Below are 47,107 nucleotides of genomic sequence, written 5' to 3' on the forward strand. Positions count from 1 at the left end.
GTAAACTCTTACGGGACATCCCCCACCTCTATTTCTCTGAGATTTTCTACATCTAGGATTTCTCAACACTCCGAGGGATACGGACCGCTTGCTCGGTTCGTATCCCTTTTTTTGATAATAAAAAAAGAGGACCTCCGCCACTTGAAGCAGCGGAATCCTCCCTTGATAATGAACGATATAAAGCCAATACCGGACGAACTTCCTAGTCTTCGATAGTCGACAAGTCGCCTGTCGGCAAATTAAGCTCCCATGCTTTCAACACGCGGCGCATAATTTTGCCGCTGCGGGTTTTCGGCAGCTTGTCTTTAAATTCGATCTCACGCGGTGCGGCGTGGGCGGATAAGCCTTCTTTGACGAACTTGGAAATATCCGTTTTCAGCTCTTCGGACGGCGTATAGCCTTCGCGCAGAGCAATGAACGCTTTGATGATTTCGCCGCGCATCGGGTCCGGTTTCCCGATAACCCCCGCTTCTGCCACCGCCGGATGTTCTACCAGCTTGCTCTCCACCTCGAACGGACCTACGCGCTCCCCGGCCGTATTGATGACGTCGTCGACGCGGCCCTGGAACCAGAAGTAGCCGTCTTCGTCCATATAGGCGGAATCGCCCGAAATGTACCAGCCCGCAATCCGGAAATACTCTTCATACTTCGCCGGATTGTTCCAAATTTTGCGCATCATCGACGGCCAAGGCGTCTTGATCGCCAGATTGCCCATGCGGTATGGCGGCAGCACGTTGCCTGCATCGTCGATGATCGCCGCTTCAACGCCCGGAATCGGCTTGCCCATCGAGCCCGGACGGATCGCCATACTCGGATAGTTACAGATGAGATGTCCGCCTGTTTCGGTCATCCACCACGTATCGTGAATGCGTTGATTGTACACCTTCAGTCCCCAGCGGACAACTTCCGGGTTCAGCGGTTCGCCTACGCTGAGCACGTGACGAAGGGAGCTCAGATCAAACTGCTTCACCGTATCGTCGCCGGCGCCCATCAGCATGCGGAATGCCGTCGGTGCGCTGTACCATACCGTGACCTTGTATTTCTCGATCGTGCCGTACCAGTTCTGCGGAGAGAATCGGCCTCCGCGGATGACGTTGGTCGCACCGTTGAGCCATGGCGCAAAAATACCGTAAGACGTGCCGGTAACCCAGCCCGGGTCCGCCGTACACCAATAAATGTCCTGCTCCTGAAGATCCAGCACGACACGCCCGGTATAATAATGCTGCAGCATCGCGTTATGGACGTGGAATACGCCTTTCGGCTTGCCGGTGGAGCCGGATGTATAGTGAATGATCAATCCGTCTTCGCGGTCCACCCACTCGATCTCGAGCTCTTCGGAAGCGGCGGCCATTTCTTTATAATAATCGACTTGGCCTTCGGATAAAGACAGATCTTCTCCGACCAAGATCACATGCTTCAAATGCGGGAGGTCTTGAACGGGCACACGCGAAAGCTGCGAAGGCGTCGTAATGATCGCCACCGCCTCGCTGTCCTCCAGACGATCCTTGACGGCCGTCTCCATGAACGCTTCGAACAGCGGACCGACCACGGCTCCTACTTTGATCGTGCCGAACAAGGCAAAGTAAAGCTCCGGCGAGCGCGGCATGAAGATAAAGACCCGGTCGCCCTTCCCTACGCCAAGCTTGCGCAAAATGTTGCCGAACCGGTTGGACTGGGCTTTCATTTCCTTGAACGTGTACTTTTCGTCTCGGCGGTCATCGCTGTAGTACAGAGCGATCTTGTCTCCGCGCTGCGAATCGGCGTGGCGGTCAATCGCTTCATAAGCGACGTTCACCTTACCGGTTTGGGACCATGTGAATGCTTTCTCGATATCCGCCCATTGAAACCGGGCGCGTTCTTCCTCGTAGTTTTTCATGTTGGGCGATGTTGCTACGGGTGCAATGATTTCGACATTCGTATGATCCATGACCATTTCCTCCCCAAAGCTCTCTTTTTTTCACTTTGATGAAACGCTTTCATACGCACTAAAACATATTATACCACAACACTTTTTATCCGACTATTTTTTTGTTATTCTTAAAGTGAAGTTCTGGAAGGGAGTGAATCGCCGCAGATGGAGCATGTTAAATTGTATCATTCCCAGGTTATTCCGTATCAGAACGGCGAAATCATTCTGGAGGGCCCCGTCCCCCCCGAGCAGCTCCGCGACTATACGATGCATCCGGATCTGGATGCGTTTCGAAGGCCCAAGGAGCAATTCGAGGCGCTTGTCGAAATTGCCGGGCTGCCCGAGGGACGAATCGTTCTGGCGAGGATTTCGACGCAGATTGTCGGCTACGTCACATTCCATTACCCCGACGAGATGGAACGGTGGTCGGAAGGAAATATGGAGGATTTGATCGAGCTTGGCGCGATCGAGGTGGCGGACGACTATCGGGGGCTTGGTCTTGGCAAGAAGCTGATCCGACTGGCCTTCGAGGACGGGCAGCTTGAGAATGTCATCACGTTTACGACCGAATATTACTGGCATTGGGACTTGGAAAAAAGCGGGCTTACCGTTTGGCAGTACCGGGATATGATGGAGAAGCTGATGAAAAGCGTCGATATGGTCTGGTATGCTACCGACGATCCGGAAATCTGCTCTCATCCGGCCAACTGCCTGATGGTGCGCATCGGCAAAAACGTACCGCTATCTTCCGTGGAGCAATTCGACCGGGTTCGATTCCGGCAGCGGTTTATGTACTGATGGGAGCGCGAATAGCATGAGTGCAAAAGCTTTGTTTGTTTACGACGAGAATGAAGTCGCCTACAAGTTCAACGACAGTCACCCGTTTAACCAGCAACGACTTGTGCTGACGGTCGACCTGCTGCGCAAGGCGAAAGCGTTGTCCGGCGACAGCTTGATTCGGCCGATGCCGGCCGACGAAACGCAGCTTTGCTCGGTGCATTCGCAGGAATATGTCAATGCCGTCAAGGCATTAAGCGCCGACCAGCCGGCGGAAGAGTGGCTGTATCAGGCAGGAAAATACGGGCTGGATACGGAAGATACGCCCTTTTTCCCGGGAATGCACCAGGCCACGTCCTTTGTGGTCGGAGGTTCGATTCGGGCGGTCGATGCCGTGCTCGGCGGAGAAGCCGGGCACGCGCTGCATTTGGGAGGCGGGCTGCACCATGCCATGCCAAACAAAGGGGCGGGCTTCTGCGTCTACAACGATGCAGCCGTAGCCATCGCGCATGCCAAGAGAAAGTATGGCGTGCGCGTCTTGTACATCGATACCGACGTGCATCACGGCGACGGCGTCCAATGGAGCTTCTACACCGACCCGGACACCTGTACGTTCTCGATTCATGAAACGGGCAAATATTTGTTTCCCGGTACGGGAGCGGTGAACGAGCGCGGCGACGGGACGGGCTTCGGAACGACGATCAATGTGCCGATGGAGCCCTTTACCGAGGATGAATCGTGGTTGGAATGCTTCGAGGACGTGCTTGTCAAGACGGCGGCGCAGTTTAAACCGGATCTTATCGTTTCCCAACACGGCTGCGATGCCCATGCCTACGATCCGCTGGCTCATATTCATTGCAGCATGGAAATTTACCGGGTGATGCCGCGCCTCATCCACCGACTGGCACACGAGCATTGTCATGGCCGTTGGGTAGCGCTCGGCGGCGGAGGCTACGATATTTGGCGTGTCGTTCCGAGGGCCTGGAGTCTCCTATGGCTGGAAATGAGCGAGCATCCCCTGCTCCAGCAGCTGGAGCAAAACCCGGAGATGGCCCTCCCGGCCGACTGGGTAACGAAGTGGCAGCCGCATTGTGGTGAAGCGCTTCCAACTACGTGGCTGGACGCGGTGCACTCCTGGGATCCGATTCCGAGGCGCCGGGAAATTACCGAGAAAAACCGGCACACCAAAGAAATTGCCTCGCTTTATTTGGCCTAATCCTTTACTTGTAACGCCCTTTTTGCGGCATGTCTGCCGTACAAGCACCTTGATTCACTCCATAAAGATGCAAACAGCCCGCGGCCGTATTGGCGCGGGCTGTTTCTTGTCTTGGAGATTAGAACTGCACTTTCGACTCGATAAACGCTTTGAGCTCGCTGATCGGCATCCGCGTCTGCTCCATCGTATCGCGGTCGCGAACGGTCACTTGACCGTCCTGCTCCGACTCGAAGTCGTACGTAATGCAGAACGGCGTACCGATCTCGTCATGACGGCGGTAACGCTTGCCGATCGAACCGGCTTCGTCATAGTCGACCAAGAAGTGCTTCGCCAAATCGGCAAATACTTGGTTGGCTCCGTCGGACAGCTTCTTCGACAGCGGGAAAATCGCCGCTTTATAAGGCGCCAATGCCGGATGCAAATGCAATACCGTCCGGCTGTCGTCGCCTTCCAGCTTCTGCTCCTCGAACGCGTCAATCAGGAACGCCAGCGTTACCCGGTCCGCGCCCAGCGACGGCTCGATGCAGTACGGAATATACCTCTCGTTCGTTTCTTGCTCGATATAATTGAAATCTTCGCCGGAATGGTTCATGTGCTGCTTCAAATCGTAATCCGTACGGTCGGCGATACCCCACAGCTCGCCCCAACCGAACGGGAATTTGTATTCGATGTCGGTCGTCGCATTGGAATAATGGGACAGCTCGTCGTCCGAGTGGTCGCGCAGACGAATGTTTCCTTCCGTGATGCCCAGGCTCAAGAGCCAGTCGCGGCAGAACGAACGCCAGTACTCGAACCATTGCAGGTCTTCGCCCGGCTTGCAGAAAAATTCGAGCTCCATTTGTTCAAACTCGCGCGTACGGAACGTGAAGTTCCCCGGCGTAATTTCGTTCCGGAAGCTTTTACCGATTTGGCCGATGCCGAACGGCAGCTTTTTGCGCATGGTGCGCTGCACGTTCTTGAAGTTGACGAAAATGCCCTGCGCCGTCTCCGGACGCATATAAACGACATTCGCGCTCGATTCGGTCACGCCTTGGAACGTTTTGAACATCAGGTTAAACTGGCGAATTTCGGTGTAATCCAACGCTCCGCAGTCCGGGCAAACGATCTTATGCTCGGCGATCAGCTTCTCCATCTCGGTAAACGACAAACCGTCGACGATCATTTCGATGCCTTTTTCCGCCAAGGCGTTCTCAATCAATTTGTCGGCGCGGTGACGCACTTTACACTGCTTGCAGTCGATCATCGGGTCGTTGAAGTTGCCCACATGGCCGGATGCGACCCAAGCTTGAGGGTTCATCAGAATGGCCGCGTCGAGACCGACATTGTACGGGGATTCCTGAATGAACTTTTTCCACCAAGCGCGCTTAATGTTGTTCTTCAGCTCAACGCCGAGCGGACCGTAGTCCCACGTATTGGCAAGGCCGCCGTAAATTTCGGAGCCCGGGAAAATAAAGCCTCTGTGCTTGGCCAAAGCGACCAATTGTTCCATCGTTACGGATGACATCGTTATATTCTCTCCTTCTACTTCTCTGGTTTGGACCGTTTCCGGTGTCCGTCAGACCTAGGGCAGACGCTTGACAATCTGATCCACGATACGGTATGAATTCTCGGAAGCCTGCACGGTAAATTCCGCAAAATTGACGTGCGCCGATCCGTCCGCCTTGTCGGACATGGAACGAATGATGACGAACGGGATGCCGTTCATGGAGCAAGCCTGTGCGACCGCCGCTCCCTCCATCTCGACGCATGCGCCTTGAAGCTCCTTATGCAGCATTTGGACCGTCTCCCGGCTGGCGATAAACTGGTCGCCCGAAAGCACCCGTCCTTCCGTAACCGCCCCGAACAACTCCCGGCTCGCTCCGGCCGCGGCGCTGCGCAGTCCCGTATCGGCAGCAAAAACCGACGTCGCCGCGTAAGGAATCGTCCCCCGCGGAAATCCAAGGGCCGTTACATCCATATCGTGCTGAAGGCACTCCGTTGACACCACGATATCACCGACGTTCAGCGACGGGTCGACCGCCCCTGCCACTCCGGTGAAGATGACGGCTTCCACGCCGTATGTATCGATCAAAATCTGCGTCGTTACGGCAGCATTCACTTTGCCTACGCCCGATTTGCACAGAACGATGCTTTTCCCGTGGAAAACGCCTTCGTAGAACGTAATCCCCGCTTTCGCGGATTCCCGCACCTGCTCCATATGCTCGTGGAACAGCTCAATTTCTTCCTTCATCGCGCCGATGACGCCTAGTTTACCGTACGTCAATCCAGAATCCCCCTTTTACAAAAGAAAGTGGCTCATATTAGCGATGAGCCACCGAATTTCTATAAATCACTTCATGCGGCAAAATAACCTGCGACAGCTCCGAAGCATCCTTCGTTTCTTTATTCATCAGCTTGGTCAACAGCCGCATCGCCACGGCACCGATGTCGTACATCGGTTGAGCAACCGTTGTCAGCAGCGGACGAACCATCGAAGCCATCCGAATGTTGTCCACGCTGATGACAGACATGTCTTCCGGAACCTTCAAGCCGTTATCCTGCAGCGTGTGAATCGCTCCGATCGCCATCTCGTCCGTTGCGGCAAAGATCGCCGTAGGACGATTGTCCAACTCCAGGAAGTACTTCGTCACTTCAAGGCCCGATTCATAACGGTAGTTCCCGATGCGGACCAGCTCTTCGCGCAGCGGAATGTTCGCGGCTTCGAGCGCTTTCTTGTATCCTTGGTAACGGGCATAACCGTTGGCCGGATCCTGCAAAGTGCCGGAAATCATGGCGATATCGCGGTGTCCGTTCTCCAACAGCACGTTCACGGCGTCAAACGCCGCCTTTTCATGGTCGATATCGACCGAAGGAATCGTCCGCTGTTCGTCCGCCGTCGCACACAGCACCACCGGTACAGAAGACGTCTTGAACGCCTGAATGTGTTCCTCGGTAATCGCCCCGCCCATAAAGAGCAGTCCGTCCACTTGCTTCTCCAGCAAGGTGTTAATCACGCGGATTTCTTTTTCCTTCTTCTTGTCCGCATTGGATAAAATAATATTGTAGTGATACATATTCGCGATATCTTCGATGCCGCGCGCAACCTCGGAAAAGATCGAGTTGGAAATATCGGGAATGACCACGCCGACCGTTGTCGTTTTCTTGCTGGCTAAGCCTCTTGCTACGGCATTCGGACGGTAGCCTAAACGTTCGATCGCCTCAAACACCTTTTTACGCGTTTGCGGCTTCACGTTTGGGTTATTGTTGACAACCCTGGAAACGGTTGCCATGGAAACGCCTGCTTCTCTGGCTACATCATAAATTGTCACAGTCACGGCCATTCTCTCCATTGTTTTAAAAAGTATAATGCGATCATGTCATTTAGCCTTATCATACGACAAAATGCTTGTTTTCGCAACGAATTGGTCATAGTCCTATGAATATAGTATCAAAAAGACACAAAAAAAGCCAACTGCGGAGCAGCGGCTTTCAAAAATCGTGTACCGTGACCGAATGCTTGGCGATTTGCGACAGTCTTTTGCGGACGTCGTCAATCCATCCTCCGTCGTCGAGCGACTGGGCCAATAGCAGCAGATCAAGCAGTTCGTTGATTCTTTCTTGGATTATCGTCTCTACAGGGTCGGCTGCCCTTTTTTTCTCCGTTACTTTGACCATCAAATGGGCGATTTCGCATACATCGTCAAACTGAAGCGCCTGCTTCTCCGGTTTGCTGCCGAGCTTGCCGATGAGTCCGGTCAACTCCGGCTTCACTTCGGCAAACACCTCGCTGCGGTTGCAGGTATCGCACGAGAAAATCGGGACGTTCTCGATCTCGACCTTGTTCTGATAAATGACGGTACGAAGACGAATGCTCATAGCCTTTCCACACTTGCACGGCTTATGCAACAACTACCACTCCTTTTGGCAGCAACGCCAAACCTTTCTCAAACGATCGGAATCCGTTGATTCCGACGGTCCCGACAAACGTACCACCGTAGTCTATGACGGTGCATCCGTTTATTCTGCTTATGTACAAATATTCTACCTTCGCGAACAAACTCCTGCCGCTGCAAGGTTAGTAATATTTAGCACACAGGCGCTCGTAAGCGCGCCGGAGAAAAGGGAGCGACAGTGCAAGCATCGCCAGAGTGGCACCAATCGCATCGTTGCGCAAGTCCATTACATCGGGCGTGCGCCCGGGTACGAACGATTGATGAAACTCGTCCGTCAAGCCGTAAAGCACGCACAGCAGCACGACCGTAAACTTCGCCAGGACGGTCAGCCGCTTGGGACGAAGTGCCCATAAATAAGTCCAGGCCAATATAAAGTACGAAACGAAATGGCCCCAATCGAACCCTTCCATCCCAGGTATAATCCGGCGGATTTCATCCAGCCATCCCCCAAGATCGTCGCCGGTCCGCGAGGACGAATAAAAAATGACCGCCATCCACAGGACGGAAGGCAGCCACCTGACGATCATGTTCATCCCTTATGCTCCCCGGCATATTGCGCCAAGCGGTCCACGAACGCTTTCGTAAACGCCGGAAGATCCGGAGGTCTGCGTCCGGACACAATGTGCCGGTCGACTACCGCTTCCTGATCGACCCAAATTGCGCCCGCATTTTCAAGATCGTCCTTGATGCCCGGTGTGGAAGTCATGGTGTAGCCCTGGCATATTTTCGCCGAAACGAGCACCCAGCCGGCATGACAAATGTGCGCAATCGGTTTTTCCGCTTCGTGAAATTCGCGGGTCAGCCGCAGCACCGAAGCATAGCGGCGCAGTTTGTCTGGCGCCCAGCCTCCCGGCACGTAAAGACCGATGTAGTCTTCGGACTTCACTTCGTCCAGGGCATATTCGGTCGTCAGAGGAACGCCGTATTTTCCATGATAGACGGTACCCGCCTTAGGGCCGGCCAGATGTACGTCAAGCCCGGACTCCCGCAGCCGCAGCACCGGGTACCACATTTCCAAATCTTCAAACTCTTCGTCGACAAACGCGAGCACTTTATGTCCCTTAAGATTCATCCTAATCTCCCCCAACTATGGCAGTATCGTAAAAGTGAACAGCGCTTAAGAGAAACCGCAAGCGGGTCTCGTGCGGCCCGACTGATCGGCGATATCCGTCTCCAAATATTTGGTAAGGACGGTCACCACTTCAGCGCTGCTGGCACAGCCGGCAAGCTCCTCCCAAATCTTCTCGCTGTCGCTGTGCCTGCTTTGGAGCAGGCTGTTTTTGACCTTCAATATCGATTGCACCGACATGCTCAGGTCGGTAATGCCAAGCGCGATCCAAATCGGCAAAGCGCGGACATCCCCTGCCAGCTCGCCGCACACGCTGATATGCGTTCCGTGTTTGTGGGCATGATCCGCCGTAATCTTCAGCATGCGGAGCACCGACGGATGGAACGGGTCGTACAAATGCGCCACCGTCTCGTTCATCCGGTCGACGGCCAGCACATATTGGACCAAATCGTTCGTGCCGATGCTGAAAAAGTCGACCTTTTGCGCCAACAGATCGGAGATCATGACCGCGGCCGGAAGCTCGATCATAATGCCGACCTCAATGTCGGAGCGGAACGGAGTCCCTTCGGCGGCAAGCTCCTTTTTCGCGTCCTCCAGCACCTCATTGGCTCGGCGCAGCTCGTCTAGCGAAGAAATCATCGGATACAGGATTTTAACGTGTCCGTAATGACTGGCCCGCAAAATAGCCCGAAGCTGCGTTTTGAACAAATCCGTCCGGTCCAGCATGATCCGAATCGCGCGGTAGCCGAGCGACGGATTCTCTTCCTCCGGCAGGGCCAGGTAATCGAGATGCTTATCCCCTCCGACGTCCAGCGTCCGAATGACAACCGGCTTGCCGCCCAGCCGCTCGGCCACTTCGCGATATACGGCAAACTGCTCCTCTTCCTCGGGGAAGCTGCTGCGGTCCATGTACAAAAATTCCGTCCGGAACAGGCCGACGCCGGAAGCGCCGTTCTTCATGACCAGCTCCAGCTCCTTCACCGAGCTGATGTTGGCCGCCAAATGCATCTGCCTTCCGTCCTCCGTCCGGGTAGGCAAGTGGGCCAGCTTTTGCAGCTGCTCCTGAACGGCTTTCCACGTTTCCTTGCGCGCCTTGTACTTCTCGATCACATCGTCGGCCGGGTTCACATAGACGACGCCCTCGTCGCCGTCGATGATCAGATAGTCGCCGTTTTGAATCGGCGTTTGCAGCTTGCCCTCGAGCCCGAGAACGTACGGCACGCTCATCGCGCGGGCCATGATCGCCACATGCGACGTTTTGCCCCCCAGCATCGTTACCAGCCCTAACGCCAGATTCACGTCCAGATGCACCATTTGGGACGGAATCAGCTCTTTGGCTACGAGAATGTAGGGCTGATCCTTGGGCGGCAGCGTCTCTTCGAGCGCTCCCAGCAGATGCTTGAGCAGCCGGTTGCCGACGTCTTTAATATCGAGCGCGCGCTCCTTCATATAGCCGTCGTCAAGCAGATCGAACATTCCTACGAACTTGTCGATCGCTTCTTTGACGGCAACCTCCGCCGCTTTGTATTGACGCTGCATAATCCCCTGCACTTCATTCATGAAAATCGGGTCTTCCAAGATGGCCAGATGCGCATCGAAAATTTGCGTTTGCTCCTCGCCCAGCACGCTGACGAATTCCTGTTTGATCAGTTCGATCTCGTCCTTGGAATGGCGGATTCCGTCATATAACCTTTCGAATTCGTACGCCAGGTCCGTGACGTCGATCAGCTTTTCGGGAAAGTCCCATTCCCAGGTTGGAATAACGAAAGCTTTGCCCATCGCAATCCCCGACGAAGCTCCGATCCCCTCAACCATAAGCGTTCCCTCCCCCTGTAACTCCTGTTGTAGCGGTATTTTTCAGCATGACGGACATGACCGACGCCTGTCCTTTCTTCACGGCTTTGTAAGGCGCGAAGCTCCATGATCTCACCATATCGACGTTCGTGATGAGCATAGGCGTCGCGAGCGACTTGCAGTTTTTCTTGACTTTCTGCAGATTGAACCTGACGAGCAGTTGGCCGGGTTCGACCAGGTCTCCTTCTTTCACGTAAGCGGTAAAATATTTGCCCTGCAGGCCGGCCGTATCGATTCCGATATGGAGGAGCACTTGAAGTCCCTGCTCCGTTTCGATCCCGAGGGCGTGAAGCGTCGGATACACGTGAATGATCTTACCGGCTACAGGCGATACCAGCTCCCCTTTATCGGGGAAAAAGGCGACGCCGTTGCCCACCAGTTTGCCGGCAAAAATTTTGTCCGGCACTTCCTCCAGCGGGATCATCCGCCCCTGCATCGGCGAGCTGAACAGCACCTGCTGAATATCTTTGCGCATAGACTTGATCATCTCTTCGCGGATCAATTCCGAATACGTGCCGAACACGACCTGAACGTTGCCACCGCCCAAACGGATGACGCCGGCCGCGCCGAGCAGCCGAAGCGCCGACACATCCATCTGCCGGTCATTGACCAGCGTGAGCCGCAGGCGGGTGATGCACGCTTCGATGTTCTTGATGTTTTCTTTGCCGCCAAGCGCCTGCAAAATGAGCGGCGAACGGTACGGAATGTCCCCGGCCCATTCTTCGAGCTGCGAGCCCTCCTCGCGGCCGGGCGTCGGGATGCGGAAGCGGCGGATCGCCCAGCGGAACAGAACATAGTAGACGAAGCCGTAAGCAAGCCCGATCGGAATCAGCAGCAAGCCCCGGGTCGACAAGTGCAGATTGATCAAGTAATCGATCGCTCCCGCCGAATAAGAGAAGCCGTGATGAATGTCGAGCACGTAAGCGATCCACATCGCCAATCCCGAAAGAATGGCATGCACGAAAAACAGATACGGCGCCACGAACAAAAACGCGAACTCGATCGGCTCGGTCACCCCGGTTAAGAAACAGGCGAAAGCCGCCGTCAGAAATGTCGTCCGAATTTTCGGTTTTAAATCCTCGCGTGCTTCCTGAATAATCGCCAAGGCAATGGCAGGCAGCGCAAACATCATGATCGGATACAGGCCGGCCATATACATTCCCGCTGTCGGGTCTCCGGCAAAATAGCGGGGCAAGTCCCCGAATACCGGCTGTCCTTGCGCATCGTTATACGCGCCGAGCTGAAACCAGAAAAAGTTGTTAAACACGTGATGCAGTCCGGATGGGACCAAAAGTCGATGAATGATGCCGTATAAAAATGCGCCGAAGCCGCCAAGCCCCAAGATAAAATTCGTTAGCTTCTCCATCCCGGTTTCGAGCGCAGGACCGAATTGGATCATCAGTAAAATCAATAAAAAGATGGCAAGCCCCATCAGCAGCGGCACCATGCGGGGACCGCCGAAAAATTGAATCGATTCGGGAAGCTGAATATGCTTTACCCTATGATAAATGACGGCGGCAAGCAAACCGATCAGAATGCCGCCGGGAACGCCGAGCTGAAACGAATCGCCGAGGTAACGCTGCGTCGCTTCGCTGAACATGTAATGGCCGATAAGCGCCGACATGCCCGCGATTCCTGCGCTTTCCGTCAACCCCAGGGCGACGCCGACCGCAAAAATAAGCGGCAAGTACGTAAAGATCGTTGTGCCGCAGAGCAATAAAATTTCCCCGACGCGGGGCATATGAATCCGATCCCAAGGCAGGGTACCGAGGCGCAGCAAGATAGCGGCAACGGGAAGGGTAATGGTCGGCATCATGAGCGACCGGCCAAGCTGCTGCAAGTTTCCCATCCAATTCAAATCGGTCCGTTCCCCCTTTCATACTAACGATGGTACGCTCAGAACCGTTTTTTGTCAAACCGTAAGTTCAGGGAAAACACAAAGAAGACGGGCCTGCCGGGCCCGCCTGTTCGAAGCTGCTTGCCGATTAAAATTAGAATCTGTTAAAGCCCACGCCGCTTGCACCGAAACTGCTTGTGCTGATACCGCCTGCGCCGATACCAAATTGACTTTGCGCCGGTTGGTTGGAATCGGAACGAAGATAAGAGTCATGTCCTTGTTGGTTGCCGCGGTAGTTGGCCAGATGGTACGATTGCGGGCTTTGGAATTGGGAATACGACTGCCCGGAAACGCCAAATTGTTGGCCAAATTGATTTTGGCTTGCAAAGCTTGCCGCGCCGAATTGGGGTGCGCCGATGCCAAATTGGCTTTGTGCCGGCTGCGTGGAATCCGAACGCAGGTAAGCGTCATGGCCCTGCTGGTCTCCGCGGTAGTTGGCCGTGTGATACGATTGCGGCGATTGCGGGCTTTGATATTGCGAGAACTGTTGTCCGGCTCCGAAAGAAGAAGCGCCGAATTGGGGTGCGCCGATTCCGAATTGGCTTTGCGCCGGCTGCGTGGAATCGGAGCGAAGATAGGCGTCATGCCCTTGTTGGTTGCCGCGGTAGTTCGCCGTGTGATATGCTTGCGGGCTTTGGAATTGCGAGAATTGCTGCCCGGCTCCGTATTGCTGGCTGATTCCGGATTGATTCAAGGACTGGTTGTATTGGGATTGTACATATCCGACCGGCTGGTATTTGGAGTATTGGGAGCTTGCAGGACCGGCCGTACCCAATTGGTTTTGAAAGCTGCTTTGGAAGCCTTGTTGGTACATGCGAAAATCCTCCTCGAAGTTTAGTTTAGGAAGTCTTCCGGTGCTGGTCGTTGTTCCGTTCCATTCCAGAAGCCTTTCTTATTGTCTTCAAGGAGGATTTATTTTATTACTTGCCGTTTATTTTTTTTGGGACCGGTCGGGGCGGACTTCCCGCATCAGCTGCAGGGCCGCCGAGCGGGGGTCGCTTTGCCGGACAATAGCCGATACGACGGCTACTCCGTCTGCGCCGGCCCGAATAACGGGCGACGCATTAGAAACATCGATGCCCCCGATCCCGACCATGCTGACTTGCGGCCAGCGCTGCTTGATCTCCGAAATCAACCCGGTGCCTATCGGCGCCCCGGCATCCCCTTTGGTAAGGGTGGAATACACGGCCCCCACGCCCAAATAATCTGCGCCTTGAGCCATGGCCCACTCCGCCTCAGCCATCGTGCCGGCGGAGATGCCGATGATCTTATCCTCGCCGAGCAGCTTGCGGGCTTCCGATCCCGGCATGTCGTCTTGGCCGACATGCACGCCGTCGGCGTCCAGCGCGAGCGCCACATCGACCCGGTCGTTGACCAGAAACGGGACGCCATATTCCCGGCAAAGCTCCCGCAGCGCTCTGCCTTCTTCGATGACGCGGGACAAAGGCGCTTTTTTCTCGCGAAGCTGGATCATCGTTACCCCGCCGTCCAGTGCCGACCGGGCAATATCAAGCGCCGAATTTCCTTCGTGGCCTGAGAGATCCATAACCAAATAAACCGATAAATAACGACGTACGTCTGACCGGAACAACTTATTTCCCTCCGGGCAGCAAAATCGAGTCTTCTACTTTGATGCAGCGGTCCATGATCACTTCAAGACCGCCGGCGCGGGCAATATCCGCCGCTTCTTCGTTAAAGATCCCCTGCTGCAGCCAAAACACTTTGGCCCCGATCTTTACCGCTTCCTCGGCTACGGGAACAACCTGTTCGCTGCGTCGGAATACGTTCACGATATCGACCGGTTCGGGAATATCGCTGAGCGACGCGTAGCAAGTTTCCCCAAGAATCGATCCGCTTACGGTCGGATTGACCGGAATAATGCGGTAGCCTTTCTTCTGCATGGCCTCCGCAACCATGTAAGATACGCGGTCGGGCTTGTCGGACAGCCCGACGACCGCTACGTTGCCGGCTCCCGACAATATTTCTTTGATTCGTTCACGCGGTGGATTTTCAAAAGCCATGACGCATCGCTCCTCGCTTCATTCATTTATTGTGCCTTCGTATAGCTTATCGCTTGACGTCCCATCGCATCCCATGTTGCGATAAACGCTTCTTTGTCGATTTTTTTGTTGCTTTGACCGGCAAGCGGGTCGTTGACATATACGTACTGTTCGTCAAAGCCGACCAGCAGCACCGCATGCTCCATAAAGGTCGTCTCGATCGGACCGATCGGCGTATCCCACACGACCCAATTGTCCGGAACCTTATAATTGATCGTCGTCCAAACGACGGACGGCACTCCCTGAATCAATTGGTCTTCAAGCTTCGAGAATGGCTCCTTGGTCAGATCTTGCGCCGTTGGAACATAAGCCTTAAGCAATTCGAACAATGCGGTATGGTAGATCCCGAACCCTTTGGCAGCACCCGTCACCTCTCCGACGAATCCGGTGTTCGGATTGCCCCAGAATGCAATCGAGCCGTTTTTGTTATAACGGATCGGGGTCGGATCTTTTTTCATCTCGGGAACCAAATCCATCTTGGATTTGTTCACGCCGTAATATTGCAACAGCATCGCAAGACTCGTCACTTCGCATCCGGAAGGAAGCTCGGGCAGCTGCCGAATATGCGGCGCTTCCAGCAATACGCTTTTCGGCCGCTCGACAGGCTTCGCTGCAGGAGGTGCAGCGGCGCTCGCGGCTGTCTTGGCCGCTTCTTGCTCCGCGTAGGCGACGGTCGGGTCCCGGAACCATGTCTGTCCCGTTAGTTTAGCGTAAAGCAGTACGCCAAATACGCCGCTGGCAAAGAGAAGCCCTGTGATGAGAAATAAAGCAAGCGTGACCTGGATTCCTTTCCATAATACGGTCACGTCCTTCACCGCCTCGTTACGATCAGCATGCCGATCATGATGATAGGTTAAGCAACGCCGGCGCGCAGCGCCTTATTCTTGAACCAGTTCGATCTGCGCTCCGAGCGACAGCAAATGCTCGAAGTAATGCGGGTAAGATTTGGCCACATGATGCGCGTCGTTGATAATCAAGCCTTGCTCGGAACGGAGGCCAACGATGGTAAGCGCCATAATGACGCGGTGGTCGTAGTGCGCGTTAATCTCGACGCCGCCCGTTACGCCCTGCGGACGCCCGTGGACGATAATCTCGCTTTGTCTTTCCTCCACAACCGCTCCGGCCTTGCGCAGCTCGTTCACAAAATCCGTAATTCTGTCGCATTCCTTGTAGCGCAGGTTCTCTACATTGTAGAAGCGGGACGTGCCTTCCGCAAACACCGCCGCAGCAACCATCGCCAGCACGCCGTCGGTGAAATGATCCCCGTCGAATTCGCCTGCGGTCAGCTTCTGATTGCCGCGAATCCGAACGGTATCGTTCTCGTGGGTAAGATCAACGCCCATCGCGCGGAGCACATCGACGACGGCCCGCTCGCCCTGCTTGCTTTGCTCCGCCAAATGAAGCACCGTTACGTCCGAATGCGTTACGGCCGCAGCGGCCAGGATGGCGGCAGAGCCCGGATAATCGCCCTGAACTGTGTAGTTTTGGGGCTTGTACTGCTGCTTGCCCGGAATTTTATAATGCATCAAATCGTCGGACGCTTCGATTTTCACACCCGCTTGGGCAATGACTTCCAGCGTCTGGCCGACGATAATTTTCGATTTCAGATCGTGCAGCACCGTAATTTCGCTATCCTCGTCCAGCAGAGGAGCAACGAACAGCAAGGAGCTTAAAAATTGCGAGCTGACGTTCCCGGAAACGGTAATTTTGCCGCCCCGCGGATGGCCGCCCCGAATCGTAATCGGCAGCTTTCCTTCACGGTGTTCGACCTCGACTCCCATCTGCTTCAAGGCGTCGATCAGATCGTCATGGGGCCGTTTGCCGAGAGAATCCGGATAAGCGTTAATGAACGTCACCTCCGGGCAAAAAGCGGCGACCGACATCAAGAAGCGAAGCACCGCTCCCGCATTGCCGACATTCAGCTCGCTCACATGCTTCGGATGACGGCCGAAGCCGCGGATCGTCATCTTCTCGTCGTCCTCTTCCAGGACGGCGCCCAAATCCCGGATACAGCGGCGCATCGCGTCGCTATCCTCGCTGTGTGCCGGAAAGTACACCGTGCTCGTCCCATCCGCTAGCGCTGCGATGAGCAAATAGCGGGTAGTGTAGTTTTTGGAAGACAGGGCGTTAATCGTCCCGCCCAGACGCGGGGTCGGTTTGACAATGGCTTTCATCGTAAAGTATCTCTCCTTGTCCGTCAGAGCTTTATATATGTAATTGAAAGGATATAGCCTGCATAAGCAAGCAGCAAACCAAGTGTATACGACAGCCCCATATACAGCCAGGCCGTCCGGCTTTCGCCTTGACGAAGCAGCGCTTCGCTTTCCAGCTTTAGCGTCGAAAAGGTCGTGAATGCCCCCATAAATCCGCTACCAAGGAGCGCCATGAGCCGGCCGTCTGCCCCTCCTCCCCACAGGACGCCCAACAAGAACGAACCGATAAGGTTGACCGTCAGCGTTCCGTATGGCAGAGAAGTTTTAAGCCGTTCCGCGATCCGGCGACCGATCCAATACCTTGCAACGGCGCCGGCAAAGCCTCCTGCGCTTACGAGCAGCAGCGTTCCTAATGTATTCGACATCATTCCGCAGAACCCCTTTTTACCGCCGCCAAATTTAAGCCGACCCGGCGGCCGAGACGAATGCATCCGATCCCGCCCCACAGGCTGACGATAAAATAGAGCGCGGCGATCGTCCAAAGCTGCTGCTGGAGCATGGATACGAGCTCCCAGCTTAACGTCGAGAACGTCGTAAACGCTCCGACGAATCCGGTGGTTAGCGCGGCGCGAAGGTCCGGATATCGTTTCAAACCGGGCAAATAGGCCAGAAAGCCAAGCGTCAGGCAGCCGGCGAGGTTGCACAGCAGCGTTCCCCACGGCAGCGAGGTAACCTGCTGCGGATTCATCGCAAAGGACAATCCGTACCGTGCCAGTGCTCCGGCAATTCCCGCTAGACCTATATAAAGTACGGTCAACCGATATCGTCCCCATTCGAAATTAACGTCTTCAACGACAGGCGTTCCTCTTTGTTTGACACGCTGCCGTTTTCTTTTTATGATGAAGGCAAGTCGGCCGCAAGCCGAATGAGAAGGAGGCTGTATTGATGCATACGATTACCCCGCAAGAAGTCAAGCAACGGCTTGAAAACGGCGAAAAGCTTACCCTCATCGACGTGCGCGAACCGGAAGAAGTCGCGCTCGGCATGATCCCGGGAGCCAAGCATATTCCTTTGATGGAAATCCCTCAGCGCCTTGGCGAAATTCCGCAGCACAGCGAAACGATTCTCGTCTGCCGCAGCGGCAATCGCAGCGGGCGGGCGATTGAATATTTGGAAGCCCAAGGCTTCACCGGGCTTGTCAACATGACCGGCGGTATGCTGGAGTGGGAGCAGCTTTAAGCCCGCTCCCGCTCCAAGCGGCTGCAAATCTCGTCCACGATCTGCCCGACGGTCTTGCCGTCCGTATCCACATGGAGATCCGCAAAATCGTAAGCGTGCTTACGGTTCTCCATAATGTGGCGTACGCGGTCTTCGACTCCGCCCTGCAGCAAAGGACGGCTTTGATCGGACCGGACCCGCTCGATGATCGTTTCGGCGGACGCCTTCAGCGCGACAACCAGGCCGCTTTGCTTCATGACAATCCGGTTTTGCTCTGCCAGAACGGCCCCGCCTCCGGTCGCTATCACTTGATGCCAACCTTGCAGCGTCCGTTCGATCGTCTCGCTTTCCGCTTTGCGGAAGAAGGGCTCTCCGAGCTCCGCAAACATTCGGGTAATGCTCATTCCCTGTGCCCGCTCAATGGCAGCGTCCGTATCCTCGTACACCCAGTTCAGCCTCGAAGCGAGCGCTTGTCCGACGGAGGATTTGCCGGTTCCCATCATACCGACCAACACGATGTTACGGTATTCCACTTCCCTGCACCTCTGACTTTCGCATCATTAACTGACCCTATCATATCATAGCCGACACCGTGTGAATAGAAAGTTTGGCAAAAACATAAGATGGTTGTGAATAAATTCCAGCCAGATCAGTCATGATGTTTAATGCATATTTCCCGAAGGGAGAACACGGTCATATGACGCAAGGCGCTCTATCGCAAACCAGCGCGGCAGGTCCCGACTGGACCGAGCACAAGCTGGAACAAATTATGGATCCCACAAGACCCTTATGCCGAGAAGAAATCGTCTGGATGCTGGAGTATATTAAAAAAAAGGTGGCCGAGGAAGACCCGAACTTGACGGATCTTTCCCAGCCACGGCTGCTTAAAAACTTCCGATATTTTGCCGAAATCGCTTTGATGCTCATTCAGCGGCGGGGCGGCCACGATATGGAGGCCGACCGGTTTAAAAGCTGGCTGTACGAAGCGTCCTTCGGTCTGCTTCCGGTCAAGCCGGATCGCATCAAAAGGCACCTGTAGCCGCTTAGTTTTCCATCCATTGGAAGTGGAAGGTGCCTTCTTTGTCGACCCGCTTGAAGGTATGGGCGCCGAAATAATCGCGCTGCGCTTGCAGCAGGTTGGCCGGCAACCGCTCGGTCCGGTAGCTGTCGTAGTAAGCCAGCGCGGAAGCGAAGGCCGGAACCGGTACGCCGCGGGTAATTGCCGTTGCGACGACGTTTCTCCAAGCGTCTTGGTACTGCTCCACGATGCCCTTGAAGTATTCGTCAAGCAGCAGGTTTCTCAGCTCCGGATTGCGATCGTACGCATCCTTGATGTTCTGCAGGAAGCGGGCGCGGATAATGCAGCCGCCGCGGAAAATCATCGCAATGCTGCCGTAGTCCAAGCTCCAGTTGTATTCCTCGCTTGCCGCTCTCATTTGGGCAAAACCCTGCGCGTAAGAGCAAATTTTGCTCGCATACAGCGCCTTCCGTACCGCTTCGATAAACGCCGCGCGGTCGCCGTCGAAAGCCGCTTGCTTCGGTCCGTTCAGCACTTTGCTGGCCGCAACGCGCTCTTCTTTCATGGCCGAGATGAAGCGGGAGAAGACGGATTCGGTAATGATGGACAACGGAACGCCGAGATCAAGCGCGCTTTGGCTTGTCCATTTGCCCGTCCCCTTCTGGCCGGCGGAATCGAGAATGACATCGACCATCGGCTTGCCCGTTTCCGGATCGTATTTGGTGAAAATGTCGGTTGTGATTTCGATCAGGTAGCTGTCCAGCTCGCCCTTGTTCCAATCGGCGAAAATCTCATGAAGCTCCTGCGTGCTGACGCCAAGCACGTCTTTGAGCAGATGGTACGCTTCGCAGATGAGCTGCATGTCGCCGTACTCGATCCCGTTATGTACCATCTTGACGTAATGGCCGGCGCCGTCCGGTCCGATGTAGGTGCAGCAAGGGTCGCCGTTCACTTTGGCCGAAATGGCCGTCAGAATCGGAGCGACCAGTTCGTAGGCGTCCTTTTGCCCACCCGGCATGATCGCAGGACCTTTCAGCGCGCCTTCCTCGCCGCCGGATACGCCCGTACCGATAAAGCGGAGGCCGTGCGCTTCCAGCTCTTTGTTGCGGCGCTGGGTGTCCGGGAAAAATGCGTTGCCGCCGTCGATGATAATATCACCTTTTTCCAGATGAGGAACCAACTGGTTAATTGTATCGTCCGTCGCATGGCCCGCTTGCACCATGATTAAAATTTTGCGAGGCGTTTCGAGCGAAGCTACGAATTCCTCGATGCTGTATGTACCGACCAGCTTCTTGCCTTGCGCCTCAGCGAGCAGCGCATCCGTTTTCTCCCGCGAACGGTTGAAGACGGACACCGTGAAGCCTCTGCTTTCGATGTTCAGAGCCAGGTTTTTCCCCATGACCGCAAGACCGATAACGCCGACTTGTTGTTTGGACATTGTGGTTTCTCTTCCTTCCTTTTTCTATTTTAATTTTGACGGTTTAAGGGGTTGCAGCTAGCGGTTTTCGAAAAGGTTCGGCCGGAGGTCAGAATATCAATCGGAAAGTTTACGTGGCGCCTTTGAAAATGGATTCTTACCGCAAGGTAAGTTCAATGGAATCCATTTTCAAGAGCGCCTGGAGATTGATATTGCTGTACCGCAGGCCTTGCTTCCTTTTTGACAACCGCTTTTTCCACCCTTAAATCGTCATCGCTCCGAAGCCCCCGTCCACCCGCAGCACTGTGCCGGTGACGAAACTCGAAGCTTTCTCCGAAGCCAGATACACGGCTGCGCCCTGAAGCTCTTCCGCTTCGCCGAAACGGTTCATCGGCGTATGGCGCATGATGGATTCGACACGCTCGGGAGACAAAATTTTTCGGTTTTGCTCGGCCGGGAAGAAGCCCGGAATGATGGCATTGACACGCACGCGCGCAGGAGCGAATTCTCGCGCCAGAAATTGGGTGACGTTGTTCACCGCCGCTTTGGAAGCGGAGTACGTGAACACTTTGGACAGCGGCGGCTCCGAAGATACGGAGGAGATGTTAATGATGCTGCCTCCTTCGCCTTTGTCCACCATATGCTTCCCAAAAATTTGACACGCCAACACGACGCTTTTGAGATTCACTTCCATAATCGAATCCCATTCGTCCATCGTAATGTCAAAAAACGGCGTCGCGCTGTTTTTGCCCGGACAGTTCATCAAAATATCGCAGCGCCCCGTCCACGCAAGCACTTCGGACAGCACCCGCTTCAAGTCCTCGGCTTTCGTCGCATCCGCCGAAAAGCACTTGGCCCGTCCGCCGGCCGCTTCGATCCGCTTCGCAACTTCTTCGGATTTCTCCATATTGCGCCCGACCACCGCGACATCCGCCCCGTGTCCGCCAAGCGCAATCCCCATCGTGCCGCCTAAGGTGCTGTTGCCTCCGATGATAACTGCCGTTTTTCCCGATAAATCGAATAAGTTCATGCCCGATGCCCCCTAAGATTTCGTGTGAATCTGTTGAAAGGCGGCGATGGCATCAAACTCATCCTTCAACTGATGGTACACACGATTATAAATTTTTGTCAACTGTTGATATACTTCATGGTTCGGTTCGCTTGCGCGAAGCGACTGCTCCACCTGCATCCAATCGTGAACGCTGGAGAAATCCTTAATCTCGCCGAGCGCCAGCATGCCGAGCTGCGCCGCCCCGAGGCCGGAGCTTTCGATCGTATTTGGCACCACGACGTTCGCATTCAGTACGTCGGCCATCATCTGCAGCCAGAACGAAGATCGGGCAAAGCCGCCGGAAGCGCGTACCTCCCGGGTCGGACCGCTGAGCTCCTCCAGCGCGGATACGACCGAATGAATCCGGTACATGACACCTTCCAGCACCGCCCGGATCATATGTTTCTTCTGATGATAAAGCGATAACCCGAAAAATACGCCGCGCGCGTTCGCGTTCCAGTACGGCGCCCGCTCGCCGGTAAGCAGCGGCAGGAAGATAAGTCCGTCCGAGCCGGCAGCTGCCTCGCGCGCCAAGGACGTCAAATAGTCGTACGGGTCCATGCCCCTGCGGCGCCCTTCCTCCGCTTCCGCCGTGGCGAGCTGATCGCGCACCCAGCGGAACATAATGCCGCCATTGTTGATCGCGCCGCCGACGACCCAGAAATCTTCCTTAAGCGCATAGCAGAACAATCGGCCCTTCGGATCGGTTATCGGCTCGCGCACGACGCCGCGGACAGCGCCGCTGGTCCCGATCGTTACCGCGTAAACACCCGGTTCGAAAGCGCCGACGCCGAGGTTGGCCAGCACACCGTCGGACGCGCCTACGACAAAAGGCGTATCCGCCGCGATTCCCATCGAGGCTGCATCCCCGACAGTCAGCCCTTGCAGCACGTGCGTAGTCGATACGGGCTCCGACAGCTGCTCGGGCCGGACGCCGCAGGCTTCGAGCGCCTGCTTATCCCACGCCAGCTCCCGCAGGTTGAAGAGACCAGTGCAGCTTGCCAGCGAGTAGTCGATCACCAGCTTGCCGAACAGCTTGCCGAATACGTATTCTTTGATGCCGATAAACTTATACGCCTGCTCGAACAGATCCGGCCGATTGTCCCTGAACCACATCAGCTTCAGCAGAGGCGACATCGGATGAATCGGAGTGCCCGTGTTCCGGTAAATCTCATGGCCGTTCAGCTCTTCCTTCAGTACTTTGACGTAGCCGACGCTGCGGTTGTCGGCCCATGTGATGCAGCGCGTCAGCGGAGTCAAATCACGGTCCACCGCGATCAGGCTGTGCATCGCCGAGCTGAACGAGACGCACAGCACTTGTCCGGGCAAAATGGCCGCTTTGCTGACGACTTCGCGAATGGCGGTAAGAACCGCTTGATAAATTTCTTCCGGGTCTTGCTCGGCCATATCCGGCTTGGGCGTGTAAAGCGGATACTCCACCGCATGGGACGCAAGCACGCGGCCGCTCCGGTCGATCACCAGCGTCTTGGTGCTCGTCGTGCCGATGTCCGCGGCGATGATGTAAGGCTTGGGTACAGACAAACCGCTCATTTATACCAGATTCCCTTCACTGTTGAATGACAGATCGTACGGGTCGGTCAAAATCTCGATATCCGGATGAAGCTTCGCTTCCTCGAGCAGATTGGCCGAGATTTCGATTTCGCCCAAATGCAGCGTATCCCGTATACGCACAAGCCGGCATTGGGTATAATCCAAAATATTGCAGGTTTTGACCGCGGCTTTAATGGCATACAGGTCGTTTTCGAGAGTCGTTGCGATTTTGGTCGGTGCGCATACGGTGGAAGTCAGCCCGTTGGCGTAAGTCGCGGCCAAATCCATCTTGTCGACCAGCCGCTGCGTCGTGAAATCGGCCGTGCCGACGCCGTTGGCGTTGCCTTTCGTTTCCGGCGTCGTGTCGAGAACGACCATCTTGGACACGTCGGGGCCACCATGCGCATACGGCGTCGGGTAACGGCCGGTAATGTTCGGGTCCATGCCGTCGCCGCTGATGTTTTTGCCGATGTAATCGATGACCAGGACGTCGATTTGATCGAACAAAATTTTCGGCAGCCGCGCCTTGGCAATCTCGAGCAGCACCATCTCGCGTTCCTCCACCTGAGCTGCAGGAAGCACTTCGACGATGCACGTTTCGTCGTATGCATTTTCCACAAGCGCCACGCCGAACAGGATCGGCAGCTTTTCGATCATAATCCGCGCCATGGCCGGCACGTTTTCAGCCATATATTTGAAGCCGAGCTGGTGGCACGCTTCCGCCCCTTTTTGCTTGCCGAGCCCGATGGAAATCATTTTCATTATGCCGCTTTCGATTTTGCCGCGGAAGGCGGTGTGCGGCTTCACCCGGTTGATGACGACGATGGCATCCGCCTCGTATGCGTATTTGTCGACGTAAACCGGAAGGCCGTTCGGCAGCTGGTCGATCTGCACGACCTCCATGGTCGAGCGGATCGGCACCCCCATCGCTTCCTCCGTAACGCCGAGATGGTGAAGCACTTCCTTCTGTCCTTCAGCGGTCGCGCCTCCGTGGCTGCCCATGCAGGGGACGATGAACGGATGGGCGCCCGCCCGTTTGATCGCATCGATCGTCGTCCGGGTGAAAGCAGCGATGTTTGCCACGCCGCGGCTGCCTACCGCCACGGCCACCTGCTGGCCCGGCTTGATCCGGTCGATGGCGCCGGGCTTCGCCAGCTCGCGCTCCAAATCTTCGGTCGGGCGCTCCAGACGGGTTCCGTCGAACTTCTGTCGGATGCGGACCATTTGCGGAATCGGGATGTCTTGCAGAAGCGTTCTGAGTACGCTCATGTTACTTGCCTCCCCAAACGAATTAGATGGATTTGACGGAGTCGCGGATGACCAGCTCCGTATGGAATAGAACGACCGACTTTTCCGAATGCTTCGTCTCGATGAACTTCAGGAGCGTCTCCGCCCCGGCCCGGCTCAGCTCTTCGATCGGTCTGCGAACCGTGGTCAGCGCAGGCGACATGAAAGCCGAGAACAGGTGGTCGTCGAAGCCCGCCACCGATATGTCTTCCGGCACCGACAAGCCCCGCTCCGTCACGGCTTTCACCGCACCGAGCGCCATGTCATCGTTGCAGCAAAAGACGGCGGTCGGCCGGTCGGGAAGCTCCAGCAGCTTGCTCATGGCCGTGTGTCCGCTTTCCAGATCGTAATTGCCGCTGACGTAATACGCTTCCGGTACGGAGATCCCGTGCTTGTGGAGCGCCTCGCGATAGCCGTCGCGGCGGGCTTGCGTCGATTTGAAGCCCTGTTTCCCCTCGATGATCGCAATATTGCGGTGTCCCTGCTGAACCAAGTATTCCGTTAGCCGGTAAGCGCCGCTCTGGTCGTCCGGGACGAAGTTCATCACTTGGACGCTTTCGACGGGCCTGTTCAGCACCACAAGCGGAATCTCTTTGTCCGAAGCGTATTCGATGAACGACTGGTCGCTTTCGCTTTGGCTCATGACGATGATGCCGTCGAAATTTTTGCGGTTCACCTTATGAAAGCTCTTGTAATCGTCAATCCCCCGCACAATCAAGTTGTAGTCGTCTTTAATGACGTCGTTTACGCCTTTGATGGCTTCGTACAAAAATCCGGCGGAGGTACCTGTATGCAGGGTTGTAAAAAATAGCCCTAAATTGTATGATCGATCCAGCACCAAGCTTCGCGCGCTGTAATTCGGAGTATAGTTCATGCTTCCCGCAATCGCTTTAATACGCTCTTTCGTTTCCGGGTTGATCAGCGGGCTGTCGTTCAATGCCCGGGAAACGGTCGTATGCGACACGCCGGCCAGTTTGGCGATGTCTTTGATCGTAACACTCATGGGACCACCTCCCATTCATCATAACATAGAAATGCACACGTTAACAATGCTCTTTTCATCCACCTATTGCACATATAACGGACTTTTGTACATATTATGTCAAGCGATGAATCCCCTTGTGATCATTTGAAATAATAGAGGTGTACGAGTGGGTGGGGTATCTCTATATTTATAAAAACCACTTTCTCAACAAAGCTCAAGCCGGCCAAATGGCCGGCTTATTTAATGGACTGAAATAATCGATTGCATTTTTATGACTTCTTCTCTGTGGCAAAATAAAGCATGGCAGCGACCGGGAAAGCTATTCCGATCCATAACGCCATACTCCATCCCCCTGAGGCGTACGCCCACCCCCCAATGGAGGAACCGATAGCTCCGCCAAAAAAGAAAATAGCCATGAAAAGTCCGTTCAGACGACTGCGTATTTCAGGTCCCAAGGAAAAGATCGCGCGTTGTCCGAGCACAAGATTTGCGGATACTCCCGCGTCCAGCAATATGGCTGAAATGACCAGAACCGCTATTCCGACGGGCGAGCCGGTTTGGATCAGGAGCGGCAGCAAAACAGAAATGATGACCGTAGCGAGCGCTATCCATGTTCCGGGTCTCGTCCAGCCGCGATCGGCCAGCCGTCCGGCAATGGGGGAAGCTACCGCACCCGCGACTCCGGCTAGTGCGAACAATGCAATGGCTTTCTGGGAAAAATGAAAAACCGGGCTGGACAACAGTAAGGGAACGGTTGTCCAAAACAAGCTGAAAGTCGCAAACACACACGCATGATATGCAGCGCGACGGCGTAAGATCGGGGTCGTTCGCAGCAAGTGCCACATCGAACCAAGCAGAGCGGCATAGTGTGTGTTTGTCGTCGGCCTTCTTGCAGGCAACACTTTCGACAGAACGATCGCCAAAATAACGACAGCTATGGCAGACAAAGCGAATATGGCATGCCAGCTCAAGAAGTCGGCTACCAGACTGGACAAAGGGCGAGATAGCATGATTCCAAGCAACAAACCGCTCATGATATTACCGACAACACGGCCGCGTGTCGTTTCTGTTGCCAGATATGAAGCGAAAGGTACAAGTACTTGAGCTGCAACAGAGCCCAACCCGATAAAAAGGGAAGCCCCTAAAAAAAGCAATGGTTGTTTTGCCATAGCGGCAGCAGCAAGGGCTATTGCTGTAAGAAGCAACGATACGACGACCAGCCTTCGGTTCTCAACAATATCTCCCAAAGGTACGACAAAGAGCAAGCCGATGACGTAGCCAATCTGCGTAAGCGTTACGATAAAACCGGCACTGCTTTCAGAGAGTCCGATTGAAGAACTGATTAACCCGATCAAGGGCTGTGCATAGTAAAGATTAGCGACAATGATCCCGCATGCCGTCGCCAGAAGAATGGTTAACCATGTCGGAATATTTTTCTCGATGGTTTGTTTATTTTTTAACGTAGTCATCTTAGGCAGCTCCTTATTTTTAAAAATAAATGCTCAACAGTCCCAGCAAAAAAACGGCTAACGATCCCCATCGACTCTAATTCGAAGCTGCTTTTTCCTCATGCTAGTACTCAATCCCCTCCTAATCATTTTTAAATACTGTACGTACAGTTTACAAATTAGATAATGTAATAATATACTGAACGTATAGTTTTGTAAATGGGCAGTTTCAATTTTTCTTTTTTGTCCAATATCGTTATACTGAACGTATAGTTTATATTTACGCTTAAGACGTGAATTTACGAAAGGGATGATTGCGGTGCACGGCAAAAGAGGGCGGCCGCGTAATGTCGAAACTCAAAAGTCTATCCTTTCCGCTTCTTATGAATTATTGTTGGAAAATGGCTTTGCAGCGGTCACAGTTGATAAAATTGCAGATCGCGCCAAAGTCAGCAAAGCCACGATTTATAAATGGTGGCCCAACAAGGCTGCCGTTGTCATGGATGGTTTTCTTTTTGCCGCCTCGGCAAGGTTACCCGTGCCTGATACGGGCTCGACCTTGAACGATATTCTCATTCACGCTACGAATGTGACCCGATTTTTGACAAGTCGGGAGGGGACCATCATTACGGAGCTATTAGGCGAAGGGCAGTTTGATCCCGGATTGGCCGAAGCCTATCGGACCCGATATTTCCAGCCCCGCCGGCTTGAGGCCAGGAACCTTCTGGAAAAAGGGGTTCAGCGCGGGGAATTGAAAAAAAATCTTGATATCGGATTATGCATCGATCTCATTTACGGACCGATTTTCTATCGCTTGCTTGTGACAGGCGAAAAATTGGACGATGCCTATGTGCAGCAATTGGTAATGAACGCATTTGAAGGCATTCGTGCGACCCAGCCCATTTTATAAACGTCAAAAAGGCCTGTGCTCCTAACCTCGCACAGGCCGTTCAGCGGCTGTTCGCTGCGCTGCGATACGTTCCGCCAACGCCTTTCCTCAGCCAGATGATATTACATTTCGAGCAGCAGCATCTCCTGCCGGAGTTCCATCAGCCTCTCCTTACATCGTTCGATCGCTTCCCGGTCTCCCTCTTGAAGCGCATCATGCAGCGTAGCCAGCTCGTAATCCAGCTCCAGCCGCAGCACCGGAATCCGTTCGTCCGGTCGTCTGGACCGGAACGCCTGCATCATTTCTTCCACCGTGACCACTGGTTCCTTTTGGAATAACACCTTATGTTCCACCCCCGAAATTTCAACCATACGGATGATTTCGCCGAACATGATGTTTTCAATCAGAATCTGCCGGTCTTTGAAGCGCTTTACTACCGCGTGACCGCGGGTATCGCCGATCATCTTCTCCATCAGCTCCGCCAGCTTTTCGTCTTTAAAGGAGTAATTGCCCACGATTTTATACCGCTCGCCAATCCGCTGAAACCGCAGCTTTACCAGCTTGCGGCCGGTCCGGATCGAGACGATAAACTGTTGGTCGCTCTCGTTCCAATAGAGCGAGTAGCCTTCTTGAATGAGTGTTTTGATGAAGTTACGGATTAGCCGACGGTCAAACCGTAACTCAAGGTTGCAATATTCCACTTCATGACTCTTGCTCACGGCAATCCCCTCCTTGATGATAACTTGCTTAATGAACAGCGACGTCTTCTGGTTCGGTCCGTGCTGCTGCCGGCGTGTGTATTGGCGTGAACGCTAGTCGAACATGCTTATCTCTTTGATAGAATTTTCTGACTATTCTGTTTCTTAGTTCTATCTTATTATGAATCATATGATTTAGCAACTTGGATTATTGATTTTTTTAACGTTTTTTGAACCTATTTTTTTGCGGTCAGGTTGCCTCCGAAACAAAAAACGCCTCCGCTCTAAGGCGAAGACGTTACAAAGTATAATTTATTGCCTCCCGCCGCTAGCCGGCTTCCGTTTCGCCCGGCTTCATCACGACGGAGCCGATACCGAGCAGCACCAGAGCGAACAGTCCCAGCACGCCGAGATGCATGACGACATCCCCCAGCCCTTGTCCCGAGCCGAGCCTGCGAATGGCTTCAATCGCCCAGGTTTGAGGCACAAAATTGGCCAGCTTCTGCATGAACTCGGGCATGATCGATACCGGCCAGAAGCAGCCGCCCAGCATGCAGGTCGGTGCCGAAACCATCGAGTTGATCGCGCCGATATTCTCGCTGTTGCGGATCAAGCCGGCCACTGCGCTGCCGATGCCGATGACCGCCAGCAGGAAGCATTCCATCACAAGCAGATGCTGCATGAAAGGCAGCCCGTACGAAAAGTTCATCGCATACCGGGTAAACGCCAGCACCAGCACGATTTGCAGCGTACCTACCGCGAAGCTCCCGAGGAAGTTGCCAAGCATGATTTCGTAGGCGCGGACGGGAGCCGTAAACATTCGGGTCATCGTTTTTTGCTTCCGGTCTTCGACCATGATGGAGACGGAGCTGTTGACCAGCCCCATCAGGAACATCAGCAGGATACCCGTAGCGAGACCGAGCGCCGGACTGGCGTACCAGCCGTAATCGGTGCGTGTCGCACGAACCTGATGCTTCTCTACCTGCTCCAGAACGAGATTCAGCCGGTCTTCCGCCTGACCTGAAGCGTCCAGCGCGCGCATAGCCGTGCTCACCCGGCGGATCGTTTGGTCCAAGCTCATCCGCAGCGTGAAGGACGCCTCGCTCATGGACAGCTCTAACTGCTCCACAGGCATGGCCCGGCCTTCCTTCAACCCTTGGGAGAAGCCCGCGGGGATGAGGAAAGCCGCATCCGCTTTGTGCTCGATCACCGCCGTTCGCATTGCGTCGAGAGTTGCCGCGGCGGAAAGCCGATAGCGGCCGGTATGCTCAAGCTCCCGCAAAATATGCCGGCCTACCGGTCCTTCATCCGCATTGATATAAAGGATGGATGCCTTCTCGTCCTGCTTCGCGGCAAAGCCGATAATAAGCGACACGATCAAAGCCGGGGCGATGATAAACAACAGGAAGCCTCTGCGGTTTCCGATTGTTCTTTTAATTAAATTGACGGCAATAAACAGACTATTCACGGTATCCCACCTTCCGGTACGCCGCGAAGGCAACGGCCGCCAGCGCGGCGGCGATCGCAGCCAAAACCGTAACATGATGCAGCACGAGCTGCGGTTTTCCATCCAGCATCATCTGCAGGATGCTTTGCATCGCCCAATGATTGACCGTAAATTGCCCAATCCGCTCAAGTGCCCCTACCTGCGGATCAAAGCCTCCGCTTAAAAAGGTCATCAGCATAATGACGATCTGGAACGCCATCGTCACCGACTTGATGTTGCGGCAGTACAGCGAGCTTAGCATCGCCAGCGCCATCGAAGCCAGCATGACGGCCAGACATACGGCTAGCAGGAATGCCGGACGATTCCCCCAGTCGACGCCATACGCATAATGCGTCACACCGATGATGACACACGCCTGGATCAAGGTCAGAAGGCCGTTTCCGATCATTTTGCCGAACATGATCTGATTCATCGTAACCGGCATGGAACCGAGTCTGAACAGCGTGTGATCCACACGCTCGTTCACCAGGCTGATGGATGCCGTCATCCCGGCGTACAGCATGAACATGACGAGCATCGAGACGGAATAATATTGAAGCGCCGTATATTCCTTGCCCTCGTTTCCCAGCCTGCCCTCCGCAACGAATGTTTCCCCAGCGCCGGCATAAACGGATGCATCTGCCAGCTGAGTCATTACGGCCTGCGGTCCCAAAGTCAGGGCGGCAGCCTGCATGCTGTTCGCGTAAGCGAGATAGCTTTCCAGCGCCGTCTCGGCGATCAGGTTTTGTCCCCGGTCTTTGCCGGCAATCAGCTCCCACGAAGCCGGTTTTCCCTGCAGCAAAGCTTCCCCAAAGCCCTCAGGCACGATCAGACCGTATTCGGCTCTTCCCTCTTGAAGCGCACGCACCGCTTCCTCGCGGCTGGAAGATTCCTGCGTCTGGAGAATTTCCTTGGTTCTCGGATTGCTCAAATACGCCTTAAGCGGCTCGCTCCACCGGCTCTGATCCAGATTCACCACGGCGACCTTCACGGGCGTGATCTTGACATCCTCCGCTTTAAACTCCTTGGAGAGCGCCGAGCCCAGAATTAAAATCAGAACCAGCGGCAGCAAAAACAAAACGAGCATCACCACTTTGATGCGGCTTAACCGCAAAAGCTCGTAACCGGCGACGGTCCATACAATGCGCATGCTCTCCGCCTCCTAATCCCGAAGCGTCCGTCCCGTCAACGACAGGAACAGCGCCTCCAGGTCCGGCTCCACGCGGCTCAGCGATTGAATGACGACCTGATGCTTCGATAAAATGTACAAAATGTCCTGCAGCGAATTGGGCGAGGACGGCAAATAAATTTCCAGCGTCCGGTCGTCTGTCGCCACTTGCTGGATGCGCGGGTGCGCCTGCAGCTCGGCCACGGCTTCTTCCTTGACCTCCGCGACTTTGACGATCAGCTTCTCGTCCGAGGCGACGAGCGCCCGCAAATCCTCCTGCGTGCCGCAGGCGATCAAGTGGCCGTGATCGATAATGCCGACCCGCGTGCTGATTGCGGCAACCTCTTCCATATAATGGCTCGTATAAATGATGGTCGAGCCCATCTGATTCAGCTTGCGGACCGAATCGAGGATATGGTTGCGGGATTGCGGGTCGATCCCGACCGTCGGCTCGTCCATGATGATCAGCTTCGGCCGGTGCATGATCGCGCACGCGATATTCAGCCGCCGCTTCATCCCTCCCGAGTAAGCGCCGGGCTTCTCGCCCTGCCGGTCCGACAGCCCTACGAACTCCAACGCTTCCTGCACCCGCTCGCGCAGCAGATCTCCCCGCAGACCGTACAGCTTGCCGAAAAACGTGACGTTTTCACGGGCCGTCAAGTTTTCGTAAATCGCGAGCTCCTGCGGCACGAGACCGATCCTCCGCTTGATCTCAAGCGGATTGGCGGCAACGGAAATGCCTTCGATCCGCATTTCGCCCTGATCGATTTTGAGCAGACCGCAGAGCATTTTGATCGTGGTGCTTTTCCCGGCTCCGTTCGGCCCGAGCAGACCGAATACTTCCCCCTGCCGGATGCTTAAATTCAAATGATCTACGGAAATGTTGCCGCCGTACCGTTTGACGACATCTTTGATTTCGATAAATGACACGTGAGCCCGCTCCTTGTAAGGTGATGTGCTTTGATTGTATTGTACCGCCATTCATGACGCAAAGCAGGTAGCTTTCGTCATTTGTTGGGAATGACGAAAGTCACGAAGGCCCGCCTTATGATATAATCGCATATGGAGGCGCATAAGGGATGCTTTTACTGCTGCGATACGCACTGATTCTTTTTCCCGCCGTCAGCACGGCTTATATGCTGCCGCTCGAACGAAGCGGACAGCTCGCTTTCTATACGCTGGTACTGCTTGCCGTTGCGGAAATAAGCCGCTCTTGGCTGCCGGGGCGGGCACAGAACTTGGCGGCTGCGGCCGAAATGCTGTTCGTCACTTGGCTCAGTCTGCAAATGGAAGGGATGATGTTCGCCTGTCATTATTCCACGTTGACGGCTTATATGCTGAAGGAGCGATCGGGACTCCGCTGGTTTCTGCTTGCGCTACAGGCTGTGCTTTTGAACGGTTCGCTCACCGCCCATCCCGACATGGAGCTGAAGCTTACGGCCAATCTGCTGCTGGCCACCGGTGCGATGCTGCTGTACGGTTGGGCGGAAACCGGCGACCGGAAGCGGGAGCTGGAGCAGGTGTACGACGAATTGCGAAGCAAAGCCTACGAGCTGGATGCCGCCCGTAAAAGGCTTGTCGAATACGCCGGCAAGGTGGAGCAGTTGGCGCAGACGGAGGAGCGGACCCGTATCTCGCACGAAATTCACGACGATCTCGGACATAAGCTGATCCGGCTGAAAATGATGCTGGAAGCGATCATCCGGATTTCGCCCGGGCAGCCGGAGAAAGGCATGGAGATGACCCGGATCGTCCGGGATCAGCTGACGGAAGCGATGGACACGCTCCGGCGGACGGTCCGGCGGATGAAGCCGACGGCGGAGGAGGGGCAGAGCTTCTCGCTCAAGCGGCTGATCGAGGACTTCGCAGCCGATCCGCAGCTTCAAATTCGCTGCGAAATCACTGGCGTGCCGCGCCCGCTTTACCCGAGTCTTGAAATCGTGCTTTACCGGAATGCTCAAGAAGCCGTGACCAACGCCCTTCGTCACGGGCAGGCTACCGAGGTGCTTATCGAGCTGAGCTTCAAGGAGTCCAATGTCTCCATGACCGTTTCCAATAACGGGATGCTGCCGGATTCGGCCGCTGTGGGCAGGGGACTCGGTCTCAGCGGCATGGAGGAACGGACGCGGCTGGTAGGCGGAGAGCTGCGCATTCAAACCGACGGCCGGTTCGCCGTCACGACCCTCGTGCCGACGCCCGGTGCGCAATAAGAGGCACCGACGAAAGATTCCAACCCATTAGGAGGCGGGTAATGCTGCCATGATTCGAGTATTAATTGTTGATGACGACCCGTTTATCCGTGAAAGCATGAAAATGATTTTGGAGCTAGACCCGGAATTACGCGTAGTTGGAGCGTGCGGCGACGGAAACGAAGCCCACCGCTTTTTTACCGACGGACAAACCGCCGATGTCGTGCTGATGGATATTCGCATGCCTAACTGCTCCGGGGTCGAAGGCACGTTGAACATCAAGCGGGCGTCGCCCGATACCCGCGTGCTCATTCTGACGACCTTCGACGACGACGATTATATCGTCGAGGCGCTGCGCAACGGCGCAAGCGGCTACTTGCTCAAGAATATCCCGCCGGACCGAATCGTGCAGGGCATTAAAACGGTTCACCAAGGCAACTGGCTCATCCACCCGGATATTGCCCGCAAGCTGACCGGCTGGATTCATCCCCAGTCTCCCGCGCAAGCGCAAGCGGAGGCGGCTTTGGAACAAGTGACGCAGAGCCGCAAGGACCCTTTTGCCAGGTTCGAAGCGTACGGCCTCACCCCTACGGAGAAGCAGGTAGTCGAGAAAATCGCGGAAGGGTTGTCCAATAAAGAAATCGCCCAGGAACTGTTCCTGAGCGAAGGGACGATCAAAAATTACATATCGGAGATTTTGAGCAAGCTCGGCCTGAGGGACCGGACGCAAATCGCCATTCTCTATTGGAAACACGAAGATTAACGAGTGCCCCGTTTGTTGGCTTCCTCCTGCAGGTCAATGCGGTCGATCATGTTGACAGTATAGCTGATCTCGGAGGAAGCATTGTTTTTCGTCAGCTTCAGACGACCTAGTATATACCTCTTGACCACGCCTCCGTTCGGGGGCGGAGGGCTTTTTGGATCGATAGGCAATTGTACGGTTTCGTGGAACAAGTAATCGTACTCGTCCTCTTCCTCGCGTTTGTCGATAATGACCGCTTTTTGGTAGAACACCGCTTCCCCGTACTTGAGCATCTGCGAATTTTTGATGTACGTCCGCAGCGTCTCGATCTTTTTCGGGCTTACTTCCCCTTTGATGATGTAATTGTCGCCATTGGTGGCGTACACCTGCTCCGGGTTCTGCCGCCAGCGCTTCTTCAGCTCCTGCTCATTGATGTACACCACACCGGTCAGGCGCTCCCGCGCTTTCTTCAAGCCACTCGTATCGATGCCCATCCGTTTGACGTCGGTTTCCCGGTAATACGGCACATAGGCCGACAAATTCTTCTTGTTGTACGTCAGAAGCATCGGGTATTCGGCCCCAAGGTATTTGAGCGTAATCGAGTACGGGTCGGACAGCTCGATCGATTCGTATTCCTGATTCGAATCCTCCGGCTTCTGCTCGGGATTAATCCGGCTGTTGATGTAGATCGTCTTCGTATCTTCCCGCCAGAGCAGGTTGGCGCCAAGCAGTCTGGTCAGATCGGCCAGCGGCAGGTAACTCTTGTCCTTATACACCAGCGGCGATTCCGACAGCTTGACGGACTCCCCATCCAGCACGAGATTGAAATCGGGACGCAGGTAAGCGTCTACCCGCTGCAAAACGTTCTCGGCGTAAACGCCGGCGGCGAACGCTCCGCTAATGATCGCGGCAAGTACCGCGACTCGCTTCATTCGCTTCATTCACACCCATACCTTTCTATAAAAATAGGAAAAATGTGGTCTGCTTCTACCATTCGACAAAAGACCGCGAAATCCTGCAAAATTTGTAGTTGACAATACACCTAATTCCTATAAAATAAGTTGGTATAGTTGATTTTGCGTTTTTTCATGTCTCTTCGAGGAGAGTGAACCCATTGATTGAAATCAAAGACGTCAGCAAGACGTTCCATCAGCGTACCGGCGGCAGTTTTACCGCCATTGACAACGTTTCCCTGACGATCCGCAAGGGCGAATTCGTCTCGCTGCTCGGCCCGTCGGGATGCGGCAAATCCACGCTGCTCAATTTGGTCGCCGGCCTGGAGCAAGCGGAGCAGGGAACCATTACGGTGAACGGCAAACCTTGCAGCTCGCCCGGACCCGACCGCGTCGTCGTTTTTCAGGAGCACGCCTTGTTCCCGTGGCTGACGGTGCTGGATAATGTCGCGTTCGGACTGAAGCAAAAAGGCATCGGCAAGAAGGAACGCGAAGCCATGGCGATGGAGCAGATTAAAGCGGTGCATTTGAGCAAATTCGCGGACCGCTACCCGCACGAGCTGTCGGGCGGCATGAAGCAGCGGGCTGCCATTGCCCGCGCGCTGGCGATGGACCCGGAAATTTTGCTCATGGATGAGCCTTTTGCGGCACTGGATGAACAGACCCGGCTCATTCTGCACAAGGAGCTTGAAGAAATTTGGATGCGAACGCGCAAAACAATCCTGTTCATTACGCATAACATCCGGGAAGCCGTCATCTTGTCGGACCGCGTGCTGGTCATGTCGACCCGTCCCGGGAAGATCAAGAAGGAATTCGCCGTTCAGGCGGCGCGTCCGCGCGATTACGCCGACTCCGTCCTGCATCACGTGGAAGCCAGCATTATGGATGCGCTGGCCGACGAGCTGGAAAAAGTGGTAAAGGAGGAGATGGGCGATGAGTACAGCATTAAGAAGGGGCCTCTTCCTGGTTCTGCTCTTGATAGCGTGGGAAGCGGGATTTAGAATATTCGACTGGGGCTGGAAATTCCCTTCCGTCACCCAGACGTTTCAAGCGTTCTACGACGGATTCGTCCACGGCCAGTTGCTTGAAGCGACGTTTCAAAGTCTGAAGCGGCTTCTGCTCGCGTTTGCCGTCTCGATCCTGGTCGGCACGGTGCTCGGCTTCCTGTTCGCGCGGTACCGTTTGATCGATGACACGATCGGCTTTCTGGTCGTGGCGCTGCAGACGATTCCAAGTATCGCTTGGCTGCCTTTTGCCATCATCTGGTTCGGAATGAACGATTTCTCGGTTATATTCATCACCATGCTGGGCGCCACATGGACGATGGCGATGGCCAGCCGGACGGGGATCAAAAATATTCCTTCCATTTATATCAAGGCCGCGCAAACGATGGGAACCGGCGACGGCATGCGCATGTTTTACCAAATCATGGTCCCCGCCGCGTTCCCTCACATGATTACCGGCGTTCGCGTCGCCTGGGCTTTTGCCTGGCGGGCGCTTGTCGCGGGCGAGCTGATCGCCAAAGGCGTCGGCCTCGGACAACTGCTGCAGGACGGCCGCAATCTGGCCGATACGGCACTCATGCTCTGCATCGTGATCATCATCGCCGTGCTCGGCACGGTGTCCGATCACTTTTGCTTCAAGCGGCTTGAGGATAAACTATTACTGCGCTACGGATTAATCAGCGGCAAAAAATAACCAATCGGGGGCAGCACGGCCGAACGGCCGGTGCTATACAAAGGAGAGAAACGGTACGATGAAAAAATGGTCTGCACTGCTGGCGGTTGTTCTGACCGCATCGCTTGCGCTTTCCGCCTGCGGAAGCAAAACGGAAGCGCCGAAAGACGGAGCCGCCGGAGCGAACAAAACGGCCGCGGCGAAAACGGTACGGCTCGGCATCTTCAAGAACGTTACCCATGCGCCAGGCTATGTCGCTCTGGAGCAGGGCTTGTTCAAAAAGTACTGGGGCGAGAACGTCAAGATCGAGGTGACGCCGTTCGACAACGGGTCCGACTTCTCCACCGCGCTGGCTACGGATCAGATCGACCTGGGCTTCGTCGGTCCCGGACCTTCGACGAACCAGTTCCTGAAAAGCAAAAACTTCCGCGTCATTTCCGGTTCGAATAATGGAGGCGCCGTGGTTGTAGCCGGCAAAGATTCCGGCATCAACAGCGTCAAGGATTTGGTCGGCAAAACCGTCGCGATCCCGACGAAAGGCAGCACGAACGAAATTTCGCTTCGCCTGCTGCTGAAGCAGAACAATCTGAACGTGACGACCGACAAGAGCGGCGTGCAGCTGATTGCCCGGGCTCCGGCGGACACGCTCGTGGCGATGCGTCAGAAAGAAATCGACGCGACGCTGATCCCTGAGCCGTGGGGCACGCAGATGGAGCAGGAAGGCATCGGCAAAGTGATCGTGCCGTGGGATCAAGTTCCGCCGAACAACGGCAATTATCCGCTCACGATTCTCGTTGCCGGCGACAAGTTCCTGAAAGACAACCGCGAGCTGGCGAAGGGAGCCATTCAAGCCAATGCGGACGCGATCGACTTTATTAAGAAAAATCCGGACAAAGCGTATGAACTGATCAACAACCAATTGAAGGCGCTCAGCGGAAAAGGAATGGATACCGCTTTGATTAAAGCGGCGATCTCCCACTTGAATCTGACGACGGACGTAAGCAAGGAAGCGATTGAAGAAATGGCCCGCGTCTCCATCGAGGCCGGCTACATCAAGGACGTGAAGAAAGAGGAGCTGGACCTGAGCAAATTCCTCGACCTCTCGCTCTTGAACGAAGTGAAGCAGGGCAAATAAAACAGCAAGCTGCGCATCAGCGCATAAAAAAACAGGCAGGAGCCCTTAGCGGCCTCTGCCTGTTTTTGCATTTGCAACTGCCGGGAATTGGCTGATGCCTATCCCGCCAACTATCCGTATAACCTCGCGTAGTAACCTCCGCGTTCAAGCAATTTCTGATGCGTGCCCTGCTCCACGATCGTCCCCTGATTCATGACCGTAATGAAATCCGCTTTCTCCACGGTGCTCAGGCGATGGGCAATGAGAATAGTCGTTCGACCTTTCATCAACTCGTTCAGGGCTTGCTGTACCCAATATTCTGACTCGTTATCGAGCGCCGACGTTGCCTCGTCCAGCAGCAAGATCGGTGCATTTTTCAGGATCGCTCTGGCAATCGCAATACGCTGCCTTTGCCCGCCCGATAGCGACGCTCCCCGCTCCCCTACTTGGGTGTTGTACTGCTCGGGCAGCTCTTGAATAAAATGATGGGCATAAGCGGCTTTCGCGGCATCCACGACCTCCTCCGTTGTCGCGTGCGGATTCCCGTAACGAATGTTGTCCTCGATCGTGCCGCTGAACAGAAAGGCGTCTTGCGGTACATAGGCGATTTGGCCGCGGATCTCTTCCAACGTATAGTGCCCGAACGGTTTGCCTTGCAGCAAAATCTCTCCGCGGTCGACGGGGTAAAAGCCCAGCAGCAATTTGATCAAGGTGCTCTTGCCGCTGCCGCTTGCTCCAACGATTGCCGCGACCTGTCCCTTATAGACCTGGAGAGAGAGCTTGTGCAGAACCCGTTTATCTCCTTGATAAGAAAACTCCACGTCCCGGAATTCCACCATAGCCTCCGAAACGAATTTGCTTACCGAAGAGCCGATCCGCTCCGGCTCTTCTTCTTCCTCCAATATTTCCTGGATCCGGTGCGCGCCGGCTAATGAATTTTGTGCAAGCGACAGCACGGTGCCGAAATTCATGATGGCATGGGTCAAGTTGATTTGCAGCACGGCCAGCGCCGCAACGCTTCCCATTCCAATCAGGTCATAGGCATATAGCAAGCTGCCGATGACGATAATCCCGCAAAACGTAACGTAGCTGACAAAATGGTTAACGGCCGTCAGCATCCCGCTTTTTTTGGCCGTTTGCACCGCAATCTGCGCCACTTGCTCATTCAGGTCTCGATATTGAGAGTAGATCGGACGAATATGGAACAATTTGACCAATTGAATGCCACCGATAAAGTCCAGAAACTTTTCCGTCATTTTAGCCAGCCCTTGGAGCGATTGTTCGTACAGGCTCCGAATCTGCCGGACAAACCGGATGCTAATCGAAAAGGACAGCAGCAGAATCGTCAGCGAAGCGCAGGCAAACTGCCAATGAATGAGCAGCATCGCCACGATGGAGCCGATGCTGAAAACGATTTGCAGCAGCATCACGAAATAAGTAGTGGAGTACGTCGTCTCTACGGTAGTTACATCATTATTGACCCGCGAGAGCAAATCTCCATTATGCGTCTGCTCCAAATATTTCGCTCGAAGCCGGCAAATCTTATGATAAAGCCGCTCCCGGATCTCCAGTACCGTAAACTCTACGCTTCGTTGATACATGTATGTAAACCAAGGAGAAATGACGTTTTCCAGCAGCAAAGCGCCGGCCAAAATGTAGAAGGCTTGGAACAGAAGCGAAGTATCCCGGGACTCGGCAAAATTGACCAAACTTTGGACGACCAAACTAAAGGATACGAGAAATAACGTTTGATTGACCGCCGTTACGCTCAGGCCGATGTAGTAATTCGTTTTGCGTTTTCGGTTCATGAACCTCATCAAGTACCCGAGCTCTTTGGCATATGAGATTAATCCGCCTGTCTTCACGTATAAACCGCCTCCTTGCGCTTCGCAAGATCGGTAAACTCCTGATGGTACGATTGAGCGTATAATCCCTTCTTCTCCAATAACTCGGCATGGCTGCCCGCTTCGACAATTTCCCCCTGCTCCATGACCCAGATTTGATCCGCGTTCTGGACGGTCGACAACCGGTGAGCGATAACGATGGTCGTTCTTTGTTTCATGAGCACGCTCAGCGCCTCTTGGACAGAGCCTTCAGACTCGGGGTCCAATGCGGATGTGGGTTCGTCCAACAGCAGAATCGGGGCATTCTTAAGCAGAGCGCGCGCAATGGCAATCCGCTGACGCTGTCCCCCGGAAAGAAATCCGCCCCGCTCCCCTACGTTCGTTTGATATCCTTCGGGAAGCTCCATAATAAAATGATGCGCATGAGCCGACTTTGCGGCTTCGATCACCTCATCCATAGACGCATGCTCCCGGCCGTAGGCGATATTCTCAGCTACGGTGCCGCTGAACAAATACGAATCTTGGGTAACGACGGACAAATGGGAGCGCAGTCTGTCCGGATTGCAGCCGCTGATCGACTGACCGAATACTTTTATCGTTCCTTGCTCCGCAGTCAAAGGATAAAAACCGCATAACAGCTTAAATACCGTGCTCTTTCCTCCCCCGCTTGCTCCGACTAAAGCGATCGTTGCCCCTTCCGGTACCGTAAAGTTTAGGTTCCGCAGGATGGGGGGACTACCTTCGTAAGCAAAAGAAACGTTATCGAACGCAATGGGCGGAGCGCTTGTCAGCGCAATGGAATGCCCTTCTTGGTTCTCGACAGGCTGCTCCAGAATCCCCGAGATCCGTTTTAAAGCGCCGGTCATTTCAAACGTATGCGTAATCAGCTCGGGAATGTGGTCAAGCGGATCCAAGCATAAATTCAACAAATAAAGGAAGGCGATTAATTCCCCTGTACCGAGCAAGCCTTTGGAAATCAAATAGCTTCCGTAGCTTACGGCAAAGATGATCGGGCTAAGCATCAGCGTAGACAAGAGAGGGTTCACCCAAGCCTCCCTCTTTTTCACGGCCAGCTTTTTTTGCGCCGTCAATTGCAGCAGCCTTTGATAAGAGCGGAACATCATTCCCGACAATAAATAGCTCTTAACGATCGGCATTCCCCCGAGCGTATCCTGCAAATTGACGTTCATCCGTCCCATATTGGCCTGGGCTTCTTCCGTCAGCTGCTGCAGCTGCTTCCCGATCCATTGCGAAACCAGCAAGGAAACGGGAAACAGCAGCAAGCTGTACAGCATAAGCTCCCATTGTATCCATATTAAATAAATGAAACAGCCGATAAACAGCAGCGGATGATAAAACCATTGCGCCAAATCCCGGATCATGAATTGATGGATGAGCTGGATGTCGTTGCTTATCCGCGAAAGGACGTCGCCCGAATGTTGTTTTTCAACGTAATGAATAGGCAGCTTCCCCACATGATTCATCACATGGTTGCGAATATCTCTTACAGCCAGGGCGCTGCTCCGCTCCACACCGTAAACCATAAAATATTTGGCGGGCACCCCGATCAAAATGACGATAAAAACGGTATAGACGATTTGCGTGACAATCGGCCCCGCCCCATTCTCGGCGTGGGTCGTCAATTGCTCGATCAAGCTGCCTGTCCATACCTCGATCACGGCCGCGGCAATGGCAGAGGCGATTCCAACGATCATCCAGCCCCTGTGATTGTTTACAAATGTTAATAACCAACGGAATGCTGTCCATAGGGCTAATACTTGATTTCGTTTTTGCGCCACCGTGTTATCCCCTTTCAAAGCTTGCGGGCGCCGCTCATCCTCCATGCAGCACCTTTCGGGATGCGTCGTTCTGTTCCACGATTTGATCGAGGATACGCTGAATGACAATCGATGTTCCATCAATGCATTCGGGTTCCAGCAATTTTTCGTGAGCGCCTGCAAGCTTATATTCCGTATAGGCTTGCCCGGCGGCTCCGCGCCATGACGGCAGCTGGTGCTCCAATCGGAAAGCATCGCTGTCTTCCGCGACCAACTCGTAAATGGTTCCCTGAACGGTGCCCGTGTTGATCAATTGCGCCTCGTACGTCAAGGTCGCGCGCACCTTTTGCTGTACACGCTCCCGAATCAAGGGGTTTTCCAGCAGTTCTTTTTCCGTTTCCGTCAAATCCTCCATTGTTTCTTGCAGCTCTTTTTCCGTCGTATCCGCCGGTGTCAGGGTCTCCTTAATCCACGAATCTACCATGATCAGATCCGATACCTGGTACCCTCTCTTTTCCATCGTTTTGGCTACTTCGAACATCAAATTCCCGCCGAAGCAGTACCCAAGGAAGATATAAGGCCCCTGATCCTGGATGCGGATGACCTCGTCCACATAACGATTCAGCATGTCCTCGTAGCTATCGGAATCGTCGATGAAATCAATCGCGTACACCGCGTACCGGTTCTCCAGTCTATCCGCTAACCCCCGATAGCCTATGCCGAATCCGCTTCCCGGAGGAAAGCAAAACAAATTCGTCGCCCCATGCTTATTCAGCTTCATGAAATGATGGCCGTCCTGCTCAAACCCGGATTCCCAATTCTCAAGCGCCATCGCTTCGACAGTTACATCCTGATATCCTTTATGCAGCGGGATTTCTCTTCCCGTTTCGTCATAGATTCGTTGAATTAACCGCATCAGGTTGATCGAGTTTCCGCCAATCTCGAAGAAATCGTCCTTTATTCCTACCTTATCTAAACCGAGCACTTCCTGCCAGATTTGGACAAGTTTCATTTCAAGCAGCGAGCGCGGCGCAACGTATTCCGTTTCATGATGGCTTGCTTCCGGAGCGGGCAGCGCCTTGCGGTCGATTTTGCCATTCGGCGTTAACGGCATCCGCTCCAGCTGCACAAAGTGCGACGGAATCATGTAGCCCGGCAGCTCTTTCGCCATAGCTTCCTTCAGCTCAGTCGTCTTCAGCTTCGCTTGCGCCACGAAGTAGGCGCACAGCTGACTTTGTCCGCTTGCGTCTTCACGCGCAATAACGATCGCTTCTTGAACCGACGCAATCTTCAAGAGCTGCTCTTCGACCTCGCCAATCTCGATCCGGTAGCCGCGGATTTTCACTTGATGGTCGATGCGGCCCATATATTCGATGTTGCCGTCCGGCAGCCACCTTGCCAAGTCGCCGGTACGGTACATTCGCTCGCCCGGCGCGAACGGATTGCCCACGAACTTCTCTGCGGTCAGCTCCGGACGGTTCAAATAGCCGCGAGCCAATCCTACCCCTGCGACGCACAGCTCCCCCGCCACACCGACCGGCAGCAGTTGTTGCTGCGAATCAACAATATGAATCCGGTGATTCTGAATCGGACGGCCGATCGGAATCGACTTCCGGTCGACAGCACTCGTCGAAGCCGCCCAAACCGAAGTAACGATCGAAGCTTCCGTCGGACCGTAGGCGTTAAAATACAGCACTTTGTCTTTCCACTGCTGAACGAATTCGACCGAAACGGCAGAACCTCCGGTAATGAGTTTTTTTAGGTTCGGCATCCGATCGGGGTTCAAATAGGCCGCATACGTCGGCGGCAGGATCGTTGCCGTAATCCCGTTCTCGTTCATGAAATTCTCGAACAATCGATAGTCCAGAATGGTCTCGGCCGTCGGAATATATAAAGCCGCGCCAAAAAATAACGCTTTGAAAATTTCCCAGCACGACGCATCGAACGACAAGCTGGCGAATTGGACCACTCGGTCCCGCTCGCTCATTTGCAGCGTTTCCCCAAACATCATTTTCAAGCTGCTCAGCCCGCGATGCTCTACCAGTACCCCTTTGGGCTTGCCCGTCGTTCCCGACGTATAGATCACATAGGCCAGATCGTTCGGCCCGGTGACCGGCTCCAGATTCGATCCATCCTCGCTGTAGGCCGCCTCGTCGTCCAGCGCGATCGCTTTCCCGGCAAAGGATACGCGCTCCATCAAGTGCCGCTGCGTCAATAGCAGCCGCGCTTCAGAATCTTCCAGTAAATAGCGGATGCGTTCCTCCGGATACTCCGGATCAATCGGTACATACGCGCCTCCAGCCTTCAAGATTCCCAAAATGCCGACGACCATTTCCAGCGAACGCCCGACCATCAGGCCTACCAGTTGATCCCGCTGCACGCCTTCGGCACGCAGTGTCCGGGCCAGCCGGTTCGCCCGCTCGTTCAGCCCGCGGTAAGTAAGCTGCTCCTTCTCAAAAACAACCGCCACCGCGTCCGGAACCCGTTCCGCCTGCTCCTCGATCAGCTGATGAATCGTTTTATCCCGCGGATATTCCGTCGCGGTATCGTTGAACCCATACAGCAGCTGATGCTTCTCGGACTCCGACAGCATGTCCACGGTGCCGAGCTCAAGCTCCGGCTGAAACAAGACGACGGACAGCAGCCGCTCAAGATGATCGACCGCCGCGGCCATGAAATTTTGATCGTACCGATTGCCGTCAAAGCTTACGCTTAACCGGATGGCGTCATGGTCCGCATCAAACTCAAATACGGTATCAGCCGATACGGCTTTTGTAAATTCTGACCCATGTATTTTTTTAAAAGAAACCATCGTATTAACGACAGGCACGCCATCGGAGGTGTATTGGAAATTCATGGAATGAATCATTTTTCTGAACGGAATATGCTGATGTTCCAAAGCTTCGCCGACCGACGATTTGATTTGGCCCAGCAGCGATTTAAACGTGCTTTCGCGACGGATGATATTTTTAATAATCAGAAAATCTTGAATCGGCGGATTCTCGTCATTCAGCGCCGATGCGGGGATACCTACCAGCACGTTCTCCCGCTTGGTATAGGCATAGAGCAGAGCGTTAACCCCTGCCAATACGATCATAAAAACGGCCATGTCCGATCCATTGGCGAGGCGTACGATTCTATCGGACAGCTCCTTCGGCAGCGTACGCTGAATCACGCCCGGTGCTGCCGCATGATCCGCACTGCTGATTTTCATGATGGAGTTGCTATAGGGCAGGAAGCTCATGCTGTCTTCGGCATCGAACTTTTCGTTCCAATACATTTCTTCCTTTGCAAACAAGGATTTCATTCGTATCCCTCCCCTAAGATGTGATGACAACATGCCCGGAGTGTATGTCTCGAACGAATTCGGACATACACTCCTGTATCAGGCATGAACAAACTGTTCCTTGCAGAGCTTTGTCTAGAATGCAAATTCAATGCTGTCTATCGAGCTTTTGTTCTTATCGCTTGCCGCTTGTTTATTTAATTGGACCCCGCTCAATTGGATTTGGGGATCTTCGCAGATTTGAGCCAGCACCAGCAATAAATCTTGAGCCATGGTCTGGATCATCGCCGCCTTGAACAATTTGGCGCAATAATGGAAGCCTCCCTTGAGCACTCCGTTTTCTTCGTACATGGACAAGATAAGATCGAATTTCACTTCTTCTTCCTCGTCCTGATCATACGGAGTCAGCTTCAACGCTTCGAAGTCGGCATCGCGATCGTCAACATTTTGCAAGTCGAATGCCGTGTCGAACACCGGGTTGCGGCTTGGGTCCCGCTTGACATTCAATCGTTCCACGAGCTCTTCGAAAGGATAATCCTGATGCTCGAACGCCCCCAAAGCCGACTCTTTGACTTCTGTCAGATAGGAGAGGAACGTTTTGTCTCCTGCCGGATAGTTGCGGATCGCGAGCGTATTGACAAACATCCCGAGGATCGGCTCCAGATCGGCATGCGTTCTTCCCGCAACCGGCGTTCCGACAATAATGTCTTCTTGCCCGCTGTATTTGGAAAGCAGCACGGTATAGGCCGACAACAGAACCATGTACAGCGTGCTATCTTGCTTGGCCGCCAGCTCATTCAACTGCTTCGCAAGAGCGGAGTCGACCTCGAACTCGATGTGCGCTCCGTCGAAGCTTCGGGTTGCAGGCCGATCGTAGTCGGTAGGCAAATCCACCTTAGGAAGATCGCCTGCCAGCTTTTGCAGCCAATACGCCTCCTGCCGAGTTGTCCGCTCCCTGTAAACTTCGGATTGCTGCCATACGGCATAATCTTTGTACTGGATCCGCAGGGGAGGCAGCTCCTCGCCGGCGTAGAGCCGGGTAAACTCTTCCACCAAAATCGTCATCGAAACGCCGTCCGAAATAATGTGATGCATGTCGAACATCAGGATGTGAACGTCTTGCTCCAATTCGACCAATCCTACGCGAAGCAAAGGCGCTGTCTTCAAATCAAACGCGCGGACGAAACGGCGGACGATATCCGCGGCCTCTTCTTGGGCAGCCTTGCTGTACTCCACAGCAAATTCGACTTCGTCATGCACCTGTTGGACAGGCTCGCCATGTACCATCGCAAAGCTGGTACGCAGCGTCTCATGACGCGCGATCAGCTTCCGGAAAGCTTCTTGGAAGCGATCGAGATCCACCGGCCCTTCCAGCCGCATGATTTCCGGCATGTTATACAGCTGATCCGCCCCTTCCAGCTGATGCTGGATGAAGAGCCGCTTCTGTGCGGAAGATAGCGGGTAGTACTCCCTCTCCTCCGCCACCGGTATCGCCGAAAACGCCCCCTCTTCCATCCGGGCAATCGCTTGGGCCATCTCTTCAATCGTAGCGTAGCGGAACACGTCGCGCAGCGGCAGTTCGACGTTCAGCTCCTTGTGCACCTTGCTGACCAGCGTCGTTGCCCGCAGGGAATGTCCGCCGAGATCGAAGAAGTTGTCCTTCACGCCAACGGTTGCAACCCCCAGCACTTCCTGCCATATACGGACCAGCTTTGCTTCCAGCGGTGTACGCGGCGCGGTGTATTCCGATCCGCTTGCGCCTCCTTCCGGCGCCGGCAGCGCCTTGCGATCGATCTTCCCGTTCGGCGTCAGCGGCAGCCGCTCCAGCTGCACGAAGTACGACGGAATCATATACCCCGGCAGCTCCTGCGACATCGCGCTTCGCAGCCCGCTTGCTTGCAGTTCCTCGTCCGCCGTGAAGTACGCGCACAGCGCCTTCTGTCCGTTGCCGTCCTCCCGGATGACAACGACCGCTTCCTTGACGCCGTCCGCTTTCAGCACCTGCGTTTCGACCTCGCCGATCTCGATCCGGTACCCACGGATTTTCGCCTGATTGTCGATCCGCCCGATGAAGTCCACGTTGCCGTCTTCCATCCAGCGCGCCAGGTCGCCTGTGCGGTACAGACGCTCTCCCGGGACGAACGGGCTGTCGACAAACTTCTCTTCGTTCAGCTCCGGACGGTTCAAATAACCCCGGGCTACGCCTACGCCGCCGATGCACAGCTCGCCCAATACCCCTACCGGTACCGGATTCAGGTGCGCATCCACAATGTAGAACCGGGCGTTCAGCCACGCCTTGCCGATCGGCACGTTCCCAGCCTCCGGCAGCTTCGCCAGCGGCTCGTCGTAGAAGCTCGAATCGATCGCCGCTTCCGTTACCCCGTACGCGTTGATGATTCTAAACTGCGAGCCGTAGCGCTCTTGCAGCAGCCGGTAGTCCG

42 protein-coding genes are annotated in these 47,107 nt (G+C 54.6%); 10 read left to right on the forward strand and 32 right to left on the reverse strand.

The genetic code is table 11. The features are described from left to right. Nucleotides 1–202 precede the first annotated feature (202 nt). Nucleotides 203–1,927, reverse strand: coding sequence for an acetate--CoA ligase (gene acsA / locus QJ48_RS19955; protein WP_054975275.1), 1,725 nt, complete (start codon nt 1,925–1,927; stop codon nt 203–205). Between the two features lie 147 nt (nt 1,928–2,074). Between acsA and QJ48_RS19960 the strand changes: the two genes are divergently transcribed. Both QJ48_RS19960 and QJ48_RS19965 read left to right on the forward strand, forming a co-directional pair. Then, nucleotides 2,075–2,707: a GNAT family N-acetyltransferase gene (locus QJ48_RS19960; protein ID WP_054975276.1), complete on the forward strand. Its 633-nt coding sequence runs from the start codon at nt 2,075–2,077 to the stop codon at nt 2,705–2,707. Between the two features lie 16 nt (nt 2,708–2,723). Continuing rightward, nucleotides 2,724–3,902, forward strand: a complete 1,179-nt coding sequence (locus tag QJ48_RS19965) for an acetoin utilization protein AcuC (protein WP_054975277.1) — start codon at nt 2,724–2,726, stop codon at nt 3,900–3,902. Nucleotides 3,903–4,020: 118 nt separating this feature from the next. On the opposite strand, the gene QJ48_RS19970 is transcribed toward QJ48_RS19965, so the two are convergent. From QJ48_RS19970 to crcB (QJ48_RS20040), 15 genes are all read right to left on the reverse strand, one after another. Further along, entirely contained in the window at nt 4,021–5,406 is a 1,386-nt protein-coding gene (locus tag QJ48_RS19970; RefSeq protein ID WP_054975278.1) for a glycine--tRNA ligase, read from the reverse strand. A gap of 57 nt (nt 5,407–5,463) precedes the next feature. Further along, nucleotides 5,464–6,165: a 5'-methylthioadenosine/adenosylhomocysteine nucleosidase gene (locus tag QJ48_RS19975; protein WP_054975279.1), complete on the reverse strand. Its 702-nt coding sequence runs from the start codon at nt 6,163–6,165 to the stop codon at nt 5,464–5,466. A gap of 37 nt (nt 6,166–6,202) precedes the next feature. Continuing rightward, nucleotides 6,203–7,216, reverse strand: a complete 1,014-nt coding sequence (gene ccpA, locus QJ48_RS19980; protein WP_081890212.1) for a catabolite control protein A — start codon at nt 7,214–7,216, stop codon at nt 6,203–6,205. 154 nt (nt 7,217–7,370) lie between these two features. Beyond that, nucleotides 7,371–7,787 carry a hypothetical protein gene (locus QJ48_RS19985; RefSeq protein ID WP_082420599.1) on the reverse strand — a complete coding sequence of 139 codons (417 nt, stop codon included), beginning with the start codon at nt 7,785–7,787 and terminating at the stop codon, nt 7,371–7,373. 169 nt (nt 7,788–7,956) lie between these two features. Further along, a complete protein-coding gene (locus tag QJ48_RS19990; protein ID WP_054975281.1) occupies nt 7,957–8,367 on the reverse strand; it encodes a VanZ family protein in 411 nt (136 codons plus the stop codon). Beyond that, nucleotides 8,364–8,906: a type 1 glutamine amidotransferase domain-containing protein gene (locus QJ48_RS19995; RefSeq protein WP_054975282.1), complete on the reverse strand. Its 543-nt coding sequence runs from the start codon at nt 8,904–8,906 to the stop codon at nt 8,364–8,366. Before QJ48_RS19995 ends, QJ48_RS19990 begins: the two co-directional genes overlap by 4 nt. Nucleotides 8,907–8,951: 45 nt before the next feature. Further along, nucleotides 8,952–10,718, reverse strand: coding sequence for a phosphoenolpyruvate--protein phosphotransferase (ptsP, locus tag QJ48_RS20000; RefSeq protein ID WP_054975283.1), 1,767 nt, complete (start codon nt 10,716–10,718; stop codon nt 8,952–8,954). Next, nucleotides 10,711–12,615, reverse strand: a complete 1,905-nt coding sequence (locus QJ48_RS20005) for a glucose PTS transporter subunit IIA (RefSeq protein WP_054975284.1) — start codon at nt 12,613–12,615, stop codon at nt 10,711–10,713. The genes ptsP and QJ48_RS20005 overlap by 8 nt, the downstream gene beginning before the upstream one ends. 133 nt (nt 12,616–12,748) lie before the next feature. Then, entirely contained in the window at nt 12,749–13,468 is a 720-nt protein-coding gene (locus QJ48_RS20010; RefSeq protein WP_054975285.1) for a hypothetical protein, read from the reverse strand. A 117-nt stretch (nt 13,469–13,585) separates the two neighbouring features. Continuing rightward, nucleotides 13,586–14,245, reverse strand: a complete 660-nt coding sequence (gene thiE / locus QJ48_RS20015) for a thiamine phosphate synthase (RefSeq protein WP_054975286.1) — start codon at nt 14,243–14,245, stop codon at nt 13,586–13,588. Between the two features lies 1 nt (nt 14,246). Next, on the reverse strand, nt 14,247–14,675 hold the full coding sequence (locus tag QJ48_RS20020) for a CoA-binding protein (RefSeq protein WP_054975287.1): 429 nt from the start codon (nt 14,673–14,675) through the stop codon (nt 14,247–14,249). 26 nt (nt 14,676–14,701) lie between these two features. Further along, nucleotides 14,702–15,520 carry a C39 family peptidase gene (locus QJ48_RS20025; protein WP_193394470.1) on the reverse strand — a complete coding sequence of 273 codons (819 nt, stop codon included), beginning with the start codon at nt 15,518–15,520 and terminating at the stop codon, nt 14,702–14,704. A gap of 72 nt (nt 15,521–15,592) precedes the next feature. Further along, nucleotides 15,593–16,888 (reverse strand): 3-phosphoshikimate 1-carboxyvinyltransferase, encoded by a 1,296-nt coding sequence (gene aroA, locus QJ48_RS20030; protein ID WP_054975288.1) that lies wholly within the window; start codon nt 16,886–16,888, stop codon nt 15,593–15,595. A 23-nt stretch (nt 16,889–16,911) separates the two neighbouring features. Continuing rightward, nucleotides 16,912–17,295 (reverse strand): fluoride efflux transporter CrcB, encoded by a 384-nt coding sequence (gene crcB / locus QJ48_RS20035; protein WP_054975289.1) that lies wholly within the window; start codon nt 17,293–17,295, stop codon nt 16,912–16,914. Next, entirely contained in the window at nt 17,292–17,684 is a 393-nt protein-coding gene (gene crcB / locus QJ48_RS20040; RefSeq protein ID WP_054975290.1) for a fluoride efflux transporter CrcB, read from the reverse strand. The genes crcB (QJ48_RS20035) and crcB (QJ48_RS20040) overlap by 4 nt, the downstream gene beginning before the upstream one ends. Before the next feature lie 128 nt (nt 17,685–17,812). Between crcB (QJ48_RS20040) and QJ48_RS20045 the strand changes: the two genes are divergently transcribed. Beyond that, nucleotides 17,813–18,106, forward strand: a complete 294-nt coding sequence (locus tag QJ48_RS20045) for a rhodanese-like domain-containing protein (RefSeq protein WP_054975291.1) — start codon at nt 17,813–17,815, stop codon at nt 18,104–18,106. Here QJ48_RS20045 and QJ48_RS20050 read toward each other — a convergent pair. Then, nucleotides 18,103–18,618: a shikimate kinase gene (locus QJ48_RS20050; protein ID WP_054975292.1), complete on the reverse strand. Its 516-nt coding sequence runs from the start codon at nt 18,616–18,618 to the stop codon at nt 18,103–18,105. The genes QJ48_RS20045 and QJ48_RS20050 overlap by 4 nt on opposite strands. A gap of 164 nt (nt 18,619–18,782) precedes the next feature. On the opposite strand from QJ48_RS20050, the gene QJ48_RS20055 reads away from it, so the two are divergent. Beyond that, the gene (locus QJ48_RS20055) at nt 18,783–19,124 is read left to right on the forward strand and encodes a hypothetical protein (RefSeq protein ID WP_054975293.1); all 342 of its coding nucleotides are present in this window, start codon (nt 18,783–18,785) and stop codon (nt 19,122–19,124) included. Between the two features lie 4 nt (nt 19,125–19,128). Here the strand turns inward: QJ48_RS20055 and gndA are convergent, their stop codons facing one another. The 6 genes from gndA to QJ48_RS20085 form a co-directional block, all read right to left on the reverse strand. Next, nucleotides 19,129–20,541, reverse strand: a complete 1,413-nt coding sequence (gndA, locus tag QJ48_RS20060; RefSeq protein WP_054975294.1) for an NADP-dependent phosphogluconate dehydrogenase — start codon at nt 20,539–20,541, stop codon at nt 19,129–19,131. 241 nt (nt 20,542–20,782) lie between these two features. Continuing rightward, nucleotides 20,783–21,550, reverse strand: coding sequence for an SDR family oxidoreductase (locus QJ48_RS20065; protein WP_054975295.1), 768 nt, complete (start codon nt 21,548–21,550; stop codon nt 20,783–20,785). A 12-nt stretch (nt 21,551–21,562) separates the two neighbouring features. Continuing rightward, nucleotides 21,563–23,122, reverse strand: coding sequence for a gluconokinase (gene gntK / locus QJ48_RS20070; RefSeq protein WP_054975296.1), 1,560 nt, complete (start codon nt 23,120–23,122; stop codon nt 21,563–21,565). Continuing rightward, a complete protein-coding gene (locus tag QJ48_RS20075) occupies nt 23,123–24,391 on the reverse strand; it encodes a lactate racemase domain-containing protein (RefSeq protein WP_054975297.1) in 1,269 nt (422 codons plus the stop codon). It abuts the gene before it with no gap. Between the two features lie 22 nt (nt 24,392–24,413). Next, nucleotides 24,414–25,412 (reverse strand): LacI family DNA-binding transcriptional regulator, encoded by a 999-nt coding sequence (locus QJ48_RS20080; protein WP_054975298.1) that lies wholly within the window; start codon nt 25,410–25,412, stop codon nt 24,414–24,416. Between the two features lie 251 nt (nt 25,413–25,663). After that, a complete protein-coding gene (locus QJ48_RS20085; protein ID WP_054975299.1) occupies nt 25,664–26,863 on the reverse strand; it encodes an MFS transporter in 1,200 nt (399 codons plus the stop codon). A gap of 289 nt (nt 26,864–27,152) precedes the next feature. Here QJ48_RS20085 and QJ48_RS20090 point away from each other — a divergent pair, with 289 nt between their 5' ends. After that, nucleotides 27,153–27,752 carry a TetR/AcrR family transcriptional regulator gene (locus tag QJ48_RS20090; protein WP_054975300.1) on the forward strand — a complete coding sequence of 200 codons (600 nt, stop codon included), beginning with the start codon at nt 27,153–27,155 and terminating at the stop codon, nt 27,750–27,752. 101 nt (nt 27,753–27,853) lie between these two features. On the opposite strand, the gene QJ48_RS20095 is transcribed toward QJ48_RS20090, so the two are convergent. From QJ48_RS20095 to QJ48_RS20110, 4 genes are all read right to left on the reverse strand, one after another. Continuing rightward, the gene (locus QJ48_RS20095; RefSeq protein ID WP_054975301.1) at nt 27,854–28,450 is read right to left on the reverse strand and encodes a hypothetical protein; all 597 of its coding nucleotides are present in this window, start codon (nt 28,448–28,450) and stop codon (nt 27,854–27,856) included. Between the two features lie 307 nt (nt 28,451–28,757). Next, the gene (locus QJ48_RS20100; RefSeq protein WP_054975302.1) at nt 28,758–29,897 is read right to left on the reverse strand and encodes an ABC transporter permease; all 1,140 of its coding nucleotides are present in this window, start codon (nt 29,895–29,897) and stop codon (nt 28,758–28,760) included. Continuing rightward, nucleotides 29,890–31,065 carry an ABC transporter permease gene (locus tag QJ48_RS20105; RefSeq protein ID WP_054975303.1) on the reverse strand — a complete coding sequence of 392 codons (1,176 nt, stop codon included), beginning with the start codon at nt 31,063–31,065 and terminating at the stop codon, nt 29,890–29,892. Before QJ48_RS20105 ends, QJ48_RS20100 begins: the two co-directional genes overlap by 8 nt. A gap of 12 nt (nt 31,066–31,077) precedes the next feature. Next, complete coding sequence (locus QJ48_RS20110; RefSeq protein ID WP_082420601.1) at nt 31,078–32,013, reverse strand: ABC transporter ATP-binding protein; 936 nt, start codon at nt 32,011–32,013, stop codon at nt 31,078–31,080. A gap of 149 nt (nt 32,014–32,162) precedes the next feature. Between QJ48_RS20110 and QJ48_RS20115 the strand changes: the two genes are divergently transcribed. Together QJ48_RS20115 and QJ48_RS20120 are read left to right on the forward strand one after the other, a co-directional pair. Continuing rightward, the gene (locus QJ48_RS20115; protein ID WP_054975305.1) at nt 32,163–33,293 is read left to right on the forward strand and encodes a sensor histidine kinase; all 1,131 of its coding nucleotides are present in this window, start codon (nt 32,163–32,165) and stop codon (nt 33,291–33,293) included. A 49-nt stretch (nt 33,294–33,342) separates the two neighbouring features. Then, nucleotides 33,343–34,035, forward strand: coding sequence for a response regulator transcription factor (locus QJ48_RS20120; protein ID WP_054975306.1), 693 nt, complete (start codon nt 33,343–33,345; stop codon nt 34,033–34,035). Here QJ48_RS20120 and QJ48_RS20125 read toward each other — a convergent pair. After that, entirely contained in the window at nt 34,032–34,946 is a 915-nt protein-coding gene (locus QJ48_RS20125) for a copper amine oxidase N-terminal domain-containing protein (protein ID WP_237762987.1), read from the reverse strand. The two genes, QJ48_RS20120 and QJ48_RS20125, sit on opposite strands and share 4 nt — an antisense overlap. Nucleotides 34,947–35,128: 182 nt before the next feature. Here QJ48_RS20125 and QJ48_RS20130 point away from each other — a divergent pair, with 182 nt between their 5' ends. From QJ48_RS20130 to QJ48_RS20140, 3 genes are read left to right on the forward strand one after another with little or no spacing between them, the layout of a single operon-like run. Next, complete coding sequence (locus QJ48_RS20130) at nt 35,129–35,968, forward strand: ABC transporter ATP-binding protein (RefSeq protein WP_054975308.1); 840 nt, start codon at nt 35,129–35,131, stop codon at nt 35,966–35,968. Next, a complete protein-coding gene (locus QJ48_RS20135) occupies nt 35,901–36,665 on the forward strand; it encodes an ABC transporter permease (RefSeq protein WP_054975309.1) in 765 nt (254 codons plus the stop codon). Before QJ48_RS20130 ends, QJ48_RS20135 begins: the two co-directional genes overlap by 68 nt. Nucleotides 36,666–36,723: 58 nt before the next feature. Beyond that, nucleotides 36,724–37,779 (forward strand): ABC transporter substrate-binding protein, encoded by a 1,056-nt coding sequence (locus tag QJ48_RS20140; RefSeq protein ID WP_054975310.1) that lies wholly within the window; start codon nt 36,724–36,726, stop codon nt 37,777–37,779. Between the two features lie 110 nt (nt 37,780–37,889). On the opposite strand, the gene QJ48_RS20145 is transcribed toward QJ48_RS20140, so the two are convergent. From QJ48_RS20145 to QJ48_RS20160, 4 genes are all read right to left on the reverse strand, one after another. Then, nucleotides 37,890–39,623: an ABC transporter ATP-binding protein gene (locus tag QJ48_RS20145; RefSeq protein ID WP_054975311.1), complete on the reverse strand. Its 1,734-nt coding sequence runs from the start codon at nt 39,621–39,623 to the stop codon at nt 37,890–37,892. Then, the gene (locus QJ48_RS20150) at nt 39,620–41,446 is read right to left on the reverse strand and encodes an ABC transporter ATP-binding protein (protein WP_054975312.1); all 1,827 of its coding nucleotides are present in this window, start codon (nt 41,444–41,446) and stop codon (nt 39,620–39,622) included. Before QJ48_RS20150 ends, QJ48_RS20145 begins: the two co-directional genes overlap by 4 nt. Next, on the reverse strand, nt 41,436–44,687 hold the full coding sequence (locus QJ48_RS20155; protein WP_054975313.1) for a non-ribosomal peptide synthetase: 3,252 nt from the start codon (nt 44,685–44,687) through the stop codon (nt 41,436–41,438). Before QJ48_RS20155 ends, QJ48_RS20150 begins: the two co-directional genes overlap by 11 nt. Before the next feature lie 114 nt (nt 44,688–44,801). Further along, nucleotides 44,802–47,107: condensation domain-containing protein (locus QJ48_RS20160; protein ID WP_157261698.1), on the reverse strand; the 2,306-nt coding region annotated here is incomplete at its 5' end.

The organism is Paenibacillus sp. A3, assembly GCF_001399685.1.
GTDB lineage: Bacteria > Bacillota > Bacilli > Paenibacillales > NBRC-103111 > Paenibacillus_G.

Bases quoted from the DNA above. Each gene is read 5' to 3' on its own strand.
- acsA (WP_054975275.1), bottom strand. From the start codon at position 1,927: ATGGATCATACGAATGTCGAAATCATTGCACCCGTAGCAACATCGCCC.
- QJ48_RS19960 (WP_054975276.1), top strand. From the start codon at position 2,075: ATGGAGCATGTTAAATTGTATCATTCCCAGGTTATTCCGTATCAGAAC.
- QJ48_RS19965 (WP_054975277.1), top strand. From the start codon at position 2,724: ATGAGTGCAAAAGCTTTGTTTGTTTACGACGAGAATGAAGTCGCCTAC.
- QJ48_RS19970 (WP_054975278.1), bottom strand. From the start codon at position 5,406: ATGTCATCCGTAACGATGGAACAATTGGTCGCTTTGGCCAAGCACAGA.
- QJ48_RS19990 (WP_054975281.1), bottom strand. From the start codon at position 8,367: ATGAACATGATCGTCAGGTGGCTGCCTTCCGTCCTGTGGATGGCGGTC.
- QJ48_RS19995 (WP_054975282.1), bottom strand. From the start codon at position 8,906: ATGAATCTTAAGGGACATAAAGTGCTCGCGTTTGTCGACGAAGAGTTT.
- ptsP (WP_054975283.1), bottom strand. From the start codon at position 10,718: ATGGTTGAGGGGATCGGAGCTTCGTCGGGGATTGCGATGGGCAAAGCT.
- QJ48_RS20010 (WP_054975285.1), bottom strand. From the start codon at position 13,468: ATGTACCAACAAGGCTTCCAAAGCAGCTTTCAAAACCAATTGGGTACG.
- QJ48_RS20020 (WP_054975287.1), bottom strand. From the start codon at position 14,675: ATGGCTTTTGAAAATCCACCGCGTGAACGAATCAAAGAAATATTGTCG.
- aroA (WP_054975288.1), bottom strand. From the start codon at position 16,888: ATGAAAGCCATTGTCAAACCGACCCCGCGTCTGGGCGGGACGATTAAC.
- crcB (WP_054975289.1), bottom strand. From the start codon at position 17,295: ATGATGTCGAATACATTAGGAACGCTGCTGCTCGTAAGCGCAGGAGGC.
- QJ48_RS20045 (WP_054975291.1), top strand. From the start codon at position 17,813: ATGCATACGATTACCCCGCAAGAAGTCAAGCAACGGCTTGAAAACGGC.
- QJ48_RS20055 (WP_054975293.1), top strand. From the start codon at position 18,783: ATGACGCAAGGCGCTCTATCGCAAACCAGCGCGGCAGGTCCCGACTGG.
- gndA (WP_054975294.1), bottom strand. From the start codon at position 20,541: ATGTCCAAACAACAAGTCGGCGTTATCGGTCTTGCGGTCATGGGGAAA.
- QJ48_RS20065 (WP_054975295.1), bottom strand. From the start codon at position 21,550: ATGAACTTATTCGATTTATCGGGAAAAACGGCAGTTATCATCGGAGGC.
- gntK (WP_054975296.1), bottom strand. From the start codon at position 23,122: ATGAGCGGTTTGTCTGTACCCAAGCCTTACATCATCGCCGCGGACATC.
- QJ48_RS20075 (WP_054975297.1), bottom strand. From the start codon at position 24,391: ATGAGCGTACTCAGAACGCTTCTGCAAGACATCCCGATTCCGCAAATG.
- QJ48_RS20080 (WP_054975298.1), bottom strand. From the start codon at position 25,412: ATGAGTGTTACGATCAAAGACATCGCCAAACTGGCCGGCGTGTCGCAT.
- QJ48_RS20085 (WP_054975299.1), bottom strand. From the start codon at position 26,863: ATGACTACGTTAAAAAATAAACAAACCATCGAGAAAAATATTCCGACA.
- QJ48_RS20090 (WP_054975300.1), top strand. From the start codon at position 27,153: ATGATTGCGGTGCACGGCAAAAGAGGGCGGCCGCGTAATGTCGAAACT.
- QJ48_RS20105 (WP_054975303.1), bottom strand. From the start codon at position 31,065: ATGCGCATTGTATGGACCGTCGCCGGTTACGAGCTTTTGCGGTTAAGC.
- QJ48_RS20115 (WP_054975305.1), top strand. From the start codon at position 32,163: ATGCTTTTACTGCTGCGATACGCACTGATTCTTTTTCCCGCCGTCAGC.
- QJ48_RS20120 (WP_054975306.1), top strand. From the start codon at position 33,343: ATGATTCGAGTATTAATTGTTGATGACGACCCGTTTATCCGTGAAAGC.
- QJ48_RS20125 (WP_237762987.1), bottom strand. From the start codon at position 34,946: ATGAAGCGAGTCGCGGTACTTGCCGCGATCATTAGCGGAGCGTTCGCC.
- QJ48_RS20135 (WP_054975309.1), top strand. From the start codon at position 35,901: ATGAGTACAGCATTAAGAAGGGGCCTCTTCCTGGTTCTGCTCTTGATA.
- QJ48_RS20140 (WP_054975310.1), top strand. From the start codon at position 36,724: ATGAAAAAATGGTCTGCACTGCTGGCGGTTGTTCTGACCGCATCGCTT.
- QJ48_RS20150 (WP_054975312.1), bottom strand. From the start codon at position 41,446: ATGGAGGATGAGCGGCGCCCGCAAGCTTTGAAAGGGGATAACACGGTG.
- QJ48_RS20155 (WP_054975313.1), bottom strand. From the start codon at position 44,687: ATGAAATCCTTGTTTGCAAAGGAAGAAATGTATTGGAACGAAAAGTTC.